Below are 57,671 nucleotides of genomic sequence, written 5' to 3'. Positions count from 1 at the left end.
CTGTTCGATAATCGCTGTCCGGACGCGCGATTGGATCAGAATATACTGTTTCTGCACTGGCATGAGCATTTCGAAATCATTATCATGAGGCAGGGAAGCGCGGTCTTTCATATCGACAGCCGCCCGTATGAGATCGAGCCTGGCGATGTTCTGTTCGTGCCAGCAGGCGGCCTGCATGTCGGCTACAGCCGATGCATCGGGGATATTCGATTCATCTCGATCGTGTTTAACGGGTCGTTGTTTAATGATTGGTCCCATGATGCTATTCATGCGGAACTCGTGGCACCCTATGCGGAGGGCAGGCTGCAGCTTCCTGTACAGCCCGATAAGTTGAACTCGGAATGTGCGACGCACTATGCGCTGCTCGAACAGATGATGCGAGAGTTCGAGGCGAAGCAGCCGGGCTATCCGCTCGTTATCAAGTCGCATCTGCATATGCTGTTTACACAGTTGGCGCGTACGCTGCTGCCGCATCAGTCGGATGGAAGAGCGGGCAGCGAATCGCAGCACAGTCTGAACCGCGAGCGGTTCAAGCCGCTGCTTCGACAGGTGGAGGAGCGTTATGGGGAACGTTGGACGATTGAACAGGCGGCGAAGGTTGTGAGCTTGAACCCGTACCATTTTTGCAAAATGTTCAAGAAGCTAACAGGCCGCACCTTTGTCGAATACGTCAATATGTGCCGAATGAACGAGGCAGAGCGTCTGCTGCGCGACACGACCGACACCGTTACGGAAATCGCAGGTCAGGTTGGATGCGACAATCCGAACTATTTTACGAAACTATATAAGCAGTATAAGGGTGTAACGCCTTCGCAAGTTAGGCGATAAATCGGCGATTAGCGGAGAAACGGAGTAGAGTAATGTAAGGGTTTGCAAAACTCTGTTCGGAGGAGCGAATATAGGCTGTAATGTTGCACACATATTAATGAAGAAACACGTCGAAAAGTGGCACAATTAGGGGAGCGGTTGACTAAATGGGGATACACGGGAGAATTCTTCGCAGTGGCAGAAAAATAAAAACGCCCTTAAGCCCCGGAGGCTCAAGAACGTTCTTCGCTGTTGCTAGTATATCACGGGGGTGCTGGACTAGCCAACCACATTCAGACATAAAAATACAGATTAAGGTCTGTTTGTGACAAAATATGTTCACAATTGGATCTTCGTTGGTCTATCCGACAATTCTGTCGCATACTCTCGTCCTCAAAGCAAAAAGACCGCGCCTAAGCGCGGTCTTTCGTCTATAAAGGTAGTAATCTTATACTACGCCGTGAGCGATCATGATGTCTGCTACTTTCGTGAAGCCAGCGATGTTAGCGCCGACAACGAGGTTGCCTGGGTGGCCATACTTCTCAGCAGCAGCTGTGCTGTTGTTGAAGATGTTTTTCATGATTTGGTGCAGTTTAGCGTCAACTTCTTCGAACGTCCACGACTGACGCATGCTGTTCTGGGACATTTCGAGAGCGGATACGGCTACGCCGCCAGCGTTTGCAGCTTTAGCTGGTCCGAACAGAACGCCAGCGTTCAGGAACACTTCGATAGCTTCCAGCGTCGAAGGCATGTTAGCACCTTCGCCGATCGCTTTTACGCCGTTAGCAACGAGGACCTTAGCGGACTCTTCGTTGATTTCGTTCTGAGTTGCGCAAGGAAGAGCGATGTCGCAAGGGATCGACCAGATGCCCGTGCAGCCTTCCGTGTACGTTGCTTGCGGACGCGATTTAACATATTCGCTGATACGTTTGCGGTCAACTTCTTTGAGTTGTTTAACAAGCGCAAGGTCGATACCGTCTGCATCGTAGATGTAGCCGTTCGAGTCGGAACATGCTACGACTTTTGCACCGAGCTGCGTTGCTTTCTCGATTGCATAGATCGATACGTTACCGGAACCGGAGACAACAACTGTGCTGCCTTCATAGCTCAGGCCTTTGGACTCGAGCATTTCGTTTACGAAGTATACGCAGCCGTAGCCCGTTGCTTCCGTACGTGTCAGGGAACCGCCATACAGCAGACCTTTACCCGTCAGAACGCCAGCTTCGTTGCCGCTGCGAATACGTTTGTATTGACCGAACATGTAGCCGATTTCACGACCGCCAACACCGATGTCGCCAGCTGGTACGTCAGTGTCTGGACCGATGTAACGGTACAATTCCGTCATGAAGCTTTGGCAGAAACGCATAACTTCGTTATCGGATTTACCTTTAGGATCGAAGTCGGAGCCGCCTTTGCCGCCGCCGATTGGTTGACCCGTAAGGGAGTTTTTGAAAATTTGTTCGAAGCCGAGGAACTTGATGATGCTAGCGTTAACGGATGGGTGGAAGCGAAGGCCGCCTTTGTAAGGTCCGATTGCGCTGTTGAATTGAACGCGGAAGCCGCGGTTCACTTGTACGTTGCCGTTGTCGTCCAGCCAAGGTACACGGAAGTAAACAACGCGCTCAGGCTCAACGATCCGCTCGAGGATGTTGTGCTTGATGTACTGAGGATTAGCCTCGATTGCTGGGATCAGAGAGTCGAAGATCTCTTTAACTGCTTGATGGAACTCGCTTTCGCCTTGGTTGCGGCTAATCACTTTGTCATACACAGCCTGTACGTATTCTTTCGCGGTTTGTTCTTTCGTAATCGTACTTACCACGTTTCTACACTCCCTTTACTCAGTAACTGCGAGGACGTGTCCTCCAGCTCTTTTATAGTTTTTCACACATCGTTTATACTATCATCCCGTGATAATTACAAAGTTTAAAACATTCGATTCCCCATTCGCCAATTAAAAAAACCTTTCACCCCTGATTAATTTGCTCTATTCGTTCGGGTTTTTCGTCTTTCTTCTATTATATAGTACAAAGAAAATGTATATGAGTACAAAAAAGTACCAGAAAAAACCCCCGATCGCATAGCGACGGGGGTTTTTGAGTTGTTAAAATTTTTTAATCGCCGTATGTTTCTGCGACAAATTACAGCAGTTCGCGGCGGAGCTCTTCGCCGGATTTTGGCGACAGGTAAGCGAATGGAATGTCGAATACCGTTTTCGCGCCTTTTTGACCATCGCGGCTGAGACGGATTGCAGCGCGTGCGTATGCAACAAGCACGCTTGCAGTAAATTCAGGGTTGCTCTCGAGCTTCAGGCCGAACTCGATGATTTGTTTCGTGCTTTCACCCGTGATGCCGCTGCGGATAACGAAGCCGCCGTGCGGCATGCCTTGGTGTTTCTCTTTGAGCTCATCTTCGGAGATGAACGTTACGGTCGTGTCGTAGTCGGAGAAGTAGTTCGGCATCGAAACGATCGTTTGACGGATCACTTCTTGGTCAGCGCCTTCTTCAGCGACAACGAAGCACTCGCGGAGGTGTTTCTCACGCGTCGTGAATTCAGGCGTTTCACCGGAACGGATGCGGTCGATTACGGATTCAACTGGAACCGTGTATTGCACGCCGCCTTTAACGCCTGGTACACGGCGGATTGCATCGGAGTGGCCTTGGCTTACGCCTTTGCCCCAGAACGTGTAATCTTTGCCTTCTGGAAGAATCGATTCAGCGAGCAGGCGGTTCAGCGAGAACAGGCCTGGATCCCAGCCCGTGGAAATAACGGAGAGGTTGCCGCCTTGCGTTGCCGCAGCGTTAACCGTGTTGAAGAACTCAGGAATCTTAGCGTGCGTATCGAAGCTGTCAACCGTGTTGAACATGCTCGCGATAACTGGCGTTTGCTCTGGCAGGTCCGTTGCGGAACCGCCGCACAGAATCATAACGTCGATCTTGCCTTTGTACTGCTCAGCTGCCGAGATATGCTCGAACTTTGCTGCATGTCCTGCGAAATCCTCTGGTTGTCGGCGCGTGAAGATTGCTACAAGCTCCATGTCTGGATTTTGTGCAATTGCTTTTTCGACACCTTTACCGAGGTTACCGTAACCAACGATGCCGATTTGAATCTTACTCATTTGGTTTTTCCTCCCTGAATTCGAATAAAACGCATAGGTTCTAGTATATAGAGATGTCAAGAAAAAAGTAAACTGACAATGTTGTCGAGGACACGTTTTGTAGAAAAAATTAATATTCTATCCGCTGTTATTAGTGTGTGTTCGTGATGGTGCTCATATGCAAAAAATAGAACTGCCGAAATCATTTCCGAAATGCACGAAAACCTTTTGTTTTAAGCGATTCAATTAATCTTTCATCTACATTAATAAGGTTGTAATTCTATCAATTTGAGAAGTGTGGTAACCCGCCGATTTTAAGCTTATTTAAATATTGGGGTGATACAATGAAAGGGCATACATAGAATTGAATTTTCCATTGCTAGTAGTAATTAAAACCCGTTAGGGGGTTGTTCGTTGTGGCGAAGCTGCTGGATCGGCTGCGACAAGGTTATGGTCGAAAGCTCGTGATGCTTCATGCATGGAACGGATGGATTGTCGTTGCCTTAGCGGTAACGGGGCTTATTCTGCTCGGAGGCTTCTGGCGCGGTTTGTTGGGGGAAGGCCGAGTGTGGATCAAATGGATCCATACCGTCGTCGGCTTAGGCTCTTTGGTGCCTGTCATCTACTATCTGCTGCTCGCCGGGAAACACTGGAAACAGCTGCGGGGCAAGCCTTGGCAGCGATTCAATGTGTTTGCCGTACTTGCATTATTGCTTGGTTGGCTAGCCTCGGGCGTGCTGCTGTGGCAATTCAAGGCGGTTGGACCGCAATGGTCGAATGCAGCTCTGACGGTGCATGATTTGCTTACATGGATCGGACTGCCGTACATCATTTACCACTCCATTACGAGGACGCAATGGCTCAAGGAGCCGAATCGCCGTACAGTATCATCAGGGCGCCAATCTGCTAGCAATGACTTGCATCCGGCGGCGATGCCCGAGCCGTTCTATACGCGCCGCACGTTCATTCGAGGCTCGATTGCCGCGGGACTTGCTGTATTGATCGGACCCTCTTTTCTTCGATGGCTTGGCCAATCGATCGGCAGTTCGATTGGCGGCAACTCGCTAGAAAAACTCATTGAGAACGACTCCAACCATATGGTGCCCGCGCCGCAGCCGCTAGCGGCATCCAGTCCGCCAATCGGCGGCGGTTCAACCGGTCAGTTCCGCGTCTATACGGTAACCCCGATTCCAAGCTTCGACAACAATAATTGGTCCTTCACAGTGGATGGGCTGGTCGAGAAGAAGCTGCGGTGGACCTGGGATCAATTCGTGAAATTGAAGCGAACGGTTCAGGTGAGTGATTTTCACTGCGTGACCGGCTGGTCTGTGTATCACAATACGTGGGAAGGGATTCCGCTGCGAACGATCCTGGCGGAGGCTGGCGTGAAAGCGGAGGCGAAATATATTAAATTTTACTCCGGCGACGGGGTGTATACCGATGCGTTATCGCTTGAGCAGGTACAGGAACAGATGTCTGATGTATTGATTGCGGTTATGCATGACGGCAAACCAATTCCAAGCGACTTGGGCGGCCCAGTACGGCTGATTGTACCTGCAATGTATGCATACAAATCAGTCAAATGGCTCGTTCGTATCGAGCTTATTGCTGATAACCACGTGGGTTATTGGGAACAACGGGGTTACAGCAACGACGCCTGGGTGTAGCATCCGGACGCGCAAAATTCTCCAAAAACAATGGTTGTATAATTATTCATACTGTTGTATAAATAATTATCATATTGTCATTTGGGGAGGTTTTTTTGGAATGCCGAATCCTGCTGTTGGATCACGCTCGCCGGAAACTTTGCAGCTAATTGAAGCTGCGGAGCAATCGGTATTATTCACGGCTGCACGTCCTGCTGTCATCATGGAGAAGGGCGAAGGGATGTACTTATGGGATACGGAGGGACGTTCGTACCTCGACTTCATCGGCGGCTGGGCGGTCAATGCACTTGGCCATTCTCCGCAGGTTATACAGGAGGCGCTGGCTGAACAGTCCGCGCAGCTGGTGAATGCGAGTCCCGGCTTCTACAACAAGCCGATGGTCGAATTCGCGAAGCAGCTAACGGAGTTATCCGTATTCAACCGCGTGTTCTTCGGCAGCAGCGGGTCGGAGGCGAATGAGAGCGCACTTAAATTGGCGCGCAAATACGGCGCTCTCCATCGAGGGGGCGCCTATGAGATTATTACAACGCTAGGCGGGTTCCACGGCCGGACGCTGGCGATGATGTCGGCGACGGGCAAGCCGTATTGGGAGCCGTTGTTCGCACCGAAGGTACCCGGCTTCCGGCATGTACCGTTCAATGATCTCGAGGCCATGCGCGATGCGATTAGCGAGCGGACATGTGCGGTTATGATCGAGCCGGTTCAGGGAGAGGGCGGCGTGCATCCAGCAGATCTTGCCTACGTACAAGGGCTGCGTGAGCTGTGTGACGAGCACGGGATTTTGCTTATTTTCGACGAGATTCAGACGGGGTTGGGGCGTACGGGCAAGCTTTTCGCGTATGAGCATTATGGCATTGAGCCGGATATTATGACGTTAGGCAAAGGTATCGGCGGCGGGTTCCCGCTGTCAGCCATGCTGACGAAGGAACGGTATAACCTGTTCGAGCCAGGCGAGCAAGGCGGGACGTACACAGGGCAGCCGCTTGCGATGGCTGTCGGGATGGCTGTCGTAGGCGCTATTGTCGAACAACAGCTATCGGATCACGCTAAGGAGCTGGGGGACTATATTCAGGCTGAATTATCGAGTATTGCAGCGCGTTATCAGCTGTCGGGCATTCGCGGGATGGGCCTGCTCCTTGCATTCGACCTTCCTCAGCCCAAAGGTCCCGAACTCGTAGCAGCCGCCATGGCGAATGGCTTAATCATTAATGCGCCAAGCCCTTCGGTCATTCGGTTAATGCCGCCTCTGATCGCTTCGCATTCCGATGTTGATGAAATGCTGAAGCGACTTCGCCTAGCACTGGACGCCGTATTGGATGCATAATGGCAATCCACCCTAAGACATGCTAAAGTACGGGTATAACGATCGAGTGTGAAGGGGCGTATAAGAATGAGTCAGCGGTTCTCACGAGAATCAAGATGCTTGAAGACATCGCGGGTATTCCCGACGGATGTGAATAACCACAACACGTTGTTCGGCGGGAAGCTAATGTCGTATATCGACGATATAGCTTCGATTGCAGCGACGAAGCACTGCCGCCAAACTGTCGTAACCGCTTCTACGGACTCGGTAGACTTCCTCTCTCCGATTCGACCGACTGACGCAGTGTCTCTGGAGGCGTTCGTCACTTGGACGGGGCGTTCATCGATGGAAGTGTTCGTTAAGGTTATCAAGGAGGAGCTGCTGACCGGTGCGCGGAGCATTGCAGCAACCTCGTTCCTCACATTCGTTGCGCTTGATGAGAATCGGAAGCCGATCGAGGTGCCGGATGTTGTGCCGGAGACCGAGGAAGAGCAGAAGCTGCACGAGACAGCGCCGCAGCGCGCTGAGATGCGCCGTCTTCGCCGTCAGGAGAGCAAGCAATTCGCAGATTATCTCACCGTGACGCACCCTTGGGACTAAGCGGTTAATCTATCGTCTTCACGCCTGTCCGCTGATGCGCTATGATGAGAAGGTATCGGTATAAGCGCATGCTTACGAAGCGAGCAATTTTGCTTGCGAGAAGCATATCGAAGAAGCAAGCAGCTTTCAGGAGGCGAAGACGATGGCAGAGCAATCTCGCATTATCCATTCGGTTATTTTTACGCTGAAGCATCCACGCGAATCAGCGGAGGCTCAGCAGTTTCTGACGGACGGACGTCGCATTCTGAGCAGCATCCCGTCGGTTGAGCAGTTCGTGGTGAACCTGCAGGTGAGCCCGAAGAATGATTATGACTACGGCTTCTCGATGGCATTCGCCGATCAAGAAGCGTACGATGCGTATAACAACCATCCCCTTCATGTGGCATTTGTCGCAGAGCGTTGGGAGACCGAAGTCGAACGTTTCTTGGAGATCGACTACGTACAGTGGGGTTAAACGTACATAAGTAAAGACAGCAAGGAGCTGCCCTGCAAGCCTATCCGAAGATGGCGTGAAGAGCAGCTCCTTTTTTGCACAAAACCAACTATTCAACTGGAACCTTAATCGTCAGGCCTTCGAGTGGAGTTTCCTTCCACTCTGGTTTACCGTCAACGGTTGTTATTGTCCGCGTCATCGGTATTACCGTTATTATGGTGCCGCTGCGGATAGGGGGCGTATGCGTTAGAACGTCCTCGATATATGCGGCATCAGCCGTTGTGGGATAGGTATTATCGGTGTTGTGCCCCTTCGTCGATTCACCTGAAGGCTCAAGCATATTGCCATCTTCGTCGATGATCTTATAGGAAAGATATTGTTTCTCGTCGCTCATGCTTTCACGCATTCTCAGTGGAATTTGAAGCCTCAGATGCCATTCCGCAGCCGTATCCGACATACGCAGCTTTACCACTTCGAATGAATTCTTCTCCTGTTCGGCACGCAGCGGCTTGTCCCACTGTACAGTATGGGAATGGTCTTCACCCTTAATCGGCAGCGCAAAGCTCCAATCGCCTTTTCTAATCGTGTAATTCCCAGGGTTGTCCATCGTATCGATGCCAAACTTCGGTACGTTGACCTCTAGAGTGAATGAGTCTGGCAGCTTCTTCTGCACGAAATATTTGACTACGCCTGCTTCATAACCATCATATAAACCGCCGTGATCGAACTTGTTGGTGGAGCCCAGCAGTTTCTTCGCGGATGGCGCAAGCTGAAAGTCCGGCATCACGTAAGTCCCCGATGGAATGTCGCCTTGTTCCTTGCGGAAGGTATAGGTGAACGAGACTTGCAAGCCATCATAGAACGCTTCATGTATTCGCAAAATGTATCCGTTGTTCTTCACTTCAGCGAGAATCGGCAGTTCGCCTGTTGTCTGCAACGGTAAGTTGTCTTTCACGCCTTTATCGCCAATCCAGCCGAAGATAGAAGACAGATAAGGCTTCATGGACTCGACCGTCTGGGGATTCGATGCAATCCATACGCTCGTGGACAGCAGGAGGAAGACGATCGCAAGCGCTAGTCTTTTCAGTCGGTGGGTAGAATGACTAGCCCTTCTTCGGAGAGGTTGCTCGGGCCCGTCTTGAACTATATCGTCCGCTGTGGACGCATCGCCAACCAGCTCGACAAGCGTCTCATCAATTCTTCTTCTCACCACATCTGGAATGGGGAGATCACGTTCTTCCGTCGTTCCCCTTAGTTCCTTGCGAATCAAGTTTTCGAAGCTCATAGCAATCCCTCCTCTTGCACAGGTCCCTTCAGCAGCATCGCAAGTTTTTCTCTTGCCCGATACAGACGTGATTTGATCGTTCCATCCGACAGCTGGAGCAGATCGCCGATTTCCTTCAGCGGCATATCCTCGAGATAATGCAGCATGATGACTTCCCGTTGTTCGGGTACAAGCAAACCGATCGCATGATATAGATCAAGCTTGTCCTCGCTCTGCCCATCGATCGTTGGTGCAGGGACAGCGTCATTCTCGTACAACGGAATAACCTGACTTTTGCGCTTCAGCATGCCGTTGCATTGATTGATAAGGATGCGGACCAGCCAGGTCTGGGCGTAACGAGGCTCCTGCAGCTGGTGAATTTGGCGAAAAGCTGCAATGATCGTCTCCTGAATCGCATCGGCTGCATCTTCATCCGACCGCAGCATGCCGAAGGCGACGCGATACAGCGTCTTCTCGTACATGCGGATCATGCGGACGAAATCGTCCTTCGATCCCTGTCTTGCGCGAACGACAATATCGATAAGTTCGTTCAATGTGGCGTCTCCTTTCAGCCAAGCTTATACCTATTAGAGATCGAATACGCTCGAAAGGTTCCCTATCTTGTTAAAAAATAGCGGATACGCAAAACAATCCGTCTCCATGAAGGAAGACGGATGCTTGCTAGTCCTTGTTATTTCTTCATTGCGGATACATCTTCGCATGAAGCTGCTGACGCAGTGCCTCGAGCTCGGCCTTCAGATCATCGTTAGATCCGTCGTAACGATCGGACGCCGATGCTGGTGCTGGCGCATTTGGATCAAAAGGTTCGAACGGCAGCGAGTCAAGGGAATAGTCTGCCGAGGCTGTCGTATTATCACTGTAAGCAGCTTGAGCAGTTGAAGTCGCTGCGGCTTGATAGAGCATGTCGGCTGGCACTTCCTGCGCAGCAACGACTGGGGCTTGAACTGCCGATTGACGTTGCTGATGCGGTTGCGGCTGCAGCAATATAGCGGTGCGATTGGCTTGAACATGCGTCAGCCTTGACAATACACCCCAGCCGACCAGAATGAACACGACCCCGACACCGGATCCGATGTACGAGCGCTCAAGCGGCGACAGCATTGGGAAGATCGTATCCATCACAACATCATCTTGATAAATTTCGATGTCATACTGCTTCAGCACAAGATAGACGACTGGCGAGAGCAGTGCGGCAATGCCGGACAGCGGCAGCACGGCCGCAGCGGCGAACTGAAGGACTGCTGCAGGCAGCTTGACGAGCCAGTAGCTGAGCGGCAGGTACGGTGCCGTCGAAGTGAACAGGTCCTTATACGTGAATGGACCGAATGCATGCTGGTACGGCAGCGCAGCCGCGTATTTCTCAGGGAGCAGCATGCGAACGCGGCGGGCATCCGCCATCATAAGCGCGTGCGAGAGATGAACGCTTAGCTTCAGAATCGGAAGACCAATTAGCAGCGGTGTTAGACCGAAGCCCAGCGCCGTCAGCGTGACCGACAGGACGAAGCCGATGATCGATAGCGGCAGCGTAATGAACAGCATATATATCGTCTGGCTCACATACCGTCCGAGTGGTCCTGCCGGCGGCAGCGGAATCGGCTGTTTTGTTTCAGTTTCAGGTGGTTTCATCATATTCAGACTCCTTCAATGGAATAATCCGTTGAATTCAGTATAGAAGAAAGACTGGTATCCGAATACGGTCCCTCGGCGGGAAGGTTCCCCCAACTATAGTCGAGGTTCATTTCATGCGATGGAATGAGGTGAGAAGAGAGGAATGTCATTTTGTGACAAGAATCATCGCAAACAACAGGGCACCATAATAGAATAAAGCTGGAAATGGAAAATGAGAAAAGGATTTGTAAGACAACCGTTATATGAAATTAATCTCATGAAACACTTCTCGGCGGTTCAGGTGATATAATTAAAATAATTGAACTTTCTGAGAACTCCATCAATACAAATTCCGACCCTAGGCAGGAGGTAATGTTGATGCGTGAACAAAACGGGCAGTCAAACGCAAGGTTGACCAAGGTTCCGATTCAAATTCCGAACGATGCGCGCTTCATTGATCCCGTCGTCGACTACATCCGCAATATGATTAGACCGGATCAGTTAGTGAAGTCGGATACGCATTGGGACTATTATTTGGGCGAGGTTGTCGAGTTTACGAAAGACGGCGTCGAGATGGCCTATGAGTGGAATGAGTCATGGGGCCATGAATTGACGACCAAGGCTGCGACGGAGCAAGCAGCGAAGGCTGTACGAGAAACGGCGGCCATTATTTCGGCTCATATCAAGAAGGTGAATTAGGCTAGACATGATTCCAATCGATTTTAACGTACATTGAGAAGGTCCCACTCTGATGAGCGGGACCTTTGTGTTTGGTTCAACAAGCTCAGTTGCCGGCACTCTCATACTTGCGCAGTCCGATCCGGAACAACATGTAAGCGACTGCACCGCAATAAATCGCGGCGACCGGCGGCGCCAGCCAGATCCAAGGACTGGTGCTTTTGTCGAACAAGTAATAAGCCGGGAAGAAGCTGACGAATGCGAACGGTACGAGGACCGCGACGAGAAGTTGAATGCCCATCGAGAAAATCGTAATCGGATACTTCGCGAATTCGCCTAGATTATGAATCATAATCGGGAAGGCGTTGCCTGCGTTCTTGATCCAGAACGCGCTTGTATTCGCCGCCAGATTGATCGAGACGCGGATCGCAACGGCTGTGAGGATGAGCAGGATAGCGATAAGGATTTTGCCGAAGGACCAGTGCAGATCGACTTTGGTCAGCGCTTGTCCAATCATGATAAAGCCGATAACGATGTTGCCGAGACCGTTCATGCCGATGCCGTTGGTCAGCACCTGCAGAATAGGCGATACCGGCCGAAGCAGCATGACGTCCAGCTCCCCGCGGTTGACGAGACCGCCAAGCCGCCAGGTTCCTTCGAAGAACAAGGAGCCGAATCCCTCCGTTAGATAGATCATCGCGTACATGAACACCACTTCCCAGAACGTCCACCCGTTAATGTCCGGAATCCGATTGTAGACGACCCACAGGAACACGATGCCAAGCAGCTGCGTCAGAACGGCGGAGACGATCATAATGAAGAAGTCGGTCTGATACTCGAGAATAGCTTTCAGCTGCGTGCCGAACAGTCTGCGATATAGGAACAAGGTACGCCTTGTTGAGCGTAAAATAGACATGCTTTTGATCATCCTCCATGTATCGTTATCTGCCGTACAGCCCACGACCACATCAGCTTGCCGCACAGCCATAGGACGCATGCCCACACGCATTGGAGGGCGAGCAGACCAAGTGCGCCCCATACGTTCACCTCTTCGAGATAGATGGAAGCAGGCGTATGTACGATGCCTTGGAAGGGCAGCACAAGCGAGAGCTTCTCCAGCCAGCCTGGGAAGAAGGAGAGCGGCACTAACGCGCCGGAGAATAAGCTCGTTACCGCCATGCGCGCCCATACGATGCCAAGCGATCCGGTCGACCAGAAGCAGAGCAGTCCGGCGATGTAGACGATGCCGAATTTGACCAGCAGCGAAGCGAGTATGCTAAGGATGAACAGCAGACTATGGATGAAGTCCGGTTTGAGAATGCCTGATGCAGAGAGGACGACGATGAATGTGATGATAACGGTAAGGCCGCCCTCGATGACAGTTGAGCCAAGCGTTTCGGCAAGTCGCGCCTTTTGAAAGTCGAGCGGTTTGAGCAGATCGGCGGAGACGCTGCCGTCGAGAATTTTGCCGGATATGCGTGTTTCCGAATAATAGGACAGCAGTGAGTTGCTGATGAACGAGATGATCAGATAGGTCTTCATCTGCGTCCACGACATGCCCGCAAGCTCGTCGCGTCCGGCGTAAATCGCGTTCCATAACGCGTACATGGCGATAAGCAGAACGAAGCTGGATGCAAAATTGACGACGTAGGACAGTCGGTAAGCCAATGTGTTCTGCATCGAACGTGTTGCAATGCCTGTATAGGCACGCCATGAACGAGGAAGCCGAAGCCATGCGTTCATCGGCGATTCGCCTCCGTTCCTGCAGCTGTTTGTTTGCCTGCATGCTGCTCGTCGAGCGAGATGCGGCCCTCGTACACTTGCTTGATGACATGCTCGATGCCTGGCTCGTCGATTCGGAAGTCGACAACCTCTCCGCAGCGCATGACGGCAGATGCGACATCACTCGCAGTAATGTGGAAACGGTCGAATCGCAGCGATACATGCTGCCGCTCTAGCCTGTCGGCGGTCACCTTCGGCATACGGTCGAGCGCTTCGCGAAGCGCAGGCAGGTCGGCGCTCTCCAGCTGGAAGTGAATGACCCGTTCGCGGGCGAAACGGTCCTTCACTGCAGCAAGCGTGCCGTCATAGATGAGACTGCCTTGGTCGATAATGACGAGGCGGTTGCATAGATCCTCAATGTCGCCGAGGTCGTGCGTTGTCAGCATGACGGTCGTCCCGTGTTCTTTGTTGGAGGCGCGGATAAATTCGCGAATGCGCTGCTTCACAGCAATGTCGAGACCGATGGTCGGCTCGTCAAGATAGACGGTTCGCGGATTGTGCAGCAGAGCCGCGGCCAGGTCAGCGCGCATTCGCTGGCCGAGCGACAGCTTGCGTGCCGTCAGGTGGAGGAAATCCTCCATGCCGAGCAGCTCGATGAACTGATCGAGATTGCGTTTGTACAGCGCCTCTGGAATCTCATAAATATCTTTCAACAGCGAGAACGTTTCCGAGATCGGGATATCCCACCACAGCTGCGTCCGCTGTCCGAATACAGCGCCGATCGTGCGCGCATTCTCCATCCGATTGCGATAGGGATCAATGCCGCCAACGCTGATCGTGCCGGAGCTTGGGATAAGAATGCCGGTCAGCATTTTGATCGTTGTCGACTTGCCGGCACCATTCGGACCAACATACGCAACGGTCTCGCCTTCCTCAATGTTAAGATTGATGCCCGCCACAGCCGTTTTATCGACATACTTCTGCGAGAAGAGATGCTTGACCGCTCCCGCTAAGCCAGGCTCTTTCACCGCTTGCCGGAACTGCTTCGTCAGCTGACGAATTTCAATGAAGCTCATCGGATGACTCCCCTTCTTGTCTCTATAAGATCGCTAATCTTCACCAATGGAATAATAGGAGTTCCATATTATATGAAATAGTAAATGAATTTCGGAGAAAAGAATAGTAGAAATAAACAACGTCTTTATTCGTTCATGCGGCGGGGTAGTGTTAAAGAACATAAATGCATGCCGCATAAAATAAACAAAACCCGCTCGATCCCGAGCGGGTTTTGTTGTGGGCATGGCGAACCATGCATATCATGCAGCTGTGCTTCTTAGTCTACGTCTGGACCGCCATCGGCTTGGTCGGACGGATCGTCGGCATACTTCTCATAAGATGAAGCGTTCATGACACGGCGAGCCGAGAGATAACGCTTTACATAATAGGAGTCGCTTAAGCTGCTGATTGTAACGCCTTTGGAGGAGGAAGCGTGAGCGAATTTGCCATCGCCAACATAAATGCCGACATGGGAAACGCCATTGCCGCTCGTATTGAAGAATACGAGATCTCCTGCACGCAGGTCGTCCTTGGCAACTTTCTGGCCAAGCTTGCTTTGATCATAGGACGAATGAGGCAAAGAAATACCGAACTGCTTAAATACATACATCGTGAAGCCGGAGCAGTCGAAGCCTTTGGACGTCGTACCAGCTGTCTTGTACGGCGTGCCGTAAACGCTATCAACTACCGTGTCGAGCTTCGAGTCCGCGAAAGCGCTTCCTGCTTGGAAAGCGAGAAGAAGTGCGAGACCCAGGAAAATTGCCGCTATCTTGTTGCGCACCTGTAAGTGCTCCTTCCATTGCCTACGAGGTTAGCTGTGGGGTTCGGTTGAAGGTCCCCTATGATTCCCTCAGGCCGGCTTGTCCAACGGACATGCGCGGTCGGGCTCAATTCACCCAGTGTGGTTCCCCCGTTTTCGTACACGGAAATTCGGCAGTGTTTGATTGTACAGGGGAATATAATTCGTACTTTTTGAAGAAATTCCTTCCTGCGTGTCGAATTTCTAATAATTCTCATGAATTGAGTAGGATTTAGCTTGGTTTATGAGAGAATCTCTCATTTTAGGGCCGGAAAACACGAAAAAAGACCGCGCTTTCACAGCGTCGGTCCTACATCATCATCCTATCGGAATAACTCGAATTCTGTAGAAAAAGGAATGGTCTTAGAGAATTGTCAGCTTATGTCTGCGAACGGGACTGGAGACAATCGTATTGGGCGGCAATCGTCCATACCTTGAGCATCGTCTTCACGAATCGGTAGCCCTGATGGATGACGATGGCCAGGAAGCCTGCCCAGAGCATCGAAGCAGAGGAGACGAGCAGCCCTGCTGCGCCAGCTCCGCACCATAGAAGCAGTGATAATCCGAAGTAGGGAATGAAATGCCGGAGCGCTCGCCATAGGCCGTTGAATGCCCCGCTGCCAGATGCGGAGCTGAGCTGCATCGCGAGGAAGAGCAGATGAAGCAGAATCCCCCATGCCAGCCAACCGCAAGCGAATGGCAGGAGCTCCATTATAATGCCCTTAATGGATGAGCCGGCGAGGATCGTCGACAGCGCTCGCGGCAGCAGCCAGTAACCCGGAGCAAGCGCGAGCAGCGATTCGATCCAATAAAGCATCGTAATCGGCAGCCAGGTGCGGCGTACGCCTTGCAGGAAGCGGGTTCCCTGCTCGGTTGATGCATGATGCAGAGAGTGGAACAAGCCTGCATTAAGTATCGGCGTCAGCAGCATGCGAAGCAGAATTAATCCGGCGAATGTCCATAGATAAGGCTGGATAAGGTCGGTCTTCATAAGGCGGAACTCAGCCTCATACAAGTACAGCCGAGCGGCGGAGGCGGGCATCCCGCTGCCGGGATAACGGCGCAGCAGCGGGATAATAATGCCGTCGACCAGCCGGTATAGGAAGAAGCCCCAGAGCAGCTGATAGACGAACAACACGATAATTACGTATAGATGACGGACCGTCAGCGACCAGCCGGCTTTCAAATGCTGCTTCATACGAATCGTTCCTCTCTACCAGCCGAGTGCGCTAATGAGGCTGTCGAGCAGCTTAGCGGCACCGAGGCTCCAGCGGGCTTCTGTTTGCTCCGGCAGCTCGGCTTTCAAATAGTTGTTGAAGTGTCGATTGTCGAGCACATTCGTATTCTGGGGATCGACAGCGGCCCAATCGAGCGGTGTTGCATGGACGAACTTGAACTGCATGGTGCTTTCTGTACCGTTCCAGCTGCGTGTAATCGTTGTGCCATCCGTGAATCGGAACTTGACCGGTATAGGGCCGTAGCTGCCCCCCAGACGACGCACTTGAACAACCGATTCGTATTGGACCGTATCATCCGGCTGACGGACGGTATGCACATCGATGCTCTCCACCTCGAAGTCAGCCATCTGATTGCCATATACATATTGGCGGAAGTAATCGCTCCACTTCGACTTGGTTACCTGCTCTACCACGCGTTCGAAATCAGCGGTGGACGGGTGGTTGAACTTATACTTCTGGAAGTAGGTGCGCATAATCTTCTGCATCGTCTTGTCGCCGACGAGCTTCTCGATGCCGACGAGTACAAGCTTGGCGCGCATGTACACATTTTCCGCATAGTGATCATGGCTCTGGTAGCTCCAAGACAGTTGCTTAAGCGGTGCAGGATCGGTCATATAGCTCGATTCAAGCGCCAGATTCGGCACGACGCCATACTCGGTTTCCATCACTTTGTCCTCGGCGTAGGAGGTGAAACCTTCATCAAGCCAAGCCTCCTCGAACTCGTTCGAAGCGACCATGCCGTACCAGTACTGATGTCCGATCTCATGGACGACGGTGCGCTCGAGCGAGTAGCCCGGATTATCATCTTCCGCGGCAAAAGCTGTGACAAGCGTCGGGTATTCCATACCTCCCGCGCCATTGCCGCCTTTAGGCGGTACGATGATCGAGAGCGTCGAATATGGATACTGCCCATACCATTGCGCGTATTTGACGAGCGCTGACTTGGCAGCGTGCAGGTAACGGTCTTTCAAGTTGGCATGCAGCGGGTCCAGATACAGCTTGATTCGAACGCCGGGTATGCCTGGGGCAGAGAGCGAGTCCTCTTCGTATACAAAATCCGGCGACGCCGCCCATGCGAAATCATGCACGTCATCGGCATAGAACTGATAGCTTTTATAGCTGCCGCTTGTCTGAATCGGCTTCGTCTGGAAACCGGTTGCGGCGACGATGTAGCGCTCAGGTACATGAATGTTGACGCTGTAGATCCCGAAATCGCTGTAGAACTCGGAGTTGCCATGGTATTGATGGGCATTCCAGCCTTCCGCAGCACGGCCGCGAGTGCCTGCCGTCTCATAAACGGCTAACTTCGGAAACCATTGGCCCGCCATAACGAAATTGTTCGAGTATCCCATTCGTGCGAATACTTCCGGGAGCTGCACCTCGAAGCTGATCTTTAACGTAATGCTCTTGTTGGGCTGGACTGGCGTTTGCAGCCGCAGCTTGGCCAGTGTCTGATCGTCTGGATTGCCATCGTCAGGCTGTACGTAATGGAGACGAGGGAGAAGGCTATCGCCCTGTTCGGTTATGAGCGATGTAATCGACATCGAGCCGAAGCTGTTGGCTGTCGCGTTATCCTCCCGCAGCTTGCCGCCTGATTCGCGCATGAAGGACGTCTTGGTCGATTGGAACGCATTCGGGTACAGATGCCAATACATCTCGGACACCGGCTTGCGCCCAGGGTTCGTCCATGAAACGATCATATCTCCGTTAAGCTTCCGGCCGGACTCGTCCAGCTTCACGTCGATATGGTACTCCGTTACGCGCTTGCTAAGCGTCTGTTCATCTGGCTGCATCACGGTGTTCGGCTCAGTCGTCTTGCTCCCCGCCGATGGCGATGGCGTCGGTGCGGAGGGAGCGGACACGCCGGCTTCAATGGGGTTCGTGCTGACAAGCGAGCCTGCTACACCCGAGGCTGCTGGCTCATAAGCGTACGTATACTCGGATGTCCAAGCATCACCAAACCATGGGGCTGACGTAAATACAAGCACAGCGGCGAGGAGTAGTAGCACCGCAGTTCCTTTGAAATGCCGTGGAGTCATTGAACGATTCCCTCCCGTTGACAAGCAATCTAAGGCATGTATATGTTTGCTTTTCGAGGATTATTAGCTAAAATGGAATTATTGTGCGGCAAAGCGGACAAACCCGCGCACGGCGCGGCCTTGCGGGCATTGAATGCGGCTGCCGAATGGGAGGGGCGCTCTCTTGCGAGGGCGCACGAAGAGTGGAAAGGTGTGAATCAAGATGGAACAGCAAGGACAAGGCGGGCAAGAGGCGAAGCCGAAGAAGTCATTGTCGCTGAACGTTGTCAGCAGCAAGGAGCATCGCGGCTTCGGCGCGGGCTCGATCGATTTGAGCCAAGTGTCTCCTGTCATTATTGATGGTGATACAGCAATTATCGATGTGGGTGCTATGCATGCGAAGAGCAAGATCGAGAAGGGCATCAAGTTCAGCGCGAACAAGGAAGATGTACCGAACGGTCGCAAATGCTGGATCGTATGGATCGCAGTAGACCGTAATGAGGAAGGCTCCCTCTATGGCGGGGCAACCGCTTGCGAGATGTTGATCGATACGGAAGCGCGTCGCGGCTGGAAGCTGCTTGCGGATCACGTCAACCGGCTCGATTATGCGATCAAGCGCCGTTTCATGCTTGACGGCTTGGATGCAGAAGAGAAGGCAGCGCTCAAGAAGCTGCTTGTTGAGCATAATCAAGAGTGGTGGGACCGTTCATCGGACACACTGAAACAAGCGCTTGAGGCGTAAGACAGCGGATTTGAATAGAAGAAGGCCAAGGCGACTGCTGTAGAGCAGCCATCCTTGGCCTTTTCTGCATAGTTGGAACTAATTGATTCCGACGTACTCCGTAAATTGCCAACCGCATATTCAGCCGCAATTCAGTTAGCTCTGTTAGGATAGCTGTAGACAACAAAAGACGCCCAGGCAGCGGGGGAGCGCTTGTCCGGACGTCTTGGGAATGAATGAAGCAAGCGTGCATGGTGCAAGATAAAACATTAAAGATTAAGAAAGACTAAGCTACGCGACGAGCTTGGTTGTAGTACTTGCTCCACCAGCCGGACGTGATCGACGAGACTTTAACGCCGCCCGCACCGTACGTGTGGATGATCTTGCCGTTGCCGATGTAGATGCCAACGTGGTGAGTCGGGGAGTAGAAGAAGACCAGATCGCCGACTTGCAGGTTGCTCTTGGATACATATTTGCCAACCTTTATTTGCTGCTTCGTGTCACGCGGCAGCGAAACGCCGATCTTCGAGAATACGCGCTTCGTGAATGACGAGCAGTCGAATACAGCTGTCGTCGACGTGGAAGCACCGAATTTATATGGTGTGCCCAGATATTTTTTCGCTGTCGATACAATTGTAGATTGCTGGGATGCTGTTGCTGCGTGCGCCTTTTCAGTCGGAAGGATGCCCCCAATCGATGCTGTTGAAACCGTCAGTGCCAGGAAAGCTGCAGCCAATGTTTTGCCCATTACCGATTTTTTGAAGTTCATGTTTATATCTCCTCCGCTTTATGTTTCGTCTAGTTGCTGTAGGGCTACTATAGCACGTCCGCAATTACCTAAATTGTGACAAAAAGGAATCAAACCGTTGGTATTGCTGCTTTGGCAACGCATTCTTAAAAATGAATGAGAGAACGTTCATTTAGGACGGATCTGGAAGTTTACTAGCAGAAAAGGGCGCAAAGCCGCGCCAAATCAGGCATTGCGGCGGATTGTGCAAACATATGAAAAGGGTGTCCCAAGCTGCGTGAACGCGGCTTGGGACACCCTTTTGTATATCAATTCGAACGAATCGGGATGATTCGATAGTCCTGTTAGGGACGAATCATTAAGCTTTCAGTGCGAGCGACGTAACCGAACGTGCAGGCAGGTCGAGGCGGAGCACACCGTCTTCGATCGTGAATGCCGTGAACGGCACTGGCTTCACAACGTCCGGATTGTCGAACGTGTTGCAGTCGCGCAGCTCGGCGCTCGTCAATACGCGGCCTTCGATCGAGGAGAACGTTTGACCGCGCAGCTCGATGCTGATGCTCACCGCGTCGGCGTGGTGAACGTTACAGATGCCGAGGTTAATCGTGCCGTCCGCTGCTTTGGAAGCCGTCATGCTCACTTGGTTGATCGAACGGCCATCCATTTCATACTCAGGGCTGTCGTAGTTCAGTTGAACCTGCTGCGCGTCTTGGTGCACCTTGTACATCTCGAATACATGGTACGTTGGCGTGAGCAGCATACGAGGACCGTCCGTCAGCGCTACCGCTTGCAGTACGTTAATCGTCTGCGCGATGTTCGCCATGTGGAGACGATCGTTATGGTTGTGGAAAATGTTAAAGTGCAGACCCGCGACAAGCGCGTCGCGCATCGTGCTTTGCTGATACAGGAAGCCTGGGTTCGTGCCCGGCTCTACGCCGAACCAAGTGCCCCATTCGTCAAGGATGATGCCGACGCGTTTCTTCGGATCGAATTTGTCCATCACTTTGGAGTGACGCGTGATGAGCTCGTCCATGAAGTACGCTTTGAACATCGTCTCGAACCAGATGCCCTCGTCGAACTGCAGCGCAGGTTTCTTCTCATCTTCCCACAGCCCAGGGTACGTATAATAGTGAAGGCTCAGGCCGTCCATGTGATTGCCGGCGCGCTCCATGAGCACTTCCGTCCAGCGGTAGTCGTCCACGTTGGCGCCGCATGCGATGCGGTAGATTTTGTTGTCGCCATAGTTGCGGACATACGTCTGGAATTGGCGGTACAAGTCGGCATAGTATTCAGGACGCATGTTGCCGCCGCAGCCCCAGCTTTCGTTGCCTACGCCGAAATATTTGAGCTTCCAAGGCTTCTCGCGACCGTTCTCGCGGCGCCAGTTCGCCATTGGCGATTCGCCTTCGAACGTTATGTATTCAACCCATTCGGACATCTCTTGAACGGTGCCGCTGCCCACGTTGCCGTTGATGTAAGGCTCGCAGCCGAGCAGTTCAACAAGGTGCATATATTCATGCGTACCGAAACTATTGTCTTCCACGACGCAGCCCCAGTGCGTATTGACCATGCGTTTGCGCGATTCAACAGGACCTACGCCGTCTTTCCAGTGGTACTCGTCGGCGAAGCAGCCGCCTGGCCAACGCAGAACAGGAATGTTCAGATTGCGAAGCGCTTCCAATACGTCGTTGCGGATACCGCCTGTATTCTGAATTTCGGGATTGTCGCCAACCCACAAGCCTTCATATATGCAGCGGCCGAGATGCTCGGCGAAATGGCCGTAGATATTACGGTTAATTGTACCGGTCGTCAGATCAGCGTTCAGTACAGCAGTAGGCTTCGTTGCCATCAATAATCGCTCCTTAACATGTTTGAATTCGATAGATTCTTTGGTTACATCAGAGTTGAATTAATAAATGCATTAATCGATTGATGTATTTGTTTATCCAATGACTACCCTCATCATAAAGAGCGGGGTAAGGCTTGTCAATATGTATAAGCAGAAGACGCCCGATTGGTCCGCTCTGGGACAATCGGGCGTCTTATTGTGTACTAATGGACGGCGAGCCATACGCACAGAGCGGCGATGACCGTATGCACAATGCAGAGCAATGGATGCTGGCGAACACGAAGCCACAACCTTGTAGTGGCACGGCACATCGCGATGGCAGTTACGATGGTAGCAGCGGCAAGCAGATCGCTGCCCCACTTCAGCAGGAGACCGTTCGCGCCTAACAGGCCGCTCGTCGTGCCGCTGCTGATCGTATGATTATCGTGACTAAACAATGGAGCGGTGCCGTCCGAACCAGTCTGCGTGCCGAGCAGCAGGGCAAGCATAGGCAAGGCGAGAAGGTGGATTGCATGTGCAATCAGTACGAGTATGGCGCTGCCAATCGGGGTGAGGCGGCGCGACACGAAGATGCGGCGCAGTGGTGAGAGGATTGCTCCGCTGGCGTTATGTAAGCCGTTGATATGCAAAGCTGCTTCAGAAGCAGCGGGTGCTCCGGGTGTGGGCTCATGATCATGATCGGCGCGGCAGGTTTCAGCCATGGATTGCTGCAGGGCGGTTGAGCGGTCGGACATCGGCTCCAGCCTCCTCACACTTCAAGCAAGATGGAACAGTATATGCCCACTAGCTGGTCCGATATGTAAGTAATGTGCGTTAGAAATAACAGTTTGCATAAAAGGGAATGAGTCGCGGCCTGCAGAATATACACGGGTGTTACATACATATATTGTGAGTTCAAAAAGTTGGGTTTTCAGCACCGAGAAGATTGCGAGAACCTGAAAAGCGTATGCTTACGAAGCTGTTATTTGCTCGCAGGTTGTTACGCTTGAAGTATCGCAAATAACTTCAGGAGGAACGGAGTGTAGGCAACACCTACATGAGTACAAGGTTTCCAGAGGAAACCTACTTCGGAAGCGTAACCTCCGGACTTCGAAGGTGAACGCAAGCTTCGAAGTCGATCAGGCTTCCTGACTTACATCGTGATCAAAAGACGACTTTTTGAACAACCGCATATAGGAAACATCTTACACTAAAGAGTCAGACCAACAAGGAGAGAATGGATACCCATGGCTGCTAGAGCAAGAGGAAGATTGCCAGAACTGGACAGTCTTCGCGGAATTGCGATTTTAGGTGTTCTTATGGTGCATGCAACCTCGGTTGCAGTAGGGGCGCTGCCGAACTCCACGGCCCGAACGGTGTATATCGCGCTTAACACGCTATCGCTGTTTTGTGTGCCGGCTTTTATTTTTTTATCTGGTTTTGTACTATTCTATCAGTATTACGATAAGTCGCTGACGCCGCGTGCATTAGGCGACTTCTATTTGAAGAGGTTCAAGCAGCTAGCAATTCCTTATGTATTCATTTCGCTCGGGTACGAGCTTTATATGAATGACCTGAATCATAGGGCATGGGAGCCGACAGCGCTTCTACAGCAGTTTGGCAAGCATTTGTTATACGGCAAGGCCTATACCCATCTATACTATGTCATTATTACGCTGCAGTTGTATGTGCTGTTTCCGCTGCTGCTGTTATTATTCCGTAAGCTGCGTGTTTCGGCTTGGCTCGCTCTGCCGATCGGCTGCGTCATCCAATGGTCGTTCTATTTAATGAATCGGGAGTACTGGCATCTTGCTTCAAAGGGCAGTTGGTCGTTCACTTACTTCTTCATCTTCATGCTAGGAGCCTATCTTGGGATGAAAAGCACCACTTATGTGCACGGATTCGGCAGCAAACGGGAAGGCGAATCAGATAAGCGAGATGGAACTTCGGCTTGGAGGAAGGCTGCAGCAGCGGTAGTAGGGCTAATGTGGGCGGCATCAACAATCGGATTCCTCTGGTTGTATATCGATCTCCGAACGGGCAAAGATCCAGTGCCTGAAGGATACTGGTTCGAAATCGGCTATCAGCTTTATACGCTATTGACGACGATGGTCCTGTTAAGCGTATGTATCGCCTTGAATCGTTATCGTGTCTCACGAGTCATCGCTAAGGGGTTTCAGCAGTTAGGCGCGCTTTCATTCGGGATCTATCTGATTCATCCGTTTGTCTTATTGTTGTACCGCCGCAACGTTCCGAGTCCAGACTTGCCGCTAGCTTATCATCTATGGATAGCTGGCGGTTATACCGCTGCGCTTAGCGTATCCATTGTTGTACTGCTCATCATGTATCGGTACGTCCGCTGGTCGTGGATATTGCTAGGTCCGACGCCAGCGGGCTATGGGCCTTCCCTGTCGAGAGCCTCTTATACACCGCAGGCTTCGACCTCGGCAGAGAAAGAGGTTCAGCGATGATGGCTTATCGTGATGCGTAGAAGGCGGAACAGCTCGCGCGTCGTGCGGCGCATGCCTTGCAGCGCCGTATCCGGCAGCATCGCTTGCTCGAGCGGCATCGGCCCTGGCCCGATCGACAGCGCTGCCGTAATGCCGTGGGAAGCGAGGTTGTCTGCTTCCGGCGCGACGCTGCCTGCGAGGGCGATGACGGGGATGCCGCGCGCGGCCGCTGCGGCCGCTACGGCGAGCGGCGCTTTGCCGCGCGCGGTCTGACCGTCGAGCCGGCCCTCGCCGGTGACGACGAAGTCGCAGCCCTCAAGCAGCCGATCGAAGCCGGCTGCTTCCAGCACGAGCGCCGCGCCGGGGCGCATCGCTGCGCCGAGCAGACCGGCGAAGGCAGCGCCAAGCCCGCCGGCTGCGCCAGCGCCGGGGATGCGCTGCACATCGCAGCCGAGCTGCTCGCGGGCGACGTCCGCGAAGCGGCGCAGCCCTGTGTCGAGCGCATCGACCGCGGCCGGGGAGGCGCCTTTCTGCGGCGCGAACACGTGCGCGGCCCCTTCGGGCCCGTGCAGCGGGTTATCGACGTCGCAGGCGACCTCGATGCATACGCTGTCGTCCGCTAAGCGCGGGTGCAGTCCGCTGCGGTCGATCGTCGCGAGCGACGCGAGTGCGCCGCCACGTGCGATGTCCGCGCCATCGGCGTCCCGCAGCGTGCAGCCGAGCGCTTGCAGCATGCCCGCGCCGGCGTCGTTCGTCGCGCTTCCGCCGAGCCCGACGATCAGCCTGCGGCAGCCTCGCTCCAGCGCATCAGCGATCAATTCGCCGACGCCGAACGTCGTCGTCATGAGCGGATCGCGCTTAGCCGGCGGCACGAGCGTCAGGCCGCAGGCGGCGGCTACCTCGATGACGGCAGTTGCGCCGCCGTCGAGCAGGCCATAGCCTGCTTGTACGGGCTCGCCGAGCGGACCAGTGACCGCCCGCACGATTCGCTCCCCGCCTGCGGCTTGGATGAGCGCATCGACGGTTCCCTCGCCGCCATCGGCGAGCGGGATCGTAATAACCTCTGCATCCTCGAATATATCCTTCACACCCGCAGCAGCAGCCGTTGCGGCTTCAATAGAAGAGATGCTTCCTTTGAACGAATCGATTGCAATGACGACCTTCATGCGGCTGCTCCTTCACAATAAGTTTTATAGGGAATCTGGTTTGATAATGGTTGATCCTATTTTACCGCAAATACCCGTGTTGCCGCTTCGTGTATTTACACTTGGAGGAGGTCCTAAGAATACCGTTTCGTTCACTGCCTTAATCGGTGCAAGTGCGGTGCCCATCTGGGAAGGATCGATATTGTAGGACAGACGGAATACTTCAAGCGGCGTTGTCCGCAGAAAGTCCGACACCTCGGCGTTCTCCACCTGACTGCTGTTGAAGAATAGATGCAGCCTGGTCTGCTCAGTGACCGGTGTAATCCAGTGCAGCCAGCCCATCGGGATGAAGACGACCTGTCCGGGCCCTGCCAGATTGTTAATGAGCTGCGATGTGTCAGGATTTAAAATCGAGACGACGACTTGGCCTTCAATGACAACATCCAGCTCCCAGGCGTTTGGGTGCCAGTGCGGTTCACGGATATGGCCTTTCGTCATGAGCAGCTCTGCGACTGATCCGCCGACCATGGCGGGAATTTGCGTTGCAGATACTTCATATGCAATATTCGACTCATTGACCTTGAACAGCACATTGTCCTTCATGTTATACGCTAAGTTCGGGTTGCCCGAGCTTTTCTTCAGATTCAAATTATCAGGCACAAAGCCTGCTCCTGACATCTCATCACTTCCTATTAGCCAAAGTTGTATGCTGCAGCCTATGACTAATCAGGGACAGTGGTGTTACCATCCTACAGCCAATCGAGTTGACTGTGTGTCCACAGCCAGTTCGCTCGGTAAGCTGCTTTCCTCGCTCGCCAATGGGAATTGTTCACGGAGAGTATATCAGCAATATGTACCTGGCAAAGAGCGAGCGTTAGCGCATATGCGCCAACGCCCGTACAAATGTCAGCTCTTTAACATACATTATTTTGTGCTTTGCTATACCCTTCTCAAACGGCTGTCCACCAGATAGCCGATTTTTTTGTCTCTCTTGGTTAGAAAACAAGATAAACCCAGTAGGTGAGAATGATGAGCGTAAGAATGACCGTCAGCGGGATCACCAGAATGGTTACTTTCAAATAATCGCTCCAGGAGATCTTCACCTTGCCTCTCCGAAGAATATGCATCCACATTAATGTCGCAAGCGTGCCGATCGGCAGCAGCAGCGAACCGATGTCGCTTCCGATAACGCTGGCTAGATAAGAAATTTTGAGCGTGATCGGGTCCAGCCCCATGTTCGTCAGCGTCAATGTGCCAACCATAAGCGCGGGGTGGTTATTGAACAAGTTAGACAGCAGGGAAACGACAACACCCATACCGATGCTGGCGTGGAGTAAGCCGCCATGGGCGAAAGGGCTCAAGTATTTGATCAGCAAATCCGTCAGGCCGATGTTATGAAGTCCATAGATAATAACATACATACTGAAAGCAAAGATCAGAATATGCCATGGAATCTTCCTAATGATGTCCGTCGGTGCAATGCGAAGCTTCCACCAGCGCCAACCGAGGAGGACTAGTGAGCCGATGACGGCTACCAGCGGCACTGGAAAACCGACGTAAGAGGCGACGAACAAGCCGATACGAACGGATAGAACGAACATAATGATGTTGCGCATGAATGTTCCTTGGGCCGGCGCGTTGTCTTTCGAATATTTCAGCGGATGTTCACCGGGCCACGGGGAGAATGGACGATGTCTGCCAGCCATTTTGATTTTTTTGGGGAGCGTAGGATAGAACACGAGAAACAGCAAAGAGGACATGATCAACAGACCGATTGTTGCAGGAACGAACATCATGGCAGCACTCATATACAGCGACATGTGGACGATTTTGAGCGCGATCAGGTTGACGATGTTGCTTACGCCGATTGGTGCGCTGGACGCTGTCGCAATCAGGGCGCCGGAGATCAGATACGGCAGCTTCTGATGATTTTTCAAACCTAAGTTGTGCAGGATCATAAGCAGGATCGGTGTAGTAATAAGGATACTGCCATCATTATTAACGAACAGGGTCATGAGGAAGCAGAGCAGATTCGTATACCAGAACAGCTTAATACCGGATCCGCCTGACTGCGCGGTCAGCTTCTCGGCTACCCAGTGGAAGAATCCGAAGCTCTCTAATACGATGGCCATGACAATGGTCGCCATGATGGTGACGGCCGCCCCGCCGATCGTCTCTGTAATCGTCCACAGATCGGATAGGGAGACAGTGCCTGCGAGTAATACGATGAGTGCACCGACCGAAGCCGGGATGGCTTCGTTGACTGTTGAACGCCAGAATATGAACGAGACGGTGAAAATAAACGATAGGATGGTAACCCATACCGCTAGTTCATGCATGTTGCATTACCTCTTCTCAAAAATAAAGTGTTCGCGGTTGTCCTCCTTGGTTATAGCTCGTCCGCAGCGTTGTAGTCTCTTTGGCGGATGCGAGCCCTTCCGATTGTGCCAGTCGCTCTGGGATCCCTCCTTCTCGCCCTGGCTAGTAAGCTATCAAATATTTAGCTGTGATGTATATATACGTAACGGGTAGATGCTATGTACTACGCAATAACCCTATTCTATCAACTTCCAACTTCTATCAATCCAAGACAAATGCCGATGATGAATGTCTATCCTATCAAGTAAGAAGCCCAGCGCCCAGTATAACAAAAACGCCCCATCCGCCATCGGGAGAGGGCGAACGGGACGGTCTTGGCTGTACCATTTATGCAAATGACAAATACACAACGTCTTTATCCTTGAAGCGGGAACGCCACTGTTCAATTGCGTCGGGCAGCTTGTTGTAAGACGATCGTTCCGTCGTATAGTAATTGACCTTATCGCCATCGATGACAGCGGCGTAGAACCTGCCATTCTGATCGTACATGATGACGGCTTCCATGATAGTGAACAATCCACGTACGCCGCCGGTCACAACCGTTGTATCCGTGAGCTTGTCAGATTGGGAGTCGAAGAGCTGAAAGGACTGAGTAAACAGGTCATAGTCGTCTCCGACCACGGCCCGAAACTGATCATCTACCTCCTTGGACGGTAGAACCCCCAACTGCTGGAGATCGAGCTCCTGCGTTTCGCTATGCCTAACGAATTCACCGCCGAAGCTTACGCCCGCCCCGGCATAATTCGTTGGATCGCCCTCCGAATTAATAACGAGTCGATCGCCTTGAAGGGTGAACGTAAGCGATAAGCCATCGCCCGTGAATACGGCTGATTTGCCGTCCTTCGAACGAACCGCTTTATCCATGATGCCGCCCGTGTGGCCACCATCAAAGCTGTCCAGATTGAATGAGATCGATTGAGGGGTAACCTCTTGGATTTCTAAGCCTTGATTGACGAACTGCGTGCTGTCCTTTAACTCCCACTCGCCGAGCCAATCGGCATCCGATACCACAGTGTTGGTTGCGCTGGAGGTAGACGAGCCAACTGGGGTAACCTCGAATGGAATCGTATTCGTCCCGTCTGCGTTCGACCAATCCCCGGAGAAAGAGAGAAGGGCAGGAGAGTGGCTCGCCGTGTTGTAAATGAGCGCCCCCACGAAATGGCCAGTAAGCTCCCCGTTCTGATCGAATTCGTCCATACTGACGCTGATTTTATCGCGGGTGCTTGCCGCCTGGTCCACTGTTCCTTGCAGCTTCAAATCCTGCTTGTATTTGGTGTACATATAAGTCCCGCCCACATTCGATCCGTCAAGCGTAAGCTTCATCTCGATCGGATATTTGCCGGCAATCGAACCTGTGAGGGAGTAGGTAGAAGGCTGTTCGCCTGGTATCTGCGAGCCATCTTCATTTGCTGTATGATCCGATGAAGGCTCCGAGCCGCTCTCCTGCGAATCTGTGTGCTCAGCCTGAGCCGTTGTATCCGTATCCATCATTGCAGGCTTGCTATCCGAGGAGCTTGCTGTTTCGCTGCTGGAGCATCCAACGATCAATAACGCAGAGCAAGTGAGGACGGCGATAAGCCCGTATACTTTGTTCATGGAGCCGCACCAGCCCTTTGGTTTTATTTCGAACACAAAAGACCTCTCGCTTCGTCGTCATTGGGGATGACTTATGCGAGAGGCGCTTTTGTTATTTTATCATAAGGGATGGAATCGTTGGCAGTTTTTTAGGCGATGCTGCTCTTAAACTTCCAGAACCCAACCGAATGGATCCGGCAACACGGCGCTTTGAATGCCTGTAATCGTATCGTATACGCGGCTTGACAGATCGCCGGTCTTGTTGTTGTTGATGACCAACTTCTCATTATTATAGTGAAGGGCGCCAACTGGCGAGATAACAGCAGCCGTACCGGTACCAAACGCTTCTTCAAGCGTACCATTGCGGTGAGCTTCAACGAGCTCGTCGATCGAGATCTGACGCTCTTCCACTGGAACGTCCCACGACCGAAGCAGCTGAAGGACTGATTTGCGAGTAATGCCGTCGAGAATGCTGCCGTTGAGGGCAGGCGTAATGACCGTGCCGTTCACTTTGAAGAATACGTTCATGCTGCCGACTTCTTCGATATATTTGCGATGTACGCCGTCGAGCCACAGCACTTGGGAGTAGCCTTGCTCGGATGCGCCTTCTTGCGCTTTCAAGCTTGCTGCATAATTGCCGCCCGTCTTCGCGTTGCCGACGCCGCCTTTGACTGCGCGAACATACTCGGATTCAACGTGAATCGGTACAGGGTTCAGGCCTTCTGCATAGTACGCGCCAACTGGGCAGAGCAGAATCATGAACATATATTTCGTCGAAGGAGCAACGCCAAGCTGCGGTTCCGTTGCGATAACGAATGGGCGAATGTAGAGCGATGTGCCCGGCTCGGAAGGTACCCACTCATGATCGACTTTAATAAGCGTGCGAAGCGCTTCCATAGCTACTTCTGGATCAACAGCTGGAATGCTCAGACGGTCGTTGGACTTGTTGAGGCGCTCCCAGTTCTGGTCTGGACGGAACAGGACGATGCGATTGTCCTTCGTGCGGTAAGCTTTCAGACCTTCGAAGATCGTCTGACCGTAGTGGAATACTTTCGCAGCCGGATCAAGCGAAATATTCTGATAGGGAACGACGCGTGCATCGTGCCAGCCTTGGCCTGCATCATAGTCCATAATGAACATGTGATCGGAGTAGTACTTACCGAAGACGAGTTTCTTCTCGTCCGGGCGTGGCTTAGGGTTCGTTGTCAGTGTGACTGAAATGGTCGGTTTCGACATGAGTATACAGCTCCTTAGTTTGGATATTTCGGACGTTCTCTCATCACTGTAGTGCATCGATAAAGGATTTCATAATTGAATCGTAACACTGTCTTGTATATATTGAAAATATCAATTTTATTGAAACGCCATACTTTTTAGGTATGGGACGAAAAGAGGGTGAAGCGAATGGATATCCGTCAGCTTCGATACTTCCTTGCCATTGCCGAAGCGGGACAAATTACGCGTGCCGCCAAGGCGCTCAATATGGAGCAGCCGCCGCTCAGCCGGCAGTTGAAGCAGATGGAGCGGGAGCTTGGCGTGACGTTATTCGACCGCAGCGGCAAACAATTGACGCTAACGCATGCAGGAGATCTGCTGCGCGAGCGGGCAGAAGGTCTTATCCGCCAACTGCATGAATCGCTGCAGGAGGTGAAGGAGGTCGAGGAAGGCGTATCCGGCTTTCTCGCCATAGGCGCCGTCGTCTCTTGCGTCTCGCTATTGCCCCGGGCGATTGAACGCTACCGGGAGAAGTATCCCCAAGTAACGTTCAAAATAAGCGAAGGCGACCATTATCAACTTGGCGATGCGCTCGCGAAGCGCAGCATTGAGCTTGTTGTCGCCCGCCTGCCTTTTGAATTCGCGGAAGAATCGCCTTATGAGTATGATGTGCTGCGACTTCCATCTGATCCGTTCGTAGCGGTCATTCCAAGCAAACTGCAGCCGGATCAGAAGCAGACGTCCATCACGCTGGCAGCGCTGGCTGACTATCCGTTCCTGACGCTTAAGACGGACCAGACGATCGGCATGCATAAGCAGGTGATGAGCGAGTTTCGACAGAGCGGATTAACGCCGAACATTATTTGCGAATGCTCCAGCGTCGCTATTATTTTGTCATTGGTGGCGGCGGGAATCGGCGCAACGGTACTTCCGAAGTCGGTTGTAGCCATGTCGCCGATCGACTCGCTTCGAATGCTTCGGATTGAGGATGCGGAGTTTCAGTCGGAGGTTGGCATCGTGTGGCTGAAGGATCGGTATTTGTCGAAGAGTGCGAGGCACTTTATAGATCAGTATATGGACGGGTATTAATAGTAGTGAGGAGGACGGGCAGGTATGGAATATCGGTATGAAGCGGAGCCGCGAAGCTATGAGGACTACGCAAGCGGACGTGTGCTGCTCAATGCGCATGGGACGACGGCTTTCCCTGTACGGTTGGCGAGCGAGATCTATCAGCATGGCAAAGCGTATTTGGCGAGTAAAGGACGCACTAACGATCTCACGCTCTATGATCCATGCTGCGGTGGGGCGCACTTGCTGACCAGCATCGGTATTCAACATGGCAGGGACTTGAACCGAATTATTGGCACAGATATCGATCATCGTGTGCTTGAAGTCGCACGACGTAATCTGTCGATGGTGAATGCGGACGGTATGCAGCATCGGCTGGGGCAGCTGCGAGAGATGGCGTTGGCTTATGGCAAAGCATCGCATGAGGAAGCGGTCGCGAGCGCGGAGCGGCTGCTGATGCTGATCGAGCAGCGAGGCCGAATGCTTGAAGTACAATGTGATGCACATGATGCCGTTGGTCAATCGTCATCGTCTGAAATGCTGGACAAGCTTAACGGTGAAGTGGACTTCGTCTTCACAGACGTTCCTTACGGCGAGATTGTCCAATGGTCAGATGCAGATGACGGTGACAATGTTGATCCGGTTGGTAAGATGCTTGGCAATCTTGTGCCTCGTCTTGCACCGATATCCGTAGTAGCAATCGTTGCAGACAAGAAACAGAAAGTCGAGCATCCAGCGTATCGGCGGTTGAAGAAGCTGAAGGTAGGCAAACGGCAGATTGTGTTTCTGGAGCTTGAATAAAAAAGTCTCCGCAGTACCCAAACTCTACTAAACAGAAATAAGCACGGATGAGCCAGGCTCATCCGTGCTTATTTCTATTTGAATTCAAACACATATTCATCTTATCGCGTTAATTACTCCAAAGTATCATCAATGGGCGGTGACAGGTGGAAATGTGCGAAATAAGTGTGCGGTCGACTGACCGTACCTAGATACAGCGAACAGGAGCTTTGCCGCAACCGGCAAGAGCGGGCGCACGAACCAAACCACCAAGAATGCGTCCTTGTGAGGAGTCCAGAGGTCACACGACCTTTGGGGCCCTCCCTTGCAGGGAGGGTTTGGGTGGGTAGAACTCCTGAGGGTTTGGGTGGGTAGAAAATTTTGATTTTATTAATTTAAAGAATTGAGGGGTCAAGTAGGGGCGATGCCCCTACTCTTTCCACCACCGCTTAAGATCGCTCCACCACGACTTACGCTGCTCCTCCTTGCGTGCATCCGTTCCGGAGCTTGCATCCTCTGCCTTGCCTGTGTTTCCATCGCAAGTTTCCGTTGGCTGCGTTCCGGCGACGAAAGTTTCCAGTCTTTTGTTATCCTCGCAGCCTTCGCCGGCCAGCTTGCCGGATTTCGGATCGATGTAGGCGCTGACGACCCCTTCGGGCATCGGGAACATCTTCGGCGGCACGGAGGCGAGAGCTCCCTCGGTGAACGCCGCGAAGATTGGCGCCGCACGGTGCGCTTCCGTCGTTGTCAGCCGCCGGCCTTTATCGTATCCAACCCAGACTGCCGTTGCCAACTCCGGTGTATAACCAACCAGCCATGCATCCGAGGCTGTCGTTCCGGTCTTGCCGGCTACCGGTCGATTCATCGATGCGGAGACACGGTGGCCTGTACCTCCTGTATCGAATACGCTCTCCATCAAGCTCGTCAGCACATAGGCATGCGCCGCATCAACGACTTGTTCCGACTCATGCGAAGCCTCGTATAGGATATGACCGCTGCTATCCTCGATGCGCAGCACTGCGATCGGTTTTACACGGACCCCTTCATTGGCGAACGTACCGAAAGCGGAAGCCATCTCGAACGGACTTACAGGAAATGTGCCAAGCGCAAGCGATGGAACAGGCTTCATAGGACTGTCGATACCGAGTTTTCTAGCCATGTTGATGACGTTGTCTGCTCCGACCTGCATGATGGAGCTGACGGCATAGATATTGTCTGAGCTGGCAATCGCCTGCCGCATGTCGATATAGTCGTTCACGTATTTATCGTTATAGTTGTGCGGTTCATAGGTGAGACGGCCCTCGTCATACGTGAATGTTGTCGGTGCGCTCATGAAGCGGCTCAGCGGTGTCATTCCAGCCTGCTGCAGGGCAGTCAGGTATAGGATCGGCTTGAAGGAAGACCCCGGCTGCCTTGTCGTAGCGAATACTCGGTTGTATTGATTGTTCGGATAGTCGCGTCCGCCAACCATAGCCTTCACGTAACCGTTGCGAGGGTCGATTGCGATAAGCGCAGCCTGCTGCTCGGTGTTCGCAGGTATGCCTTCGGTCACTGCTTTCTCTGCCGCGCGCTGCGCATTGGAGTCCAGCGTTGTGAAGATGCGAATGCCGCCTTCGTCGAGCAGCCGCTCATCGATGCCGAGCTGTCCAATGACGAAGGAGCGAACGTAGTCGCGGAAATAAGGTGCGAAGCTGTTGCCGCGCGATTCCGACAGCGGCTTGAAGGACAGCATTTCCCGATAGGCTTGATCCGCGTCAGTCTGCTTGATGACGCCGTCGTTCGCCATCACCTGCAGAATCGTGTGTTGGCGATCCTTTGCATTTTTCATACTCATATAGGGGGAGTAGTACTTCGGCCCCTTCGGAATGCCTGCGAGCATTGCGCTTTCCGCTAGATCAAGCTCTGAGGCATGCTTGCCGAAGTACTGCTCAGCCGCTGCTTCGATACCATACGCGCCATGCCCGTAGTAGATCTGGTTCAAGTACATATTGAGAATTTCATCTTTGGAGTAGTGCATCTCGAGCTGGATCGTGTACAGCGCTTCTTTTATTTTGCGTCCCCAGGTTCGTTCATGGGTTAGATACAAGTTGCGTGCGAGTTGCTGTGTCAGTGTGCTGGCGCCTTGCGTGGCAGACATGTTATGCACATTGACGAGCATGGCACGTCCCATGCCGATTGGGTCAAAGCCTTCATGCTCATAGAACCTGCGGTCCTCGATCGCAAGTGTTGCTTGTACGACATACGGCGAAATTCGATTGAGCGGTACGGACCGCCGATTTTGCGTCGTATGGAAGGTGTCGATAACATTGCCCTGCAGATCGAGCATCTGCGAAGTCTGGCTGATGGAGGCAACAGGCAGTGACTGCACGCGCAGGTAGATCAACAAGCCGGCGATCGCGAAGACGAACAGGGCGGCACAGACGCCTGTTAGCTTAATGAGCCGCATCCATCTCGCGCGTCCATGGAGTCTTGGCCACAGCCTTTCGGCGATAATGGGAACGAGGGGGCGCCTGCGTCGTCTGGCGGCAGCGGTTGTGCGGCCTGAGGCTGGGCGCCCCGTCAGACGGGTGAACCAACGCTTAATCATGAGCAACTTCCTCTCAGCTGGATGCGTATGCGGCAATCGCCGAACGCTTTCATTACCTTAGTATGGAAAAAGAGAGGGAGAGCTATTCCTGTCTAACGATGATATTGCGAAAGAGAACTCGAAACAGGAGCAGAATCATTTTCGCTCAAAAAATGGTGTTTACATCATCATTTAACAGTAGTATAGTAACTTACGTAGCAACGAAAACGCTTTCAATCTCGATAGGAGGGATGCATGCCCGAGACAGATTGCCAGCTTAGAATCGCCGGACGGCTATTTCATGAAGCGTGGACAGTCACAAGGAAGTTGTATTCCTGATTGGAGAGAGGATGTGCATTAATGACAATGAAGAAGCTTCGGTTCAAAGTAGGCCTCCTGCTGGTGATGCTTATGCTGGCATTCAGCGTGACAGCTAATGCCAATCCGACTTCACTCGTACAAATCGCTTCATATGGCAGTTCCTATAGCTATACGATGGAGTATGGCAATGGCCATACCTATTTACTGCCTAATGCAAGGACGTCGGGTACAAGCATTACGATTAATTCCTCAACAGCGGGCACGATTAAAGGGCATTATTATTGGTACTACAATGGCGTCAATCTTGATCTGGGCACATTCACGGCGACAAGCATGAATTACAATACAGGCAGCGCCTACTACACGACTGGAACATTGGTTCTGGTCCTGGAACGTGTGGAGTCGACAACGACGCAATATCCGTCCGTATCGTACACGATTACGTATAACAACTAATAGTTGAGGAGTTGTTGTGAATGAAGAAGTTAAGTGCGCGGATCGCGCTGCTCGTTTTCGTAATCGTTTTCGCTTTTAGCGTCACCGCATCCGCAAGTTCGACCTTTACTGTCGTATCGACGGGCAACACGTACTATAATACGATCGCTGCTGGCGAGGGACAGGTTTACTTTCTTCCGAATGCAAGCACAACCGGCACATCCGTGAAGATTATTTCGTCAGTAGCGGGTACGATTAAGGGTCACTTCGAATGGCAGCGACCTACCGGTTCCCCACTTCAATTAGGTTCATTCGTAGCGAATACGACGCTCTTCAATACAGGTGGGGGTTATCCTGCAAGCCCAGGTGCACTCGTGCTTGTGCTTGAGCGAGTAGCAGACACGACGGGGGCTTATCCGAACGTTTCGTATTCCGTTGTATTTAATTAAGAGGAACATATCCAATCCATTTAATTAGGAGGGACTTATTAATGAACAAACTAACTGCGCGCATCGCGCTGCTTGTTTTCGTAATCGTTTTCGCTTTTAGCGTGACTGCATTTGCAAGCTCTGGCGTCACGGTCGCTCAGAAGGGCGGTCTTTACTACAATACGCTTGCGGCGGGCGAGGGACAGGCCTACATTCTGCCGAATGCAAGCACGACGGGTACTTCGATAACGATTACGTCATCGGTAGCTGGTACGATTAAAGGGCATTACGAATGGCAGTTGCCAAGCGGAGGCTCACCGATCCAGCTTGGTTCGTTTACGGCTAATTCGACGGTTTACAACACTGGTTCGGGTTATTACAGCCCAGGTACGCTCATTCTCGTGCTGGAGCGGGTGCCGGGCACGACTGCGGCTTATCCGAACGTCACTTACACTGTCAAATACAACTAATACGAACAGCGCTGCTTATCATTAACGACTAGGGGGATTTATAATGAACAAATTGACTGCGCGCATCGCGCTGCTTGTATTCGTCATCGTATTTGCATTTAGTGTGACGGCATCGGCAAGCTCGACCGTTATTGGCGTTCAGAAGGGCGGTCTTTACTACAATACGATCTCGGCTGGCGATGGGCAGGCCTACATCCTGCCGAATGCAAGCACGACAGGCACTTCGATAACGATCACTTCGTCGGTAGCGAATACGATTAAAGGGCATTTCGAATGGCAGCTGCCAAACGGCGGCGCACCGATTCAATTAGGTTCGTTCATAGCGAATACGACCGTTTACAACACGGGCTCCGCTTACTACAGCCCAGGCACGCTCATCCTTGTGCTAGAGCGTGTGCCAGGCTCGACGACGCCTTATCCAACCGTTTCGTACTCGGTCAAATACAACTAATAGGAACAAGTGTAAGCCGCGAGCTCGCTCGCGGTTTTTTTGCATTTTATGAGCAGGAAGGGGGATGGGTTGACCTAAAGATTTACATTGGATTTACATTTACAGAACATTAACAAAACACTGCTGACTATAATTTTGAGAAGTGATCTCCGCAAGGTGAAAGGATAAATTGGTGCCTTAATTATAGTTTGTAATGAAGTTTTGGTTACTCTATAATACAAAAGGAAACATTGACCCTAAGGCGGAATTGTGCGTATAGAAGGGAAGATGAAGATGGAATTGTGGTACACGGAGAAGCAGACGGAAACGTATGGCATTACGGCGAGAATCAAAGAAACGTACGTGAGCGAACAGACGGATTTCCAGAAGCTCGACATGATCGAAACCGAAGAGTTTGGCACAATGCTCGTCCTCGACGGGATGGTCATGACGACAGATAAAGATGAATTCGTTTACCACGAGATGGTTGCACACCCTGCGCTGTTCACCCATCCGAACCCTGAGAACGTGCTTGTCGTCGGCGGCGGCGATGGCGGCGTTATCCGCGAAGTGTTGAAACACCAGCAGGTGAAGAAAGCGGTACTCGTCGAAATCGATGGCAAAGTGATCGAATACTCGAAGCAATATTTGCCGAACATCGCAGGCGAGCTCGACAACTCGCGAGTTGAAGTGATCGTTAATGATGGCTTCATGCACATTCATGATCATAAGAATACGTACGATGTCATCATAGTGGATTCGACTGAGCCGGTTGGGCCAGCGGTGAACTTGTTTACGCGCGGTTTCTACCAAGGCATCTACGAATCGCTGAAGGCGGAAGGCATCTTCGTTGCCCAGACGGACAATCCGTGGTTCAAGGCGGATCTTATCGCAAGCGTTAACCGCGATGTGAAGGAAGTGTTCCCGATCGTTCGCGTTTATTGCGCGAATGTACCAACTTATCCGTCGGGCCTGTGGACGTTCACAATGGGCAGCAAGAAGCACGATCCGCTTACGATTGACGAATCGGCGATTCCTGAATTGGATACCAAGTACTATTCTCCACGTCTTCACAAGGCAGCGTTCGCTCTGCCGAAATTCGTTGAGAATCTGGTGAACTAATAGCATTAAAGTGGTTGTTACTTTGTGAACACGCACTTGTAGTGAGGTTCCCGGAACTGCGCGCTTCTTGAAGGGGGCGATCGGCTCCGGGAATTTGAACGTAAGCGCAAGCTTTCGATATCATTAATTCTCAACATTTCAGGAGGTTCCCACATGAAAATCGATCAAAAGTATTCCGGCAACGTCTTTATCTTAAGTTCCGATGACTATGCAGCATCCAAAGCCGTTATTTACGGTATGCCAATGGACTTCACCGTATCGTTCCGTCCAGGTTCGCGTTTCGGTCCTGCCCGCATCCGTGAAGTATCGATCGGTCTGGAAGAGTACAGCCCGTACCTCGACCGCAGTCTTGAAGACATTACATACTTTGACGCAGGCGATCTGCTGCTGCCATTCGGCAACGCGGGACGCTCGCTCGAAATTATCGGCGAATACGTTGGCGGCCTTCTGAATGATGGCAAAATGCCGGTAGGCCTCGGCGGCGAGCACCTCGTATCGTGGCCTATTTTCCAAGAGGTGTACAAGAAGTACCCGGATCTGGCTATCATCCACTTCGATGCGCATGCTGACCTGCGCGAGAGCTACGAAGGCGAGCCGCTGTCCCACTCGACGCCGCTGCGCAAAGCTGCTGGCCTGATGGGCGGCAAGAACATTTACCAATTCGGTATCCGTTCAGGCTCCCGCGAAGAGTTCCAATATGCGCGCGAGAACATCAACTTCTATCCGTTCGAAGTGCTCGAGCCGCTGAAGAAAGTGCTGCCTGAGCTTGCAGGCCGTCCTGTTTATCTGACGATCGACATCGATGTGCTGGACCCTTCGTGCGCACCTGGCACAGGCACGGCAGAAGCTGGCGGCATTACGAGCAAGGAGCTGCTCGACGCGGTACATGCAATCGCTCGCGCAGGCATCAACATTGTAGGCTGCGACCTCGTGGAGGTAGCGCCGCATTATGATTCAACAGAACAAACGCAAATCGTTGCAGCCAAAGTCATTCGTGAGATGCTGCTTGGTTTCGTGAAATAAGGTAAGGCATTATGAAGAGGCTTCATCTTGGTCGGCACCTGCCGAATAAGATGGAGCTTTTTTTTTTTGATGCAGAACATCACTAGAAGCGTTAGTAACATCGCTGTGTATATGATAGTTTGTAAGAGTTCAAGCAACGGATATAATGAGATAGAATATTCACACCAGTAAGGGCTCGAAGCTGTTAGCTTCATCGCGCTGAATGAACTATCAATTCTGTCATCACACCTGCTATATTTCCATCCAATAGTGGGCATGCTGGATACCAAGAGGGGGTGTCCGTATGAAGTTGATGCCAATCTACGAGCGGATGGCAGAGCTGCGAATTATTCAGAAACGTCGTAAGCTGACGGATTCGGAACGGCTGGAGATGGAGCATTGCTTGGACGTGAATGCTGATCATTGTATGCGGCTTGCGCAGCTGTACAATTTGTCGCTAATGGCTTCGATGACCGAGGATAAGGAATGGCAGCATCAGCTGTGCCAAGAGATCGAACGGTTCGGCGGCACGCCAAGCAGCAATGGAAGCAGTGATGGAAGTAGCAATAGTAATGAAAGCAGCAATGGAAGCAGTGGGGGAAGCGGCAGTTAAGACGTCATCAGTCATTTTGGAAGCAGTTGCACTTATATACGCATAGAAGGAGGATCTAACCCTACTAACATGACGACCGTACATTCCTTCGAGCCCGTCGTAGACGAGCGATCTTCTGTGCTGGTACTCGGCAGCATGCCGGGCGTTCCATCATTAACAGCGAGTGAGTATTATGGCAATCCGCGAAACTATTTTTGGCGTGTTCTTTATGGTCTGCATGGGCTGCCGGTTGACGATGAGTATGAGGCCAGACTGGCTTTTGCGCTTGATCATCATGTTGCGATGTGGGATGTCCTCAAATCATGCACACGGGAAGGCAGCCTGGATGCGAATATTCGCGATGAGGTCGTTAATGATATCCCGGGCTTGCTACGTCGGTATCCGAACATTCGCGCCATCGCATTGAACGGAACCAAGTCGCATGATACGTTTAAGCGGCATTTTGGCGCAACAGAGGAAGCGGCGCGCGTTGTCTGCTTGAAGCTGCCGTCGACAAGTCCGGTGCCAACGAAGACGATGCGCAACCTGGATGACCGTCTCGCTGCATGGCGTGTGATCGAACCATATTTGCAAAATCCAGTGTATCGCATATAATAGATGCAATTAGTTAACCGACGATGAGCGGGACAGTACGAAGCGATGCGATGCGACAGCGAGCCGGGAATGGTGGAAGCCGGCAGTATCGATGCCTCGGAAACGCCCCCGGGAGTTGGCAGTTTGAAGGCAAGGAGGCTTATCGCTTCTGCTTGCTGCGTAGAATTGCCCGGTCACACCGTTATCGTGTTTGAGAGGCTGCTTAAGACGAAGTCAGCCAGAAGAGTGGTACCGCGGATCAACCTCCGTCTCTTTCCTACAAGAGATGGAGGTTTTTTAATGTCATCTCTGATGTGCATGCCCGAATACAGCTCTTGTACGATATTGGAATAAGAAGCAGGGCAGATAGGAGGGTGGTCAATCAAGTGACAGATAAGGCAAATGTTCGTTTGACGTTAACGAGCGAGATCGAAGGCGAGATGCAGGAGCATCAATTCACTGGCGAATGGTTCCGCAAAGGACGTACCGTTTATGTGCGATATACGGAGACGGACGAGAGTTCCGGCGAAGTGCGGACCGTGATCCGCTGGCGGGACGGTCAGCTTAACATTGCTCGGCGAGGCGTCGTGGAGTCGGAGCAGAATTTCGTTGCAGGAGCAAGGCAGGCTGGCGAATATAAGTCGCCTTTCGCACGATTCAAGATGGTGACGGACACATCGCTGTTATGGATGCAGTGCGGCGATCTCGTACAGCGCGGCGGTCAGCAGCAACCGGTCGAAGTCGAAGATGGAGAACTGGTTCCGATGCTTCCCATGCTGCTCGAATGGCATTATAACATGTATGTCGATGAGGAATTAACGGGGCAGTTCAAGATCAAGCTGAAGGCCGAGCCCGACACGGACTGTTAATGCGATAAGCTCGCTCTAATGATACAAATACTATTAGGAGGTTTCATCTCATGACCAACGTAATTGATCAATTATATGACAATGTGAAAAATGCGATTGCCGACGCAGTCGTCGCAGCAGGCATCGTCGCTCGTGAAGAACTGCCGGAATTCGTGCTCGAAGTGCCGCGCGACAAATCGCACGGGGACCTTGCAACCAATGCTGCGATGCAGCTGACGAAGATCGCCAAGCGCAACCCGCGCCAGATTGCCGAAGCAATTGTCGCGAACTTGAACGGCGCATCCGCTTCGATCGAGTCGGCTGAAATCGCCGGCCCAGGCTTTATCAACTTCCGCCTGAATAAGAACTATCTGTACCCAGTCGTTGGCGATGTACTGACATCGGGCGACAACTATGGCCGCGTACAAGATAACGCAGGCAAGTCCATTGAGGTTGAATTCGTCAGCGCTAACCCAACAGGCAGCCTGCACCTTGGCCATGCCCGCGGCGCAGCAGTTGGCGACGCATTGTGTAACGTACTTCATTTCGCAGGTTATGACGTAACGCGCGAATACTATATTAATGATGCAGGCAATCAGGTTGCGAACCTGGCTTATTCGATTGAAGCCCGCTACAAGCAAGCACTCGGTCAAGATGCTGCGATGCCAGAGGACGGTTACCATGGCGCAGATATCGTTGGCTTCGCTGAAGAGCTTGCCAAGCAAGAAGGCGACCGTTTGCTGTCGCTGTCGGATGACGAGCGCTTCGCCTTTTTCCGCCAATACGGTCTGGAACGCGAGCTCGACAAAATCAAACGCGACCTCGGCCGCTTCCGCGTCAGCTTTGATCTGTGGTACAGCGAGACATCGCTGTATGAGCAAGGTCTCGTAGAGCAAGGTCTGGACGCACTTCGTGCAACTGGACATGTCTATGAAGAAGAAGGCGCAACGTGGCTGAATACGACCCAGTTCGGCGACGACAAAAACCGCGTTCTTGTGAAAAATGACGGCTCCTATACTTATTTGACGCCAGACATCGCGTACCACCGTGTCAAATACGGCCGCGGCTACGATCAACTCATTAACATCTGGGGCGCTGACCACCACGGCTACATCCCGCGTATGAAAGCAGCTATGGAGGCGCTCGGCAACGATCCAGGCAAGCTGACGGTTCTGATCGCACAGATGGTGAGCTTGTTCCAGAACGGTGAGAAGGTGAAGATGTCCAAGCGTACCGGCAAAGCCGTAACGATGGAAGATCTGATGGATGAAGTCGGCGTCGACGCAATCCGCTATTTCTTCACGATGCGCAGCATGGACTCTCACCTCGACTTCGACATGGACCTGGCAGTTTCGACTTCGAATGAGAACCCTGTATTCTATGTACAGTATGCGCATGCACGGATTTGCAGCATTTTCCGTCAGGCGGAAGAGCAAGGCGTCGCAATGCGTTCGCTGTCGGACATCGACCTGTCCCGCCTGTCGACCGAGCAGGAGTACGACTTGCTGCGTAAGCTCGGCGAGCTGCCGCAAGAAATTTCGGATGCTGCTGCCCAGTATGCGCCGCACCGCGTCATTCGTTATGTGTACGAGCTGGCTTCGCAGTTCCACAGCTACTACAAAGCAGAGCGCGTCATGACGGAAGATGCAGAGCAGACGCAAGCGCGCCTGGCCCTGCTGGCTGCAACGCGTATCGTTATCGCGAACGTGCTGCGTCTGGTCGGCGTAACAGCTCCTGAGCGCATGTAAGAAACCTGTATCGATGCAACACAGGAGGAACAACCCTACAGCTTTGCGTAGCAAAGCAGCTTCGTAAGCATGAGGTAGGTTTTATCGCCAATAAATGATACAAGGCCTGATGAGCAAGCCGCAGCGGCTTCTCTTCAGGCCTTTGGTCCGTTCAAGTACAGGTTTCTCTTCCTGCTGCCTTGATTCATCATGGTCATGAGGGCTCCCCTATTGTTTCTCCATCATCTGCAGCATCTTCGCAATATCGAGCTCCCCGGTCATACGAGGCGCCTTCTTGCCGCGCAGTGGCTGCATGGAACGCCTGAGAGTAGCCTTGACTTCAGCAGGCGTCAGGTCTGGGTGCTTGGCAAGCAGTAGCGCAACAGCGCCGCTCACATGGGATGTAGCCATCGAGGTTCCGCTCATCTCATGATACTTGCCTTTAAGCCAGGAAGACGTAATTTTGTCACCGGGTGCATAGATATCGATATAGATGCCGCGATTGCTGAAGGGCGCGATGCGCCGCAGTCTCGTCGTTGCACCGACCGATATTGTCTGCGGGTAGCGGGCGGGATAGTCAATTGCACGGCGTTTGCCGTCGTTGCCAGAGGAAGCAACAATGATGACGCCTGCATTAGCCGCATTGGTTACGGCGCTCAGCAGCGCCTTGCTGCGCGATTTCATTCCGAAACTCATGTTAATAATATTCATCCGATTCCGCACACACCAGTCGATCGCGAGTATAATATCGGAGACATAGGCACTTCCATTATGATCGAACGCCTTGATGGGATGGATGAGCGAACGAGGTGCAACGCCGATCATGCCCTGCAGCTGATTAGCCGCAGCGATGGTGCCGGCGATATGGGTCCCATGTCCATTATCATCATGAGGCAGCAAGCTGCGATTGAGCAGATTAATGCCCCGCGCCAGCGAACCTCGCAGATCGGGATGGCTGAAGTCGACGCCCGTATCGACGACGCCAATTCGAATTTTATGACCGGTTGTCGTGCTCCAAGCTTGCGGCGCTTTAATATGTGCCACGCCCCAAGGGATTCCTTTCTCGGGAGCGGGCACCCGCGATGTCACGCCATGAATGCGGACACGCTGGTCCGTCTCTACCCAGACCCGCCCGTCGAATCGACGGTGCGGGCTGTCATCGGGGATCGGACAAGATATCGCTTGAATAATGCCCATCTGTCGGACCGATTGCAGTGTCGACACCGAGCCCTTCATTTCCGACCATTCGTGAAGAAATCGGCGAAAGTCCTGGGTGTGTTGAAAACGAATAATTCTTTTTCTATGGCTCGCGCCTTTTTCGGCCATCATACCCTGCAGCCAACGGAGAAAAGCGGTGGTGTCCAAATTACAGGTCCCCTCCCGACGACGATGCTGCAGTATTGTATGAACGAGCGGTAAGACCCGCATGAGCAAGTTGCCTTTTTTCATATAATTAGGCTTGAAACCGTGTCAAAAAGCGGAACAGGACATAGGATGGTGTAAGAGCCAATAAAGGTCTCTTACAATCCCGGAGGGCGGAACATAGACACCACGTCCGGAAGGATACAGTCAAAGCGAAGGGGATATGCCCTTCGCTTTTTGCGCGTGGACGAGCTTATAAGCTTGCATTTTGTATGGAAATAGGTTTTACTATAGGTTGATACGGAAACAATCGTAAATGAACGGGTTTTCGACGATATTGAGGTAGCGGGAGGATGGGTCAGGATGAGCAGCGATTTCGCCGCAAAATGGGACCGCGAGCAGATTCAAGAAATGCCGATGGTGGACCTGGCATTCGAAGTGTTGAAATCAACCAACACCCCGATGTATTATCGGGACTTGATGATGGAGATAGCAAAGATCCGTGAATTGGATCCAGAGCAGATTAATGATGTGATTGCACAAGTATATACAGAGATTAACGTTGACGGACGCTTCGCGTGCGTTGGCAGCAACAATTGGGGCTTGAAACGCTGGTATCCGATCGAGCGTAACGAAGATCCAATTACGAATGCCAAACGTCCTCGCATTATCAACGATGATGACGATGATGATGAAGACATCTTTGCGGATGAAGAGGAAGAAACATACACGGCGGAAGAGGACGATTACGATTCGTACGATGAGGATCGTGAGAACTTCGAAGAGAACGAAGAAGAAGCGGAAGTCGACGAAGACGTGGCAATCGACGATGAAGAGATCGAAGAGGATTCGGAGAGTGAAGAACTCGAAGGAGAAGAAGGCGACGATTTCGACAGCGATGCTGACGACGGCGATGAGGAAGACGACGACGATAACTAATCGCGGCGGCGGTTTTGTGCTCCCCAATTTAGGGCGTACAAAGCCGCTTTTTTAATTCCAAAAAGAGGGCTGCAGACGTTTCATCTTGCCGTCGATGATTACTTGACAGGCCTTCTCCCAGAAGGTAAACTATTGCATGGGCTTCTGATGAAGGATAAGGAATTGTTAACGTACACGCGTTGTGACGTTCTTATTACTGTCATAACTTGTATATCTACGAGAACGAAAGTGCCCCGTGGACACGGGTGTCACTTTTTTTATTTTGCCAACACACATAGGACGCCGTCCGATTCTCGGACGGCGAAACCTTTTTCTCATGCGGTCATTTGAGTATTGTTCCATAATTTGGACGACATTCCTTGCAGTGCGCAGCGCTGATTCGCGCGAGATTAGGCAAACCTAAACATTAACATAGGAGCTTGGAGGGTATTGGTACAGTGACTAAATACATTTTCGTAACAGGCGGTGTCGTGTCTTCTCTTGGTAAGGGCATTACAGCGGCATCTCTTGGCAGGCTGCTGAAGAACCGCGGTCTTAAAGTAACGATTCAGAAATTTGATCCTTATATTAACGTTGACCCGGGTACGATGAGCCCTTATCAGCACGGTGAAGTATTCGTAACGGATGACGGCGCGGAGACGGACCTTGACCTGGGCCACTACGAGCGTTTCATCGACATTAATCTGTCGAAGAACAACAACGTAACGACCGGCAAAATTTACTCGACCGTTATTACGAAAGAACGTCGCGGCGAGTATTTGGGCGGCACGGTTCAAGTTATCCCCCATATTACGAACGAGATTAAGGACCGGATCTTCCGTGCAGGCAAGGAAGCAGGCTCCGACGTTGTTATTACGGAAATCGGCGGTACGGTTGGCGATATCGAAAGCTTGCCATTCATGGAAGCGATTCGTCAGATCAAGAGCGATATCGGCCGCGATAACGTCATGTACATTCACGTTACCCTCATTCCTTATATTAAAGCAGCAGGCGAGATGAAGACGAAGCCGACGCAGCATAGTGTCAAAGAACTGCGCAGCATCGGCATTCAACCGAACGTGATCGTCTGCCGTACGGAACAGGAACTGCCAGAAGACATGAAGCGCAAAATTGCTCAATTCTGCGACGTTGACGCGAACGCTGTTGTAGAATGCCGCGATGCTTCGACACTGTATGAAGTTCCGCTGATGCTCCGTGAGCAAGGTCTCGACGATATCGTCGTGAACCACTTGAAACTGACGACGACACCTCCGGATATGACGGAGTGGGAAGCGCTCGTGAAGCGTGTGAAGTCGCTGCACAAGAAGACCGAGATCGCAATCGTCGGCAAATACGTTGCGCTGCATGATGCTTACCTGTCGATCGTTGAATCGCTTGGCCATGCTGGCATCGCGCTTGAATCCGATATCGACATTCGTTGGGTTAACGCAGAAGAAGTGACGGACCGCAATGCAGCTGATTTGCTGCAAGGCGTACACGGCATTCTCGTTCCAGGCGGCTTCGGCGACCGTGGTATCGAAGGCAAAGTTGCGGCGATACGCTATGCCCGCGAGAATAATGTACCGTTCTTCGGTATTTGCCTCGGCATGCAAGTAGCCGTAATCGAGTATGCTCGCAACGTTTGCGGTTTGGACGATGCGAACAGCTCGGAGATCAATCCTTCTACGCCATATCCGGTTATCGATCTTCTTCCCGACCAGAAGGATATCGAAGATATGGGCGGTACGATGCGTCTTGGCCTGTATCCGTGTAAGCTTCTGCCAGGTTCGGTCGGCATGAAGGAGTACGACGATGAGCTTGTGTACGAGCGTCACCGTCATCGGTATGAGTTCAACAACGAATACCGTGAGCGCATTGAGTCTGGCGGTCTCGTCTTCTCGGGCACGTCCCCAGACGGCCGTTTGATCGAGATGGTTGAACTTCCGAACCACCCGTGGTTCCTGGCTGTTCAATTCCATCCAGAGTTTACATCCCGTCCGAACCGTCCGCAGCCGTTGTTCCGTGGATTCGTTCGCGCAGCGTTGAACTACTCGAACCAATAAGCAATACGTTTACTCATATCCGTCTGTGCATTCTGACTGAATGCATAGGCGGTTTTTTTTGTTTTCTGTCTGATTTTGGTGGCAAATCAAACGGAGTTCAAATGCCGAATTAGCGGGTTTTGACTTTGCTTTGTTGTTCTTTATCAATATCTGACAAGACATGTAATTCCTTTTTTTTGAAAAAACGGAAGGAAAATAGGATACATGCTGCGAATAGATATTTATAGAATAAAAAATGGAATTTTCGGCGAGTCCGAGGTTTTGTAGGAGGCGAGGAAGTGGAGAGCAACAAAGTATTGATCGTGGATGACCAGAACGGAATTCGGGTACTGCTGATGGAAGTGTTCAGCAGCGAGGGTTACGAAACCTATCAAGCTTCCAACGGTAAGCTGGCACTGGAGATTGTTCGGGCACAGCGTCCGGATCTAGTGCTTCTCGATATGAAGATTCCTGGCATGGATGGTCTCGAGATATTGCGTCATATCAAGACGATCGATGTCGATATCAAAGTCATTATGATGACCGCATACGGCGAGCTTGATATTATCAATGAAGCTCGTGATTTAGGAGCGTTGATGCACTTCACGAAGCCGTTTGATATTGATGAGCTTCGTTTTGCAGTCAATCATCAGCTCCGCGGTGATTTGAATAGCCGTACACCGATTGGGACCTAGTTGATAGGTCCTTTTTTGCTGTGCTACAATCCATTTACCATATTCGAACGCATTGTGATATACTGAATCAGTGTGTCCTAACTTAAGAGATGTGATGATGAAATTAATGGTACGAAGTTCGCATAGAAGTAAGATCAATCAAGATTAATCGTTCAAGAGAAAATCCGTCTGTTCGGCAGCAGCAATCAAGCGTAACGTTCGAAACATGAAACCGAACGACCGTCCGAGATGGACGGATCGACCATAATGGAGCGGTGCTCCAGCGAGGGACGGGCTATTCGCCCTCCTTATGCTTGTCAGGCGGAAGTCTCTCCTGTAGCGGATCATTACTGATTCGCCGGGGGAGATTCGCCATATTCATAGGGATAATTTCCAATTAAAGTGCGTGTTCAAAAAGTGCGGTTTTTTTGAACAACCTCTTAAACGGTCGGTGTCGTTATTCGCTGTATTTGTTCGCTTCTGACGGGGGAGGGTTCGGGTTAAAGGCATGGAGAAATTGATGATTCGAGGCGGTCGTCCGCTTCATGGTGAAGTGCAGATCAGTGGTGCGAAGAATAGCGCAGTTGCGCTTATTCCTGCAGCCATTCTAGCAGAGTCGGAAGTTGTATTGGATAATTTGCCGGCGATAAGTGACGTTGCTGTATATAGCGAGATATTGAGGGACCTTGGTGCAGTCGTGCAGCGGAAGGATGATGTCATCCGTATCGATCCGTCCGACCTGAAGTCCGTTCCGATGCCGAATGGCAAAGTGAAGATGCTTCGGGCGTCTTATTATTTGATGGGTGCATTGCTTGGCCGTTTCGGCGAGGCTGTTATCGGTTTGCCAGGCGGCTGCAATTTTGAACCAAGACCGATCGACCAACATATCAAAGGTTTTGAAGCATTAGGTGCGACTGTCGTGAATGAGCACGGCGCAATGCGTATTACAGCCAAAGAACTGCGCGGCGCAAAGATTTATCTGGATATCGTCAGCGTTGGTGCAACGATTAACATTATGCTCGCGGCTTCTAGAGCTAAAGGCTCCACAATTATCGAAAATGCGGCTAAAGAGCCTGAAATCATAGATGTAGCAACATTGCTTAACTCCATGGGCGCGCGTATTAAAGGGGCTGGCACGGAGACCATTCGTATCGAAGGCGTCGATCAGCTGCATGGCTGCCGCCACTCCATTATTCCGGACCGTATTCAAGTGGGTACGTATATGATCATGGCTGCTGCAACACGGGGCGATGTTACGGTTGAGGGCGTTATTCCGAAACATATGGAGGCCATTACGGCTAAACTTCGCGAGATGGGCGCAACCGTCGAAGAAATGGATGATGCGGTTCGCATCATCAGCGGAGATCAACCTTATCATCCTGTCGATGTCAAAGCGCTGGTATATCCGGGCTTTGCAACCGATCTGCAGTCTCCGATGACTAGTCTGCTTACGCAGGCGAGCGGTGTAAGCATATTATCCGACTACATCTATGGCAACCGATTCAAGCATGTGCCTGAACTGGCGCTGATGGGCGCCAATATTCGTGTCGAGGGACGTTCTGCAATTATTGAGGGCGGACCATTGAGCTCGGCCAAGGTGCATGCAACTGATCTGCGAGCGGGTGCTGCGCTTGTTATTGCGGGCCTGACGGTTAAGGATGGCATAACAGAAGTAACAGGCGTGGAGTATATCGATCGCGGTTATGATAATTTGGTAGAAAACCTGCGCCGTTTAGGTGCAGATATTTGGCGGGAGACAGCTCCTGACGATAAATAGGAATAGGGATGCATGAGAGTGGCGCTATTTTGAATCCCAATGGAATAGCGTCTACTTTTTCAGGCAATGCTGGTAAGCAAAATCGAATAGAGTGGTGAGAATATGGCCGATCTTCAGATCGCTGATCTAGAAGAGATGAAATTAACGGAACTGTACAAGCTGGCGAAGCAGTATCAGATCCCTTATTACGGACAGTTTAAGAAAAAAGAACTTATTTTCGCGATATTGCGGGCGCAAGCGGAGAAAAGCGGATTTTTCTTCATGCAAGGTATTTTGGATATCCTGCCAGACGGCTTCGGATTCCTTCGACCGATCAATTATTCCAGCAGCAATGAAGATATTTATATTTCGCAGTCTCAGATTCGACGATTCGATCTGCGTTCAGGCGACCTCGTGTCGGGTAAGTGTCGACCGCCCAAAGAGAACGAACGTTATTATGGATTGCTTCAAGTTAATGCAGTCAATGGCGAGAACCCGGAAACTGCTGCAGAACGTCTTCATTTTCCCGCCCTTACCCCTCTTTTCCCAGAGAAGAAATTGGTACTGGAAACAGCCCCTAACAAGCTCTCGACCCGGATTATGGATTTGCTCGCCCCGGTTGGTCACGGGCAACGCGGTTTGATTGTTGCTCCGCCGAAGGCAGGTAAGACGCTGCTTCTGAAGGAGATTGCCAACAGTATTTCGAACAATCATCCCGACATTGAGCTTTTTGTGCTGCTTATTGATGAACGTCCGGAGGAAGTAACGGATATGCAGCGTTCAGTCAAAGGGGAAGTTGTCGCTTCAACCTTCGATGAATTGCCGGAGAATCATATTAAAGTTGCTGAACTCGTTCTTGAACGTGCGCTGCGGCTTGTTGAGAGTAAGAAGGACGTTGTTATTCTGCTCGATAGCATTACACGGCTTGCTCGTGCCTATAACCTTGTTATTCCGCCGTCTGGCCGTACGCTCAGCGGTGGTATTGACCCTGCGGCCTTCCACCGTCCTAAACGGTTTTTCGGTTCGGCGCGTAATGTGGAAGAGGGAGGCAGTCTTACGATTCTGGCTACGGCTCTTATCGAGACGGGCTCCCGTATGGATGACGTTATTTATGAAGAATTTAAAGGTACAGGCAACATGGAGCTCCATCTGGATCGCAGACTGGCAGAACGTCGCATTTTCCCGGCGCTCGATATCCGTCGTTCGGGTACGCGCCGCGAAGAGATGCTGCTAACGAAGGAAGAACTCGACAAGATCTGGGCAATCCGCAAGAGCATGAACGATTCGATGGAGTTCGTAGACAGCTTCCTCAAGAAGCTTGCCGACTCGAAGACGAACGAGGAGTTCCTCATGTCGCTTGATACATCATCGTTCACGAACGGATCATCCCATACAGGAACGAATTCGGCTGGAAGCAGCGGGGGCACCAGTGTTGGCCGTAGGCCGCAGGCTCGCTCGACTGCAGCATCGCCTCGTGAATAGAACATTTGCAATGGTTTGAGAAGTTGGGTTCGGCTCGCCGGACCCTTTTTTAGGAGGACAGCATGAATCTTGTTTATGCAGACGCCGATGGCAACGTATTCGACCATCCAACTTGGATTGGTCTTGGACGCAGCGGCGATATGGTTGTTGAACTAATGGAAGAGGAACTTATCCCCCTGCCTGAAGGTGCAACGCTGGTTGGTTTGCCGAATACGCGACCGATTGGTCTGGACCCGAAGAAAGGAACGATGGCGGTACTGCCTGGCGATGTGCAGGCGGTAGGCGCGCTAATGCCGCAAGGCTATACCCGTTTGAACATTCCTTCGTATGTAAAGACGAATAAGGACGAGAAGTTCCCGCTGTTCGGCTATACGGCTGTAGTTTGGAAGGACGGACAATTTTATGTGGCAGCTGAGGCTACGGACGATCCGGAACGATGGAATCCGCTCAACTGCGACCGCCGTGCTGTAGCTAGCGGGGTTGAACGGTTGACGGCGAAATATCCGGAGAACCGTCTGTACAAGCATTTATCGAACTGTGCGCTCGGCTATGAGTGCCTGACTTCATCTAATACATTCCTGCAGCGGTGGGAAGGCGGGGTTCCTGTTTCATATTCCTGCAACGCAGGCTGCTTTGGCTGTATTTCGGAACAACCTGACGACAGCGGTTTTGTTGCGCCGCAGACGCGGATGAACTTCCGTCCGACTGTCGAAGAAGTTGTGCAGGTTATGATGGAGCAGCTCGTTACGCCGGATGCGATTATCAGCTTCGGTCAAGGCTGTGAAGGCGAGCCTTCCACGCAAGCTAAGATTATTATTGAAGCAATCAAGGAAGTGCGAAGCCGTACTTCGATGGGTTATATCAACATCAACACTAATGCGGGTATAACCGATTTTATGCGCGGCATCGTTGATGCGGGTCTTGATCTGATGCGCGTCAGCACGATCAGCGCGTTGGACGATCATTACAATGCCTACTATAAGCCGCGTGCCTATACGCTGAAGAACGTAGAGAAATCCCTCAAATATGCGACGGACAAAGGTGTTTACACCTCGATCAACTATTTGATTTTCCCTGGTGTAACCGACCGTGAAGAAGAGATTGAAGCGATGATCGGTTTCGTGAAGCGGACAGGACTTAAGTTGATCCAGATGCGCAACCTGAACATCGACCCTGAAAGTTATCTGGAGTTGATTCCGAAGCCGCAGGGTGAAATTTATGGCATGAAGCAGATGTTGGAGATTTATCGCGAAGAACTGCCAGACGTTGTGATTGGCTCTTATACTCATCTTCCGCCTTCCAAGCTCGGAAGCCGGTAGCGGATAACAGCAATCACCAGGGTTAATGGGCAGATGATTAACGCAGGATATACATGTCATTGCGCAGGTTGAACGACACGTGCTATAATCACCGTTGTATGTGCTACTTACTCTGGACTCGCATGTAGTTCAGGGCGGAAAGAGGTGAACGAGATGAAACAAGGTATTCATCCGACGTACCACGTAACGACTGCTACGTGTGCTTGCGGCAATACTTTCGAGACTGGTTCGATCAAATCGAACCTGCGTGTCGAGATTTGCTCCGTATGCCACCCGTTCTTCACTGGTAAACAGAAGTTTATCGATGCAGGCGGTCGTGTGGACAGATTCAAAAAGAAATACGGTATCTAATATTCTGTTTGAAATTGGCAGAATACAACGACCTCCCTCAGCCATCCTATGGTCTAAAGGGAGGTTTTTTGTTTATGTTCTTCAATCGAATCGCTCATTCGCGTATATACGATCGCCGGATTTCCAGCAAGCTTGCACTCGGGTTGCTCGCTATCGCGCTTATCGCACTTGAGGCGGGCTGCGGTGGAGGAAGCGGCAAGTATGATAATAAAATGCGGGTACAGCACTACGGTCATGATGGCTATATGGGGCTGACGAATACGAATCCTTCGCTTCCGAACTCGCCGCACAGCTTGACGATTAAGAACGATACCGACTTCGTCGACCAGAAGCTTCGCGAACTGAAAGGAATTACTCGCTCACGCACCGTTATCGATGGTGCGCGGCTTACGGTTACGATTGACGCCGATCGAAATCTGAACGCCAAAGAACGGGAACAACTGAAGAAGAAGGCAATTGCAGTCGTTCGGCAGAATATGCCTCGATACGAAGTTGATGTTCGTGTAACACCGTAACGGATTATTCATTATGTAACTTTTGCCGAGAGGTTGCACTTTAGGTTTCAATCGTCTATACTTAGTTTTACCGTGCTAGACGGGGAGGTAGCGGTGCCCTGTAACTCGCAATCCGCTGTAGCGAGGTTGAATTCCTGCTTGAGGTTATGTGATGCGGGGTTTGGTCTTTGTGAACAATGTTGACAGTTGGGTCCCTCGCAATGGGCATCTGTGAACCCGGTCAGGTCCGGAAGGAAGCAGCCGTAAGCAGACACGTTCATGTGTTGGGGGAGTGCCTGACTCGAGTTGGGATCAAAGGTGCCACTCGGATCGCATGTATCGGGAGTAGGTGCACGGTACCTACTTATAATAACAGCCATCCGGCTGCGCATTGAATGGTTAATCCCATGATGCGCAGGCCGGATTTTTTGTATCTAACTTTATTGATGGTGAATCCAGCAGGCGCAATATGTTTGTTTTGTTGCTGCTTGGGTTCGTGTATAATGGAATAATCGGATCGAAATGTCATCGCAGAGAGGATGGGTCCGCATGTCTCATATTGCCTTATACCGAGCTTGGCGTCCCCAGACGTTCCATGACATGGTCGGACAACGGCACATTATCAAGACACTCCAGAATGCGATTCGCGAGAATAGAGTCTCGCATGCCTATTTATTTAATGGGCCTCGCGGAACAGGCAAGACGAGTGCTGCCAAGATTATGGCCAAAGCCGTCAACTGTGAACGAGGACCGGCACCGGAACCGTGTAATGAATGTGATGCTTGTCAGGGGATTACGGCTGGCACGGTCATGGACGTCATCGAGATTGATGCCGCTTCCAACCGCGGGATCGACGAGATTCGCGAAATTCGTGATAAAGTTCGTTACGCCCCGTCCGAAGTTCGATATAAAGTGTATATTATTGATGAAGTGCATATGCTTACGACCGAGGCATTTAATGCGCTCTTGAAGACGTTAGAGGAACCGCCCGGTCACGTTATCTTCATCTTGGCAACTACGGAACCGCACAAGCTGCCGGCGACGATTATTTCAAGGTGTCAGCGGTTTGATTTTAGACAAGTGTCGCTTGAGGAACAGACGGAACGCCTTCGTCTTATTTGCCAAGAGGAAGGGATACAGGCTGAGGAAGAGGCGTTATCCTATATCGCGCGTCTATCCGAAGGCGGTATGCGTGATGCGATCAGCCTTCTCGAGCAATCAGCAGCATTTGGCGGTGAGTCGATCACGCTTGAGGGTGCTGTGGATGTTACCGGAGGATTGGCCGCGAATCAATTCGCTCGATTGGCAGAAGCTGTTCGAGACCGGGATGCAGGAGCGATCCTTCCACTTGTAGAAGGATTAATGCAGGCGGGTAAGAGCGCAGAGAAGTGCATGGAGAACTTTATTTACTATTTCCGTGACCTTCTCGTCTTGAAGCTAGCTCCGCAGGCAGGCGCATCGACCGAACGTATCGTTGACGATGGACGTTTCAGCGAGATGGCGCAGGCCTTTACTGCTGAGCGATTGTTCCGAATGATCGACGTGTTGAACCGCTATCAGACCGAGATGAAGCATGCGCTTCAGTCTCAGACGTTGTTTGAGGTTGCGCTGATGAAGCTCTGTACGATGAATGAGCAGGGAGAGACGGTCGAGCGGGATGCTGCATCGGGCGGAGGAGCCTCTTCAGGTGGTTCGCAGACAGGCTCAGCAGCTGGCCAAGGTGAAATCACACGATTGCAGCGCCAAGTCGAGATGTTGGAGAACAAGCTCGAGCAGCTGCTTCGCAATGGCGTGACGGCAGCAGGTGCTGGCGAGGCGTCTGGCGCAGGCCAAGCGAATGCGGGCAACGCGAACCGTCGAGGCGGCGCGGCACGAGGAGCCTTTGGTTCGGCAGGCGGCGGAGGTACAATCAGCAAGCCGAAGCTTGAGCCATTTGTGGCTGCATTGAACGGCTCTGCAACATCGCAGATTCGGATGCGATGGGGAGAGCTGCTCCAACGGGTCAAAGATGCGAAGATTACGGTTCATGCATGGCTTGTTGATGGTGATCCAGTATCGGCTGCAGACGAGACGGTGCTTGTTGCGTTCAAGAGCATGATGCATCGGGAGACGACGGAGAAGCCGGTTAACCGTGAACTGATTGAACATGTGCTGCGTGAAGTATTCGGCAGACCGATTCGTCTTGCGACCGTCATGATGAAAGATTGGCAGGCAGCTGCGGAAGGCGGGGCGGCTCGTCAGGAAACAGCCGAAACACTCCAGCTTGAGCCCGAGGATGAGCCGGCGTCCAAACCGGAATGGGTCGAAGAAGCATACAAAATGTTTGGAGACCAGCTTGTCGAGCTTAAGTCCGATTAGGTAGAATAGCGTTATAGCGTTATCTTATAAATCTCACGAGGTGAATGATATGACAAATATGCAGCATATGATGAAGCAAGTGAAGAAGATGCAAGAGCAAATGCTCAAAGCGCAGGAACAACTCGGCTCGAAGACGATTGAAGGTTCCGCAGGCGGCGGCGTCGTTACTGTACAAGTAAACGGCCACAAACAAATTCTCTCCATCAACATCAAACCAGAAGCAGTGGATCCAGAAGATATCGAGATGCTGCAAGATCTCGTGATGACGGCTGTAAACGATGCACTCGCGAAGGCTGAAGAACTCGCGAACGAAGATATGAGCAAATATACAGGCGGACTGAAAATTCCTGGCCTGTTCTAAGACTTGAAGATACGCCTAATGTTAGCATGACAGGCGGCCTGTCGGACCCGCATACCGCGACCGGCAGGCCGTTTGCCGCTTAAAGAGGAGAGAACGCTCATGTATTATCCTGAGCCCATAGCCAAATTGATCGACGCGTTCACCCGACTGCCAGGCATTGGTCCTAAGACTGCTGCCAGACTAGCGTTTCATGTGCTTCGCATGCAGGAGGACGATGTAATCGATTTTGCCAAAGCGCTCGTCAGCGTCAAACGTAATCTGCATTACTGCTCGGTCTGCTGCAACATTACCGATACAGATCCTTGTCGGATCTGCCAGGATAATACGCGCGATCGATCCGTTATATGCGTTGTACAGGAATCCAGAGATTTGGTCGCTATGGAGCGGACCAAAGAGTTCGACGGGTATTATCATGTATTGCAAGGTGCAATATCGCCAATGGAGGGAGTTGGGCCGGACCAGATTCGGGTTGCCGAACTGCTTCAACGGTTAAGCGATGAGCGTGTACAAGAACTGATTCTGGCGACGAACCCGAACATCGAGGGGGAGGCGACGGCGATGTACTTGTCCCGATTGGTCAAGCCTTTTGGCATTCGAGTTACGCGAATCGCACATGGTCTGCCGGTAGGCGGCGATCTTGAGTATGCGGACGAGGTTACATTGTCCAAGGCGCTTGAGGGTCGTCGAGAGCTAAACTAGTTGTTTACAGATCCTGCTGTGATATATGCCGCATCGTCCAATGATGGATGGTGCGGCATTTGTTTTATTTTAGTAGGAATCGTGAATGGCATTGCCTTCTCCGTTCTAACCGTCAGCGAACGTTCATACATTGTGATGAGCAAGTATGGACGAGCGGAGGGGATTATATATGCGGTTAAAATGGTGGGGGCAGAAGCGCACTGAACTGACGGACAAGCAGAAGCGGCATGAAACGGCGCAAGAGGTATGGGATCTAAAGATCGACATTGAAGAAGCGCGCAAGAGCTGGCTCAGTGCAACTCGGTTCTTTCAATATGCGGTGGAGCAGGACGAGGTTGATTATGCGGTATATCACCTAATGGCGGCGGAGCAACGGTACTCCATGCTTGTAAAACGTGCAAAGGCGCTTAAAGATGTAGAGTGGCCGGCATGGACAAGGAGTGAAGAACGATGAAATGGTTCTGGACGGCTTTGCTCGTGATATCTTCGCTTTCCTTACTTGTTGTGTTATTCAGAAACCGCGGCTCGCTGGAGTTCCTTCGCAGATTCGCGCTTCATCTTATACTTGCTGCGCTTGCGTTATATGCGGTCAATTACTCTGGGCTTCTTAGTGGATGGGAAATCCCGCTCAATGCAACGACCGTAGGAACGGTCATGGTGCTAGGGCTTCCGGGTGTGGCGCTGATCGCTGGATTGAAGGCGGTATTGTTCTGATGTCGATTGAAGTCGAGGGTTGACTGGGGCGGGAGTGATATGATAAATTAAGGACCTCGTCTTACGGCGGGACAGCAGCAATAAGCGGTGCAAACGTAACTTCAAATTAATTTGAAAAAGTGCTTGCAATCAGCTGGGTGGCTGTGATATATTATAAAAGTCGCCGCTGAACAACAGCGAGACAAGAAACAAAAAGATATGCTTGCAAGATACGCGAACATCTGATAATATGATGAACGTTGTCGAAACAAGATAAAAGAAATGCTTGACACACTGATTAACATCTGGTAAGATGTAAAAGTTGTCGAAATTGTTCTTTGAAAACTGAACAACGAGCGAAACTGTCAGTTTAAATGTTTTAAATGAGCTAAACAAGCACTTCTTTTAT

At 51.7% G+C, this 57,671-nt stretch carries 54 protein-coding genes, 1 other RNA gene, 1 riboswitch and 1 other annotated feature (1 of these 57 running past the window's edge); of the genes, 34 read left to right on the top strand and 21 right to left on the bottom strand.

Annotation, left to right across the window (positions count from 1 at the left end):
- On the top strand, window positions 1-828 hold the 3' portion of the coding sequence (locus H8B09_RS24115) for a helix-turn-helix transcriptional regulator (protein WP_191206154.1). 63 nt of this gene lie to the left of the window's left edge; 828 of the gene's 891 nt are visible here — the last part of the coding sequence; its start codon lies off the left edge, out of view; the stop codon is at window positions 826-828.
- Window positions 829-1,255: 427 nt separating this feature from the next.
- Here H8B09_RS24115 and gdhA read toward each other — a convergent pair whose 3' ends face one another.
- Both gdhA and H8B09_RS24105 read right to left on the bottom strand, forming a co-directional pair.
- Window positions 1,256-2,626 carry an NADP-specific glutamate dehydrogenase gene (gene gdhA / locus H8B09_RS24110; RefSeq protein WP_191206153.1) on the bottom strand — a complete coding sequence of 457 codons (1,371 nt, stop codon included), beginning with the start codon at window positions 2,624-2,626 and terminating at the stop codon, window positions 1,256-1,258.
- Between the two features lie 319 nt (window positions 2,627-2,945).
- Complete coding sequence (locus tag H8B09_RS24105; RefSeq protein ID WP_191206152.1) at window positions 2,946-3,923, bottom strand: diaminopimelate dehydrogenase; 978 nt, start codon at window positions 3,921-3,923, stop codon at window positions 2,946-2,948.
- Between the two features lie 395 nt (window positions 3,924-4,318).
- Here H8B09_RS24105 and H8B09_RS24100 point away from each other — a divergent pair, with 395 nt between their 5' ends.
- The 4 genes from H8B09_RS24100 to H8B09_RS24085 all read left to right on the top strand — a co-directional run bounded on the left by H8B09_RS24100 (window position 4,319) and on the right by H8B09_RS24085 (window position 7,926).
- The gene (locus tag H8B09_RS24100; RefSeq protein ID WP_318152737.1) at window positions 4,319-5,569 is read left to right on the top strand and encodes a molybdopterin-dependent oxidoreductase; all 1,251 of its coding nucleotides are present in this window, start codon (window positions 4,319-4,321) and stop codon (window positions 5,567-5,569) included.
- A gap of 100 nt (window positions 5,570-5,669) precedes the next feature.
- Window positions 5,670-6,893, top strand: coding sequence for an aspartate aminotransferase family protein (locus H8B09_RS24095; RefSeq protein WP_191206151.1), 1,224 nt, complete (start codon window positions 5,670-5,672; stop codon window positions 6,891-6,893).
- 66 nt (window positions 6,894-6,959) lie between these two features.
- Window positions 6,960-7,472, top strand: a complete 513-nt coding sequence (locus H8B09_RS24090) for an acyl-CoA thioesterase (protein WP_191206150.1) — start codon at window positions 6,960-6,962, stop codon at window positions 7,470-7,472.
- Window positions 7,473-7,614: 142 nt separating this feature from the next.
- A complete protein-coding gene (locus tag H8B09_RS24085) occupies window positions 7,615-7,926 on the top strand; it encodes a Dabb family protein (protein ID WP_191206149.1) in 312 nt (103 codons plus the stop codon).
- An 88-nt stretch (window positions 7,927-8,014) separates the two neighbouring features.
- Here H8B09_RS24085 and H8B09_RS24080 read toward each other — a convergent pair whose 3' ends face one another.
- The 3 genes from H8B09_RS24080 to H8B09_RS24070 form a co-directional block, all read right to left on the bottom strand.
- On the bottom strand, window positions 8,015-9,190 hold the full coding sequence (locus H8B09_RS24080; RefSeq protein ID WP_191206148.1) for a DUF4179 domain-containing protein: 1,176 nt from the start codon (window positions 9,188-9,190) through the stop codon (window positions 8,015-8,017).
- Window positions 9,187-9,723, bottom strand: a complete 537-nt coding sequence (locus tag H8B09_RS24075; protein ID WP_224753954.1) for a sigma-70 family RNA polymerase sigma factor — start codon at window positions 9,721-9,723, stop codon at window positions 9,187-9,189. Before H8B09_RS24075 ends, H8B09_RS24080 begins: the two co-directional genes overlap by 4 nt.
- A 145-nt stretch (window positions 9,724-9,868) precedes the next feature.
- A complete protein-coding gene (locus H8B09_RS24070) occupies window positions 9,869-10,819 on the bottom strand; it encodes a sensor domain-containing protein (RefSeq protein WP_224753953.1) in 951 nt (316 codons plus the stop codon).
- A 357-nt stretch (window positions 10,820-11,176) separates the two neighbouring features.
- On the opposite strand from H8B09_RS24070, the gene H8B09_RS24065 reads away from it, so the two are divergent.
- Window positions 11,177-11,497 (top strand): hypothetical protein, encoded by a 321-nt coding sequence (locus tag H8B09_RS24065; protein ID WP_191206146.1) that lies wholly within the window; start codon window positions 11,177-11,179, stop codon window positions 11,495-11,497.
- An 85-nt stretch (window positions 11,498-11,582) separates the two neighbouring features.
- Here H8B09_RS24065 and H8B09_RS24060 read toward each other — a convergent pair whose 3' ends face one another.
- The 6 genes from H8B09_RS24060 to H8B09_RS24035 form a co-directional block, all read right to left on the bottom strand.
- Window positions 11,583-12,392, bottom strand: coding sequence for an ABC transporter permease (locus H8B09_RS24060; RefSeq protein WP_191206145.1), 810 nt, complete (start codon window positions 12,390-12,392; stop codon window positions 11,583-11,585).
- An 8-nt stretch (window positions 12,393-12,400) separates the two neighbouring features.
- A complete protein-coding gene (locus H8B09_RS24055; protein WP_191206144.1) occupies window positions 12,401-13,219 on the bottom strand; it encodes an ABC transporter permease in 819 nt (272 codons plus the stop codon).
- Window positions 13,216-14,274: an ABC transporter ATP-binding protein gene (locus H8B09_RS24050; protein ID WP_191206143.1), complete on the bottom strand. Its 1,059-nt coding sequence runs from the start codon at window positions 14,272-14,274 to the stop codon at window positions 13,216-13,218. Before H8B09_RS24050 ends, H8B09_RS24055 begins: the two co-directional genes overlap by 4 nt.
- A gap of 257 nt (window positions 14,275-14,531) precedes the next feature.
- Window positions 14,532-15,035 carry a C40 family peptidase gene (locus H8B09_RS24045; RefSeq protein WP_191206142.1) on the bottom strand — a complete coding sequence of 168 codons (504 nt, stop codon included), beginning with the start codon at window positions 15,033-15,035 and terminating at the stop codon, window positions 14,532-14,534.
- Window positions 15,036-15,039: 4 nt separating this feature from the next.
- Window positions 15,040-15,200: riboswitch (cyclic di-AMP (ydaO/yuaA leader) on the bottom strand.
- A gap of 232 nt (window positions 15,201-15,432) precedes the next feature.
- A complete protein-coding gene (locus tag H8B09_RS24040) occupies window positions 15,433-16,251 on the bottom strand; it encodes a hypothetical protein (RefSeq protein WP_191206141.1) in 819 nt (272 codons plus the stop codon).
- A 15-nt stretch (window positions 16,252-16,266) separates the two neighbouring features.
- Complete coding sequence (locus tag H8B09_RS24035) at window positions 16,267-18,330, bottom strand: M1 family metallopeptidase (RefSeq protein ID WP_191206140.1); 2,064 nt, start codon at window positions 18,328-18,330, stop codon at window positions 16,267-16,269.
- Window positions 18,331-18,532: 202 nt separating this feature from the next.
- On the opposite strand from H8B09_RS24035, the gene H8B09_RS24030 reads away from it, so the two are divergent.
- Window positions 18,533-19,051, top strand: coding sequence for a YwhD family protein (locus H8B09_RS24030; protein ID WP_191206139.1), 519 nt, complete (start codon window positions 18,533-18,535; stop codon window positions 19,049-19,051).
- Between the two features lie 265 nt (window positions 19,052-19,316).
- On the opposite strand, the gene H8B09_RS24025 is transcribed toward H8B09_RS24030, so the two are convergent.
- From H8B09_RS24025 to H8B09_RS24015, 3 genes are all read right to left on the bottom strand, one after another.
- Complete coding sequence (locus H8B09_RS24025) at window positions 19,317-19,799, bottom strand: C40 family peptidase (RefSeq protein ID WP_191206138.1); 483 nt, start codon at window positions 19,797-19,799, stop codon at window positions 19,317-19,319.
- Between the two features lie 337 nt (window positions 19,800-20,136).
- Window positions 20,137-21,627 (bottom strand): alpha-N-arabinofuranosidase, encoded by a 1,491-nt coding sequence (locus H8B09_RS24020; RefSeq protein ID WP_191206137.1) that lies wholly within the window; start codon window positions 21,625-21,627, stop codon window positions 20,137-20,139.
- A gap of 203 nt (window positions 21,628-21,830) precedes the next feature.
- Window positions 21,831-22,361, bottom strand: coding sequence for a hypothetical protein (locus H8B09_RS24015; protein WP_191206136.1), 531 nt, complete (start codon window positions 22,359-22,361; stop codon window positions 21,831-21,833).
- A gap of 492 nt (window positions 22,362-22,853) precedes the next feature.
- Between H8B09_RS24015 and H8B09_RS24010 the strand changes: the two genes are divergently transcribed.
- Window positions 22,854-24,077, top strand: coding sequence for an acyltransferase (locus H8B09_RS24010; RefSeq protein WP_191206135.1), 1,224 nt, complete (start codon window positions 22,854-22,856; stop codon window positions 24,075-24,077).
- Here H8B09_RS24010 and H8B09_RS24005 read toward each other — a convergent pair.
- The 5 genes from H8B09_RS24005 to H8B09_RS23985 form a co-directional block, all read right to left on the bottom strand.
- Window positions 24,068-25,222 (bottom strand): glycerate kinase, encoded by a 1,155-nt coding sequence (locus tag H8B09_RS24005; RefSeq protein WP_191206134.1) that lies wholly within the window; start codon window positions 25,220-25,222, stop codon window positions 24,068-24,070. The two genes, H8B09_RS24010 and H8B09_RS24005, sit on opposite strands and share 10 nt — an antisense overlap.
- Before the next feature lie 24 nt (window positions 25,223-25,246).
- Complete coding sequence (locus H8B09_RS24000) at window positions 25,247-25,879, bottom strand: cupin domain-containing protein (protein ID WP_191206133.1); 633 nt, start codon at window positions 25,877-25,879, stop codon at window positions 25,247-25,249.
- A gap of 317 nt (window positions 25,880-26,196) precedes the next feature.
- The gene (locus H8B09_RS23995; protein WP_191206132.1) at window positions 26,197-27,540 is read right to left on the bottom strand and encodes an arsenic transporter; all 1,344 of its coding nucleotides are present in this window, start codon (window positions 27,538-27,540) and stop codon (window positions 26,197-26,199) included.
- A 367-nt stretch (window positions 27,541-27,907) separates the two neighbouring features.
- Entirely contained in the window at window positions 27,908-29,212 is a 1,305-nt protein-coding gene (locus H8B09_RS23990) for a hypothetical protein (protein ID WP_191206131.1), read from the bottom strand.
- A gap of 108 nt (window positions 29,213-29,320) precedes the next feature.
- Window positions 29,321-30,391, bottom strand: a complete 1,071-nt coding sequence (locus H8B09_RS23985) for a branched-chain amino acid aminotransferase (protein ID WP_191206130.1) — start codon at window positions 30,389-30,391, stop codon at window positions 29,321-29,323.
- A gap of 168 nt (window positions 30,392-30,559) precedes the next feature.
- Here H8B09_RS23985 and H8B09_RS23980 point away from each other — a divergent pair, with 168 nt between their 5' ends.
- Both H8B09_RS23980 and H8B09_RS23975 read left to right on the top strand, forming a co-directional pair.
- Window positions 30,560-31,459, top strand: a complete 900-nt coding sequence (locus H8B09_RS23980; RefSeq protein ID WP_191206129.1) for a LysR family transcriptional regulator — start codon at window positions 30,560-30,562, stop codon at window positions 31,457-31,459.
- Window positions 31,460-31,483: 24 nt separating this feature from the next.
- Entirely contained in the window at window positions 31,484-32,239 is a 756-nt protein-coding gene (locus H8B09_RS23975; protein ID WP_191206128.1) for a hypothetical protein, read from the top strand.
- A 409-nt stretch (window positions 32,240-32,648) separates the two neighbouring features.
- Here the strand turns inward: H8B09_RS23975 and H8B09_RS23970 are convergent, their stop codons facing one another.
- Entirely contained in the window at window positions 32,649-34,805 is a 2,157-nt protein-coding gene (locus H8B09_RS23970) for a transglycosylase domain-containing protein (RefSeq protein WP_224753952.1), read from the bottom strand.
- A gap of 339 nt (window positions 34,806-35,144) precedes the next feature.
- Here H8B09_RS23970 and H8B09_RS23965 point away from each other — a divergent pair, with 339 nt between their 5' ends.
- The 10 genes from H8B09_RS23965 to argS all read left to right on the top strand — a co-directional run bounded on the left by H8B09_RS23965 (window position 35,145) and on the right by argS (window position 42,774).
- Window positions 35,145-35,561: a hypothetical protein gene (locus tag H8B09_RS23965; RefSeq protein ID WP_191206127.1), complete on the top strand. Its 417-nt coding sequence runs from the start codon at window positions 35,145-35,147 to the stop codon at window positions 35,559-35,561.
- Window positions 35,562-35,581: 20 nt separating this feature from the next.
- Window positions 35,582-35,989 (top strand): hypothetical protein, encoded by a 408-nt coding sequence (locus tag H8B09_RS23960; RefSeq protein ID WP_191206126.1) that lies wholly within the window; start codon window positions 35,582-35,584, stop codon window positions 35,987-35,989.
- A gap of 41 nt (window positions 35,990-36,030) precedes the next feature.
- A complete protein-coding gene (locus H8B09_RS23955; RefSeq protein ID WP_191206125.1) occupies window positions 36,031-36,438 on the top strand; it encodes a hypothetical protein in 408 nt (135 codons plus the stop codon).
- A 43-nt stretch (window positions 36,439-36,481) separates the two neighbouring features.
- On the top strand, window positions 36,482-36,889 hold the full coding sequence (locus tag H8B09_RS23950; protein ID WP_191206124.1) for a hypothetical protein: 408 nt from the start codon (window positions 36,482-36,484) through the stop codon (window positions 36,887-36,889).
- 273 nt (window positions 36,890-37,162) lie between these two features.
- The gene (gene speE / locus H8B09_RS23945; protein ID WP_191206123.1) at window positions 37,163-37,990 is read left to right on the top strand and encodes a polyamine aminopropyltransferase; all 828 of its coding nucleotides are present in this window, start codon (window positions 37,163-37,165) and stop codon (window positions 37,988-37,990) included.
- A gap of 153 nt (window positions 37,991-38,143) precedes the next feature.
- Entirely contained in the window at window positions 38,144-39,013 is an 870-nt protein-coding gene (speB, locus tag H8B09_RS23940; protein ID WP_191206122.1) for an agmatinase, read from the top strand.
- Between the two features lie 283 nt (window positions 39,014-39,296).
- Window positions 39,297-39,605, top strand: coding sequence for a DUF7667 family protein (locus tag H8B09_RS23935; RefSeq protein ID WP_318152735.1), 309 nt, complete (start codon window positions 39,297-39,299; stop codon window positions 39,603-39,605).
- A gap of 69 nt (window positions 39,606-39,674) precedes the next feature.
- The gene (locus H8B09_RS23930) at window positions 39,675-40,199 is read left to right on the top strand and encodes a DNA-deoxyinosine glycosylase (RefSeq protein ID WP_191206121.1); all 525 of its coding nucleotides are present in this window, start codon (window positions 39,675-39,677) and stop codon (window positions 40,197-40,199) included.
- Window positions 40,200-40,213: 14 nt separating this feature from the next.
- Window positions 40,214-40,455 (top strand) — a binding site (T-box leader).
- Between the two features lie 109 nt (window positions 40,456-40,564).
- Complete coding sequence (locus H8B09_RS23925; protein ID WP_191206120.1) at window positions 40,565-41,047, top strand: YwiB family protein; 483 nt, start codon at window positions 40,565-40,567, stop codon at window positions 41,045-41,047.
- A gap of 50 nt (window positions 41,048-41,097) precedes the next feature.
- Complete coding sequence (gene argS, locus H8B09_RS23920) at window positions 41,098-42,774, top strand: arginine--tRNA ligase (protein WP_191206119.1); 1,677 nt, start codon at window positions 41,098-41,100, stop codon at window positions 42,772-42,774.
- A 207-nt stretch (window positions 42,775-42,981) separates the two neighbouring features.
- On the opposite strand, the gene H8B09_RS23915 is transcribed toward argS, so the two are convergent.
- Complete coding sequence (locus tag H8B09_RS23915; protein ID WP_191206118.1) at window positions 42,982-44,118, bottom strand: S8 family peptidase; 1,137 nt, start codon at window positions 44,116-44,118, stop codon at window positions 42,982-42,984.
- Window positions 44,119-44,478: 360 nt separating this feature from the next.
- Here H8B09_RS23915 and rpoE point away from each other — a divergent pair, with 360 nt between their 5' ends.
- The 14 genes from rpoE (at window position 44,479) to H8B09_RS23845 (ending at window position 57,283) form a co-directional block, all read left to right on the top strand.
- Window positions 44,479-45,054: a DNA-directed RNA polymerase subunit delta gene (gene rpoE / locus H8B09_RS23910; RefSeq protein WP_191206117.1), complete on the top strand. Its 576-nt coding sequence runs from the start codon at window positions 44,479-44,481 to the stop codon at window positions 45,052-45,054.
- Between the two features lie 437 nt (window positions 45,055-45,491).
- Window positions 45,492-47,096 (top strand): CTP synthase, encoded by a 1,605-nt coding sequence (pyrG, locus tag H8B09_RS23905; protein ID WP_191206116.1) that lies wholly within the window; start codon window positions 45,492-45,494, stop codon window positions 47,094-47,096.
- Window positions 47,097-47,374: 278 nt separating this feature from the next.
- The gene (locus H8B09_RS23900; RefSeq protein ID WP_191206115.1) at window positions 47,375-47,770 is read left to right on the top strand and encodes a response regulator; all 396 of its coding nucleotides are present in this window, start codon (window positions 47,375-47,377) and stop codon (window positions 47,768-47,770) included.
- Window positions 47,771-48,257: 487 nt separating this feature from the next.
- Entirely contained in the window at window positions 48,258-49,526 is a 1,269-nt protein-coding gene (murA, locus tag H8B09_RS23895) for a UDP-N-acetylglucosamine 1-carboxyvinyltransferase (protein ID WP_191206114.1), read from the top strand.
- Between the two features lie 102 nt (window positions 49,527-49,628).
- Entirely contained in the window at window positions 49,629-50,987 is a 1,359-nt protein-coding gene (rho, locus tag H8B09_RS23890) for a transcription termination factor Rho (RefSeq protein ID WP_191206113.1), read from the top strand.
- A 62-nt stretch (window positions 50,988-51,049) separates the two neighbouring features.
- The gene (locus H8B09_RS23885) at window positions 51,050-52,306 is read left to right on the top strand and encodes a radical SAM family protein (protein ID WP_191206112.1); all 1,257 of its coding nucleotides are present in this window, start codon (window positions 51,050-51,052) and stop codon (window positions 52,304-52,306) included.
- Between the two features lie 153 nt (window positions 52,307-52,459).
- A complete protein-coding gene (rpmE, locus tag H8B09_RS23880; RefSeq protein ID WP_191206111.1) occupies window positions 52,460-52,657 on the top strand; it encodes a 50S ribosomal protein L31 in 198 nt (65 codons plus the stop codon).
- Window positions 52,658-52,731: 74 nt separating this feature from the next.
- A complete protein-coding gene (locus H8B09_RS23875) occupies window positions 52,732-53,172 on the top strand; it encodes a hypothetical protein (RefSeq protein ID WP_191206110.1) in 441 nt (146 codons plus the stop codon).
- A gap of 70 nt (window positions 53,173-53,242) precedes the next feature.
- Window positions 53,243-53,508: signal recognition particle sRNA large type (gene ffs / locus H8B09_RS23870), an RNA gene on the top strand.
- A 192-nt stretch (window positions 53,509-53,700) separates the two neighbouring features.
- Window positions 53,701-55,509, top strand: coding sequence for a DNA polymerase III subunit gamma/tau (gene dnaX / locus H8B09_RS23865; RefSeq protein WP_191206109.1), 1,809 nt, complete (start codon window positions 53,701-53,703; stop codon window positions 55,507-55,509).
- Window positions 55,510-55,558: 49 nt separating this feature from the next.
- Window positions 55,559-55,870 carry a YbaB/EbfC family nucleoid-associated protein gene (locus H8B09_RS23860; RefSeq protein ID WP_191206108.1) on the top strand — a complete coding sequence of 104 codons (312 nt, stop codon included), beginning with the start codon at window positions 55,559-55,561 and terminating at the stop codon, window positions 55,868-55,870.
- 99 nt (window positions 55,871-55,969) lie between these two features.
- Window positions 55,970-56,569: a recombination mediator RecR gene (gene recR / locus H8B09_RS23855; protein WP_191206107.1), complete on the top strand. Its 600-nt coding sequence runs from the start codon at window positions 55,970-55,972 to the stop codon at window positions 56,567-56,569.
- Between the two features lie 169 nt (window positions 56,570-56,738).
- Window positions 56,739-57,023, top strand: coding sequence for a DUF2508 family protein (locus tag H8B09_RS23850; protein WP_191206106.1), 285 nt, complete (start codon window positions 56,739-56,741; stop codon window positions 57,021-57,023).
- Window positions 57,020-57,283 carry a pro-sigmaK processing inhibitor BofA family protein gene (locus H8B09_RS23845; RefSeq protein ID WP_191206105.1) on the top strand — a complete coding sequence of 88 codons (264 nt, stop codon included), beginning with the start codon at window positions 57,020-57,022 and terminating at the stop codon, window positions 57,281-57,283. Before H8B09_RS23850 ends, H8B09_RS23845 begins: the two co-directional genes overlap by 4 nt.
- The last annotated feature ends 388 nt before the right edge of the window (window positions 57,284-57,671 follow it).

This window comes from Paenibacillus terricola (assembly GCF_014779765.1).
GTDB lineage: Bacteria > Bacillota > Bacilli > Paenibacillales > Paenibacillaceae > Paenibacillus_T > Paenibacillus_T terricola.
Note: the sequence above shows the minus strand (reverse complement) of the source record. Positions and strands in the feature narration are given on the sequence as shown.

What these genes read in the sequence shown, in the direction of transcription:
- H8B09_RS24105 (WP_191206152.1), bottom strand. Translation starts at nt 3,923, where the DNA reads ATGAGTAAGATTCAAATCGGCATCGTTGGTTACGGTAACCTCGGTAAA.
- H8B09_RS24095 (WP_191206151.1), top strand. Translation starts at nt 5,670, where the DNA reads ATGCCGAATCCTGCTGTTGGATCACGCTCGCCGGAAACTTTGCAGCTA.
- H8B09_RS24090 (WP_191206150.1), top strand. Translation starts at nt 6,960, where the DNA reads ATGAGTCAGCGGTTCTCACGAGAATCAAGATGCTTGAAGACATCGCGG.
- H8B09_RS24085 (WP_191206149.1), top strand. Translation starts at nt 7,615, where the DNA reads ATGGCAGAGCAATCTCGCATTATCCATTCGGTTATTTTTACGCTGAAG.
- H8B09_RS24080 (WP_191206148.1), bottom strand. Translation starts at nt 9,190, where the DNA reads ATGAGCTTCGAAAACTTGATTCGCAAGGAACTAAGGGGAACGACGGAA.
- H8B09_RS24070 (WP_224753953.1), bottom strand. Translation starts at nt 10,819, where the DNA reads ATGATGAAACCACCTGAAACTGAAACAAAACAGCCGATTCCGCTGCCG.
- H8B09_RS24065 (WP_191206146.1), top strand. Translation starts at nt 11,177, where the DNA reads ATGCGTGAACAAAACGGGCAGTCAAACGCAAGGTTGACCAAGGTTCCG.
- H8B09_RS24060 (WP_191206145.1), bottom strand. Translation starts at nt 12,392, where the DNA reads ATGTCTATTTTACGCTCAACAAGGCGTACCTTGTTCCTATATCGCAGA.
- H8B09_RS24055 (WP_191206144.1), bottom strand. Translation starts at nt 13,219, where the DNA reads ATGAACGCATGGCTTCGGCTTCCTCGTTCATGGCGTGCCTATACAGGC.
- H8B09_RS24050 (WP_191206143.1), bottom strand. Translation starts at nt 14,274, where the DNA reads ATGAGCTTCATTGAAATTCGTCAGCTGACGAAGCAGTTCCGGCAAGCG.
- H8B09_RS24040 (WP_191206141.1), bottom strand. Translation starts at nt 16,251, where the DNA reads ATGAAGCAGCATTTGAAAGCCGGCTGGTCGCTGACGGTCCGTCATCTA.
- H8B09_RS24035 (WP_191206140.1), bottom strand. Translation starts at nt 18,330, where the DNA reads ATGACTCCACGGCATTTCAAAGGAACTGCGGTGCTACTACTCCTCGCC.
- H8B09_RS24030 (WP_191206139.1), top strand. Translation starts at nt 18,533, where the DNA reads ATGGAACAGCAAGGACAAGGCGGGCAAGAGGCGAAGCCGAAGAAGTCA.
- H8B09_RS24025 (WP_191206138.1), bottom strand. Translation starts at nt 19,799, where the DNA reads ATGAACTTCAAAAAATCGGTAATGGGCAAAACATTGGCTGCAGCTTTC.
- H8B09_RS24020 (WP_191206137.1), bottom strand. Translation starts at nt 21,627, where the DNA reads ATGGCAACGAAGCCTACTGCTGTACTGAACGCTGATCTGACGACCGGT.
- H8B09_RS24015 (WP_191206136.1), bottom strand. Translation starts at nt 22,361, where the DNA reads ATGTCCGACCGCTCAACCGCCCTGCAGCAATCCATGGCTGAAACCTGC.
- H8B09_RS24010 (WP_191206135.1), top strand. Translation starts at nt 22,854, where the DNA reads ATGGCTGCTAGAGCAAGAGGAAGATTGCCAGAACTGGACAGTCTTCGC.
- H8B09_RS24005 (WP_191206134.1), bottom strand. Translation starts at nt 25,222, where the DNA reads ATGAAGGTCGTCATTGCAATCGATTCGTTCAAAGGAAGCATCTCTTCT.
- H8B09_RS24000 (WP_191206133.1), bottom strand. Translation starts at nt 25,879, where the DNA reads ATGTCAGGAGCAGGCTTTGTGCCTGATAATTTGAATCTGAAGAAAAGC.
- H8B09_RS23995 (WP_191206132.1), bottom strand. Translation starts at nt 27,540, where the DNA reads ATGCATGAACTAGCGGTATGGGTTACCATCCTATCGTTTATTTTCACC.
- H8B09_RS23985 (WP_191206130.1), bottom strand. Translation starts at nt 30,391, where the DNA reads ATGTCGAAACCGACCATTTCAGTCACACTGACAACGAACCCTAAGCCA.
- H8B09_RS23980 (WP_191206129.1), top strand. Translation starts at nt 30,560, where the DNA reads ATGGATATCCGTCAGCTTCGATACTTCCTTGCCATTGCCGAAGCGGGA.
- H8B09_RS23975 (WP_191206128.1), top strand. Translation starts at nt 31,484, where the DNA reads ATGGAATATCGGTATGAAGCGGAGCCGCGAAGCTATGAGGACTACGCA.
- H8B09_RS23970 (WP_224753952.1), bottom strand. Translation starts at nt 34,805, where the DNA reads ATGATTAAGCGTTGGTTCACCCGTCTGACGGGGCGCCCAGCCTCAGGC.
- H8B09_RS23965 (WP_191206127.1), top strand. Translation starts at nt 35,145, where the DNA reads ATGACAATGAAGAAGCTTCGGTTCAAAGTAGGCCTCCTGCTGGTGATG.
- H8B09_RS23960 (WP_191206126.1), top strand. Translation starts at nt 35,582, where the DNA reads ATGAAGAAGTTAAGTGCGCGGATCGCGCTGCTCGTTTTCGTAATCGTT.
- H8B09_RS23955 (WP_191206125.1), top strand. Translation starts at nt 36,031, where the DNA reads ATGAACAAACTAACTGCGCGCATCGCGCTGCTTGTTTTCGTAATCGTT.
- H8B09_RS23950 (WP_191206124.1), top strand. Translation starts at nt 36,482, where the DNA reads ATGAACAAATTGACTGCGCGCATCGCGCTGCTTGTATTCGTCATCGTA.
- speE (WP_191206123.1), top strand. Translation starts at nt 37,163, where the DNA reads ATGGAATTGTGGTACACGGAGAAGCAGACGGAAACGTATGGCATTACG.
- speB (WP_191206122.1), top strand. Translation starts at nt 38,144, where the DNA reads ATGAAAATCGATCAAAAGTATTCCGGCAACGTCTTTATCTTAAGTTCC.
- H8B09_RS23935 (WP_318152735.1), top strand. Translation starts at nt 39,297, where the DNA reads ATGAAGTTGATGCCAATCTACGAGCGGATGGCAGAGCTGCGAATTATT.
- H8B09_RS23930 (WP_191206121.1), top strand. Translation starts at nt 39,675, where the DNA reads ATGACGACCGTACATTCCTTCGAGCCCGTCGTAGACGAGCGATCTTCT.
- argS (WP_191206119.1), top strand. Translation starts at nt 41,098, where the DNA reads ATGACCAACGTAATTGATCAATTATATGACAATGTGAAAAATGCGATT.
- rpoE (WP_191206117.1), top strand. Translation starts at nt 44,479, where the DNA reads ATGAGCAGCGATTTCGCCGCAAAATGGGACCGCGAGCAGATTCAAGAA.
- murA (WP_191206114.1), top strand. Translation starts at nt 48,258, where the DNA reads ATGGAGAAATTGATGATTCGAGGCGGTCGTCCGCTTCATGGTGAAGTG.
- rho (WP_191206113.1), top strand. Translation starts at nt 49,629, where the DNA reads ATGGCCGATCTTCAGATCGCTGATCTAGAAGAGATGAAATTAACGGAA.
- H8B09_RS23885 (WP_191206112.1), top strand. Translation starts at nt 51,050, where the DNA reads ATGAATCTTGTTTATGCAGACGCCGATGGCAACGTATTCGACCATCCA.
- rpmE (WP_191206111.1), top strand. Translation starts at nt 52,460, where the DNA reads ATGAAACAAGGTATTCATCCGACGTACCACGTAACGACTGCTACGTGT.
- H8B09_RS23875 (WP_191206110.1), top strand. Translation starts at nt 52,732, where the DNA reads ATGTTCTTCAATCGAATCGCTCATTCGCGTATATACGATCGCCGGATT.
- dnaX (WP_191206109.1), top strand. Translation starts at nt 53,701, where the DNA reads ATGTCTCATATTGCCTTATACCGAGCTTGGCGTCCCCAGACGTTCCAT.
- H8B09_RS23860 (WP_191206108.1), top strand. Translation starts at nt 55,559, where the DNA reads ATGACAAATATGCAGCATATGATGAAGCAAGTGAAGAAGATGCAAGAG.
- recR (WP_191206107.1), top strand. Translation starts at nt 55,970, where the DNA reads ATGTATTATCCTGAGCCCATAGCCAAATTGATCGACGCGTTCACCCGA.
- H8B09_RS23850 (WP_191206106.1), top strand. Translation starts at nt 56,739, where the DNA reads ATGCGGTTAAAATGGTGGGGGCAGAAGCGCACTGAACTGACGGACAAG.
- H8B09_RS23845 (WP_191206105.1), top strand. Translation starts at nt 57,020, where the DNA reads ATGAAATGGTTCTGGACGGCTTTGCTCGTGATATCTTCGCTTTCCTTA.